Origin of the sequence: Methylophilus sp. 14, from assembly GCF_015354345.1 — a bacterium.
GTDB lineage: Bacteria > Pseudomonadota > Gammaproteobacteria > Burkholderiales > Methylophilaceae > Methylophilus.
On sequence record NZ_JADKYS010000001.1, the window covers coordinates 745,007 to 800,623 of the forward strand.

At 50.6% G+C, this 55,617-nt stretch carries 63 protein-coding genes and 1 tRNA gene (2 of these 64 only partly in view); 48 read left to right on the forward strand and 16 right to left on the reverse strand.

Features of this window, described 5'->3' with window-relative positions; genetic code table 11:
- From nikB to INP78_RS03830, 13 genes are all read left to right on the forward strand, one after another.
- Window positions 1–894, forward strand: the 3' portion of a protein-coding gene (gene nikB / locus INP78_RS03770; protein ID WP_194740825.1) for a nickel ABC transporter permease. The gene continues 18 nt to the left of window position 1, outside the view; 894 of the gene's 912 nt are visible here — the last part of the coding sequence; its start codon lies beyond the left edge, outside the window; its stop codon occupies window positions 892–894.
- Window positions 891–1,688, forward strand: coding sequence for an ABC transporter permease (locus tag INP78_RS03775; protein WP_194740826.1), 798 nt, complete (start codon window positions 891–893; stop codon window positions 1,686–1,688). The genes nikB and INP78_RS03775 overlap by 4 nt, the downstream gene beginning before the upstream one ends.
- Window positions 1,689–1,701: 13 nt before the next feature.
- Window positions 1,702–2,400 carry a queuosine precursor transporter gene (locus tag INP78_RS03780; RefSeq protein WP_194740827.1) on the forward strand — a complete coding sequence of 233 codons (699 nt, stop codon included), beginning with the start codon at window positions 1,702–1,704 and terminating at the stop codon, window positions 2,398–2,400.
- 99 nt (window positions 2,401–2,499) lie between these two features.
- A complete protein-coding gene (locus tag INP78_RS03785) occupies window positions 2,500–3,948 on the forward strand; it encodes an SPFH domain-containing protein (protein ID WP_194740828.1) in 1,449 nt (482 codons plus the stop codon).
- 38 nt (window positions 3,949–3,986) lie between these two features.
- The gene (locus INP78_RS03790) at window positions 3,987–5,105 is read left to right on the forward strand and encodes a class I SAM-dependent methyltransferase (protein ID WP_194740829.1); all 1,119 of its coding nucleotides are present in this window, start codon (window positions 3,987–3,989) and stop codon (window positions 5,103–5,105) included.
- A 22-nt stretch (window positions 5,106–5,127) separates the two neighbouring features.
- Window positions 5,128–6,174, forward strand: coding sequence for a beta-N-acetylhexosaminidase (gene nagZ / locus INP78_RS03795; RefSeq protein ID WP_194740830.1), 1,047 nt, complete (start codon window positions 5,128–5,130; stop codon window positions 6,172–6,174).
- A gap of 69 nt (window positions 6,175–6,243) precedes the next feature.
- Entirely contained in the window at window positions 6,244–7,143 is a 900-nt protein-coding gene (lpxO, locus tag INP78_RS03800) for a lipid A hydroxylase LpxO (RefSeq protein ID WP_194740831.1), read from the forward strand.
- Window positions 7,144–7,255: 112 nt separating this feature from the next.
- Window positions 7,256–7,942, forward strand: coding sequence for a Bax inhibitor-1 family protein (locus tag INP78_RS03805; RefSeq protein ID WP_194740832.1), 687 nt, complete (start codon window positions 7,256–7,258; stop codon window positions 7,940–7,942).
- 135 nt (window positions 7,943–8,077) lie between these two features.
- On the forward strand, window positions 8,078–8,671 hold the full coding sequence (locus tag INP78_RS03810) for a PEP-CTERM sorting domain-containing protein (RefSeq protein WP_194740833.1): 594 nt from the start codon (window positions 8,078–8,080) through the stop codon (window positions 8,669–8,671).
- 234 nt (window positions 8,672–8,905) lie between these two features.
- A complete protein-coding gene (locus tag INP78_RS03815; protein WP_194740834.1) occupies window positions 8,906–11,545 on the forward strand; it encodes a TonB-dependent receptor in 2,640 nt (879 codons plus the stop codon).
- 356 nt (window positions 11,546–11,901) lie between these two features.
- Entirely contained in the window at window positions 11,902–12,807 is a 906-nt protein-coding gene (locus INP78_RS03820) for a PEP-CTERM sorting domain-containing protein (protein WP_194740835.1), read from the forward strand.
- Between the two features lie 73 nt (window positions 12,808–12,880).
- Window positions 12,881–13,717 (forward strand): PEP-CTERM sorting domain-containing protein, encoded by an 837-nt coding sequence (locus INP78_RS03825; RefSeq protein WP_194740836.1) that lies wholly within the window; start codon window positions 12,881–12,883, stop codon window positions 13,715–13,717.
- On the forward strand, window positions 13,689–14,609 hold the full coding sequence (locus INP78_RS03830) for a PEP-CTERM sorting domain-containing protein (protein ID WP_228522629.1): 921 nt from the start codon (window positions 13,689–13,691) through the stop codon (window positions 14,607–14,609). Before INP78_RS03825 ends, INP78_RS03830 begins: the two co-directional genes overlap by 29 nt.
- A gap of 79 nt (window positions 14,610–14,688) precedes the next feature.
- Here INP78_RS03830 and tadA read toward each other — a convergent pair whose 3' ends face one another.
- The 3 genes from tadA to INP78_RS03845 are packed head-to-tail and all read right to left on the reverse strand — an operon-like array spanning window position 14,689 to window position 16,578.
- Complete coding sequence (gene tadA / locus INP78_RS03835) at window positions 14,689–15,165, reverse strand: tRNA adenosine(34) deaminase TadA (protein ID WP_194740837.1); 477 nt, start codon at window positions 15,163–15,165, stop codon at window positions 14,689–14,691.
- A gap of 4 nt (window positions 15,166–15,169) precedes the next feature.
- On the reverse strand, window positions 15,170–15,625 hold the full coding sequence (locus INP78_RS03840) for a phosphate-starvation-inducible PsiE family protein (RefSeq protein WP_194740838.1): 456 nt from the start codon (window positions 15,623–15,625) through the stop codon (window positions 15,170–15,172).
- Between the two features lie 35 nt (window positions 15,626–15,660).
- Window positions 15,661–16,578 carry a LysR family transcriptional regulator gene (locus INP78_RS03845; protein ID WP_194740839.1) on the reverse strand — a complete coding sequence of 306 codons (918 nt, stop codon included), beginning with the start codon at window positions 16,576–16,578 and terminating at the stop codon, window positions 15,661–15,663.
- Between the two features lie 104 nt (window positions 16,579–16,682).
- Here INP78_RS03845 and INP78_RS03850 point away from each other — a divergent pair, with 104 nt between their 5' ends.
- The 23 genes from INP78_RS03850 (at window position 16,683) to INP78_RS03960 (ending at window position 36,922) form a co-directional block, all read left to right on the forward strand.
- On the forward strand, window positions 16,683–17,393 hold the full coding sequence (locus INP78_RS03850; protein ID WP_194740840.1) for a pirin family protein: 711 nt from the start codon (window positions 16,683–16,685) through the stop codon (window positions 17,391–17,393).
- Between the two features lie 40 nt (window positions 17,394–17,433).
- Window positions 17,434–18,006, forward strand: a complete 573-nt coding sequence (locus INP78_RS03855) for a flavodoxin family protein (protein WP_194740841.1) — start codon at window positions 17,434–17,436, stop codon at window positions 18,004–18,006.
- 39 nt (window positions 18,007–18,045) lie between these two features.
- Entirely contained in the window at window positions 18,046–18,618 is a 573-nt protein-coding gene (locus tag INP78_RS03860; protein WP_194740842.1) for a YceI family protein, read from the forward strand.
- A gap of 102 nt (window positions 18,619–18,720) precedes the next feature.
- Window positions 18,721–19,800, forward strand: coding sequence for an alkene reductase (locus INP78_RS03865; RefSeq protein ID WP_194740843.1), 1,080 nt, complete (start codon window positions 18,721–18,723; stop codon window positions 19,798–19,800).
- A gap of 141 nt (window positions 19,801–19,941) precedes the next feature.
- The gene (tpiA, locus tag INP78_RS03870) at window positions 19,942–20,727 is read left to right on the forward strand and encodes a triose-phosphate isomerase (protein WP_194740844.1); all 786 of its coding nucleotides are present in this window, start codon (window positions 19,942–19,944) and stop codon (window positions 20,725–20,727) included.
- Between the two features lie 65 nt (window positions 20,728–20,792).
- Window positions 20,793–21,137: a preprotein translocase subunit SecG gene (gene secG / locus INP78_RS03875; RefSeq protein WP_194740845.1), complete on the forward strand. Its 345-nt coding sequence runs from the start codon at window positions 20,793–20,795 to the stop codon at window positions 21,135–21,137.
- 6 nt (window positions 21,138–21,143) lie between these two features.
- Window positions 21,144–21,228: transfer RNA gene (locus INP78_RS03880), tRNA-Leu, on the forward strand.
- A 146-nt stretch (window positions 21,229–21,374) separates the two neighbouring features.
- On the forward strand, window positions 21,375–21,704 hold the full coding sequence (ndhC, locus tag INP78_RS03885) for an NADH-quinone oxidoreductase subunit A (protein WP_036307833.1): 330 nt from the start codon (window positions 21,375–21,377) through the stop codon (window positions 21,702–21,704).
- A 6-nt stretch (window positions 21,705–21,710) separates the two neighbouring features.
- Entirely contained in the window at window positions 21,711–22,190 is a 480-nt protein-coding gene (locus tag INP78_RS03890; RefSeq protein ID WP_018985714.1) for an NADH-quinone oxidoreductase subunit B family protein, read from the forward strand.
- Between the two features lie 45 nt (window positions 22,191–22,235).
- Entirely contained in the window at window positions 22,236–22,832 is a 597-nt protein-coding gene (locus INP78_RS03895) for an NADH-quinone oxidoreductase subunit C (RefSeq protein WP_194740846.1), read from the forward strand.
- A complete protein-coding gene (locus INP78_RS03900; protein WP_019881814.1) occupies window positions 22,825–24,078 on the forward strand; it encodes an NADH-quinone oxidoreductase subunit D in 1,254 nt (417 codons plus the stop codon). Before INP78_RS03895 ends, INP78_RS03900 begins: the two co-directional genes overlap by 8 nt.
- Window positions 24,079–24,135: 57 nt before the next feature.
- Window positions 24,136–24,615: an NADH-quinone oxidoreductase subunit NuoE gene (gene nuoE / locus INP78_RS03905; protein ID WP_194740847.1), complete on the forward strand. Its 480-nt coding sequence runs from the start codon at window positions 24,136–24,138 to the stop codon at window positions 24,613–24,615.
- A gap of 9 nt (window positions 24,616–24,624) precedes the next feature.
- Entirely contained in the window at window positions 24,625–25,959 is a 1,335-nt protein-coding gene (gene nuoF, locus INP78_RS03910; protein WP_194740848.1) for an NADH-quinone oxidoreductase subunit NuoF, read from the forward strand.
- Window positions 25,960–25,985: 26 nt separating this feature from the next.
- On the forward strand, window positions 25,986–28,418 hold the full coding sequence (gene nuoG, locus INP78_RS03915; protein WP_194740849.1) for an NADH-quinone oxidoreductase subunit NuoG: 2,433 nt from the start codon (window positions 25,986–25,988) through the stop codon (window positions 28,416–28,418).
- Between the two features lies 1 nt (window position 28,419).
- Entirely contained in the window at window positions 28,420–29,448 is a 1,029-nt protein-coding gene (nuoH, locus tag INP78_RS03920) for an NADH-quinone oxidoreductase subunit NuoH (RefSeq protein WP_194740850.1), read from the forward strand.
- 39 nt (window positions 29,449–29,487) lie between these two features.
- Window positions 29,488–29,979: an NADH-quinone oxidoreductase subunit NuoI gene (gene nuoI / locus INP78_RS03925; RefSeq protein ID WP_194740851.1), complete on the forward strand. Its 492-nt coding sequence runs from the start codon at window positions 29,488–29,490 to the stop codon at window positions 29,977–29,979.
- Window positions 29,980–29,996: 17 nt separating this feature from the next.
- Window positions 29,997–30,623 carry an NADH-quinone oxidoreductase subunit J gene (locus tag INP78_RS03930; protein ID WP_194740852.1) on the forward strand — a complete coding sequence of 209 codons (627 nt, stop codon included), beginning with the start codon at window positions 29,997–29,999 and terminating at the stop codon, window positions 30,621–30,623.
- 2 nt (window positions 30,624–30,625) lie between these two features.
- The gene (nuoK, locus tag INP78_RS03935) at window positions 30,626–30,931 is read left to right on the forward strand and encodes an NADH-quinone oxidoreductase subunit NuoK (protein ID WP_019881823.1); all 306 of its coding nucleotides are present in this window, start codon (window positions 30,626–30,628) and stop codon (window positions 30,929–30,931) included.
- 5 nt (window positions 30,932–30,936) lie between these two features.
- Window positions 30,937–33,021: an NADH-quinone oxidoreductase subunit L gene (nuoL, locus tag INP78_RS03940; protein WP_194740853.1), complete on the forward strand. Its 2,085-nt coding sequence runs from the start codon at window positions 30,937–30,939 to the stop codon at window positions 33,019–33,021.
- Window positions 33,021–34,529, forward strand: a complete 1,509-nt coding sequence (locus INP78_RS03945) for an NADH-quinone oxidoreductase subunit M (RefSeq protein ID WP_194740854.1) — start codon at window positions 33,021–33,023, stop codon at window positions 34,527–34,529. Before nuoL ends, INP78_RS03945 begins: the two co-directional genes overlap by 1 nt.
- Before the next feature lie 16 nt (window positions 34,530–34,545).
- Window positions 34,546–35,991, forward strand: coding sequence for an NADH-quinone oxidoreductase subunit NuoN (gene nuoN / locus INP78_RS03950; protein ID WP_194740855.1), 1,446 nt, complete (start codon window positions 34,546–34,548; stop codon window positions 35,989–35,991).
- Between the two features lie 6 nt (window positions 35,992–35,997).
- A complete protein-coding gene (locus tag INP78_RS03955) occupies window positions 35,998–36,279 on the forward strand; it encodes a DUF2818 family protein (RefSeq protein WP_194740856.1) in 282 nt (93 codons plus the stop codon).
- 109 nt (window positions 36,280–36,388) lie between these two features.
- The gene (locus INP78_RS03960) at window positions 36,389–36,922 is read left to right on the forward strand and encodes a phosphatase PAP2 family protein (protein ID WP_194740857.1); all 534 of its coding nucleotides are present in this window, start codon (window positions 36,389–36,391) and stop codon (window positions 36,920–36,922) included.
- A 62-nt stretch (window positions 36,923–36,984) separates the two neighbouring features.
- On the opposite strand, the gene INP78_RS03965 is transcribed toward INP78_RS03960, so the two are convergent.
- Entirely contained in the window at window positions 36,985–37,254 is a 270-nt protein-coding gene (locus tag INP78_RS03965) for a DUF2798 domain-containing protein (protein WP_194741128.1), read from the reverse strand.
- 116 nt (window positions 37,255–37,370) lie between these two features.
- Here INP78_RS03965 and INP78_RS03970 point away from each other — a divergent pair, with 116 nt between their 5' ends.
- The 3 genes from INP78_RS03970 to infA all read left to right on the forward strand — a co-directional run bounded on the left by INP78_RS03970 (window position 37,371) and on the right by infA (window position 39,064).
- On the forward strand, window positions 37,371–38,288 hold the full coding sequence (locus INP78_RS03970) for a LysR family transcriptional regulator (RefSeq protein ID WP_194740858.1): 918 nt from the start codon (window positions 37,371–37,373) through the stop codon (window positions 38,286–38,288).
- Between the two features lie 245 nt (window positions 38,289–38,533).
- Complete coding sequence (locus tag INP78_RS03975; RefSeq protein WP_018985697.1) at window positions 38,534–38,740, forward strand: cold-shock protein; 207 nt, start codon at window positions 38,534–38,536, stop codon at window positions 38,738–38,740.
- A gap of 87 nt (window positions 38,741–38,827) precedes the next feature.
- Window positions 38,828–39,064, forward strand: coding sequence for a translation initiation factor IF-1 (gene infA, locus INP78_RS03980; protein ID WP_018985695.1), 237 nt, complete (start codon window positions 38,828–38,830; stop codon window positions 39,062–39,064).
- 12 nt (window positions 39,065–39,076) lie between these two features.
- On the opposite strand, the gene INP78_RS03985 is transcribed toward infA, so the two are convergent.
- The 5 genes from INP78_RS03985 to INP78_RS04005 all read right to left on the reverse strand — a co-directional run bounded on the left by INP78_RS03985 (window position 39,077) and on the right by INP78_RS04005 (window position 42,042).
- Window positions 39,077–39,553 (reverse strand): arsenate reductase ArsC, encoded by a 477-nt coding sequence (locus INP78_RS03985; RefSeq protein WP_194740859.1) that lies wholly within the window; start codon window positions 39,551–39,553, stop codon window positions 39,077–39,079.
- Between the two features lies 1 nt (window position 39,554).
- Entirely contained in the window at window positions 39,555–40,592 is a 1,038-nt protein-coding gene (arsB, locus tag INP78_RS03990) for an ACR3 family arsenite efflux transporter (RefSeq protein ID WP_194740860.1), read from the reverse strand.
- Complete coding sequence (locus INP78_RS03995; protein ID WP_194740861.1) at window positions 40,592–40,927, reverse strand: helix-turn-helix transcriptional regulator; 336 nt, start codon at window positions 40,925–40,927, stop codon at window positions 40,592–40,594. Before INP78_RS03995 ends, arsB begins: the two co-directional genes overlap by 1 nt.
- Before the next feature lie 129 nt (window positions 40,928–41,056).
- A complete protein-coding gene (locus INP78_RS04000; protein ID WP_194740862.1) occupies window positions 41,057–41,305 on the reverse strand; it encodes a DUF2798 domain-containing protein in 249 nt (82 codons plus the stop codon).
- Window positions 41,299–42,042: an SDR family oxidoreductase gene (locus tag INP78_RS04005; RefSeq protein ID WP_194740863.1), complete on the reverse strand. Its 744-nt coding sequence runs from the start codon at window positions 42,040–42,042 to the stop codon at window positions 41,299–41,301. The genes INP78_RS04000 and INP78_RS04005 overlap by 7 nt, the downstream gene beginning before the upstream one ends.
- A gap of 134 nt (window positions 42,043–42,176) precedes the next feature.
- Here INP78_RS04005 and INP78_RS04010 point away from each other — a divergent pair, with 134 nt between their 5' ends.
- Window positions 42,177–42,806 carry a TetR/AcrR family transcriptional regulator gene (locus INP78_RS04010; RefSeq protein WP_228522630.1) on the forward strand — a complete coding sequence of 210 codons (630 nt, stop codon included), beginning with the start codon at window positions 42,177–42,179 and terminating at the stop codon, window positions 42,804–42,806.
- Between the two features lie 61 nt (window positions 42,807–42,867).
- Here INP78_RS04010 and INP78_RS04015 read toward each other — a convergent pair whose 3' ends face one another.
- Together INP78_RS04015 and INP78_RS04020 are read right to left on the reverse strand one after the other, a co-directional pair.
- Window positions 42,868–43,422 carry a TetR/AcrR family transcriptional regulator gene (locus tag INP78_RS04015; RefSeq protein ID WP_194740864.1) on the reverse strand — a complete coding sequence of 185 codons (555 nt, stop codon included), beginning with the start codon at window positions 43,420–43,422 and terminating at the stop codon, window positions 42,868–42,870.
- 59 nt (window positions 43,423–43,481) lie between these two features.
- Window positions 43,482–44,255 carry a hypothetical protein gene (locus INP78_RS04020; RefSeq protein ID WP_368667963.1) on the reverse strand — a complete coding sequence of 258 codons (774 nt, stop codon included), beginning with the start codon at window positions 44,253–44,255 and terminating at the stop codon, window positions 43,482–43,484.
- Between the two features lie 181 nt (window positions 44,256–44,436).
- On the opposite strand from INP78_RS04020, the gene INP78_RS04025 reads away from it, so the two are divergent.
- From INP78_RS04025 to INP78_RS04050, 6 genes are read left to right on the forward strand one after another with little or no spacing between them, the layout of a single operon-like run.
- Window positions 44,437–45,483, forward strand: coding sequence for a MoxR family ATPase (locus tag INP78_RS04025; protein ID WP_194740865.1), 1,047 nt, complete (start codon window positions 44,437–44,439; stop codon window positions 45,481–45,483).
- Entirely contained in the window at window positions 45,480–46,340 is an 861-nt protein-coding gene (locus INP78_RS04030) for a DUF58 domain-containing protein (RefSeq protein WP_194740866.1), read from the forward strand. Before INP78_RS04025 ends, INP78_RS04030 begins: the two co-directional genes overlap by 4 nt.
- A gap of 43 nt (window positions 46,341–46,383) precedes the next feature.
- Complete coding sequence (locus INP78_RS04035; protein WP_194740867.1) at window positions 46,384–47,295, forward strand: hypothetical protein; 912 nt, start codon at window positions 46,384–46,386, stop codon at window positions 47,293–47,295.
- Entirely contained in the window at window positions 47,295–48,260 is a 966-nt protein-coding gene (locus tag INP78_RS04040; protein ID WP_194740868.1) for a VWA domain-containing protein, read from the forward strand. The genes INP78_RS04035 and INP78_RS04040 overlap by 1 nt, the downstream gene beginning before the upstream one ends.
- A complete protein-coding gene (locus INP78_RS04045) occupies window positions 48,260–48,796 on the forward strand; it encodes a hypothetical protein (protein ID WP_194740869.1) in 537 nt (178 codons plus the stop codon). Before INP78_RS04040 ends, INP78_RS04045 begins: the two co-directional genes overlap by 1 nt.
- Complete coding sequence (locus INP78_RS04050) at window positions 48,796–49,752, forward strand: vWA domain-containing protein (RefSeq protein ID WP_194740870.1); 957 nt, start codon at window positions 48,796–48,798, stop codon at window positions 49,750–49,752. Before INP78_RS04045 ends, INP78_RS04050 begins: the two co-directional genes overlap by 1 nt.
- A 15-nt stretch (window positions 49,753–49,767) precedes the next feature.
- Here the strand turns inward: INP78_RS04050 and INP78_RS04055 are convergent, their stop codons facing one another.
- Entirely contained in the window at window positions 49,768–50,925 is a 1,158-nt protein-coding gene (locus tag INP78_RS04055) for a metallophosphoesterase (protein ID WP_194740871.1), read from the reverse strand.
- A gap of 122 nt (window positions 50,926–51,047) precedes the next feature.
- On the reverse strand, window positions 51,048–51,905 hold the full coding sequence (locus INP78_RS04060; protein WP_194740872.1) for a zinc dependent phospholipase C family protein: 858 nt from the start codon (window positions 51,903–51,905) through the stop codon (window positions 51,048–51,050).
- A gap of 131 nt (window positions 51,906–52,036) precedes the next feature.
- Here INP78_RS04060 and INP78_RS04065 point away from each other — a divergent pair, with 131 nt between their 5' ends.
- On the forward strand, window positions 52,037–53,227 hold the full coding sequence (locus tag INP78_RS04065) for a glycosyltransferase (protein WP_194740873.1): 1,191 nt from the start codon (window positions 52,037–52,039) through the stop codon (window positions 53,225–53,227).
- Between the two features lie 127 nt (window positions 53,228–53,354).
- On the opposite strand, the gene INP78_RS04070 is transcribed toward INP78_RS04065, so the two are convergent.
- Window positions 53,355–53,678, reverse strand: coding sequence for a DUF1330 domain-containing protein (locus INP78_RS04070; protein ID WP_194740874.1), 324 nt, complete (start codon window positions 53,676–53,678; stop codon window positions 53,355–53,357).
- A gap of 185 nt (window positions 53,679–53,863) precedes the next feature.
- On the opposite strand from INP78_RS04070, the gene INP78_RS04075 reads away from it, so the two are divergent.
- Window positions 53,864–54,586 carry an MgtC/SapB family protein gene (locus INP78_RS04075; RefSeq protein WP_228522631.1) on the forward strand — a complete coding sequence of 241 codons (723 nt, stop codon included), beginning with the start codon at window positions 53,864–53,866 and terminating at the stop codon, window positions 54,584–54,586.
- 59 nt (window positions 54,587–54,645) lie between these two features.
- On the opposite strand, the gene pstB is transcribed toward INP78_RS04075, so the two are convergent.
- Window positions 54,646–55,425 (reverse strand): phosphate ABC transporter ATP-binding protein PstB, encoded by a 780-nt coding sequence (gene pstB / locus INP78_RS04080; RefSeq protein WP_194740875.1) that lies wholly within the window; start codon window positions 55,423–55,425, stop codon window positions 54,646–54,648.
- A 25-nt stretch (window positions 55,426–55,450) separates the two neighbouring features.
- A protein-coding gene (gene pstA / locus INP78_RS04085) for a phosphate ABC transporter permease PstA (protein WP_194740876.1) crosses the window boundary here: on the reverse strand, window positions 55,451–55,617 show its 3' end. The gene runs 772 nt beyond the window's last position; the window shows 167 of its 939 coding nt (coding positions 773–939); the start codon falls outside the window, past its right edge; it ends in the stop codon at window positions 55,451–55,453.

A 55,617-nucleotide genomic window follows, 5' to 3' on the forward strand; every position in this document is an offset into this window, starting at 1 on the left:
ACATTAGTGCCGGTGGTCTTCGGGGTGTTGTGCCTGACCTTTGCCTTGCTGCATCTGGTGCCGGGCGACCCGGTTGACGTCATGCTCGGTGAGTCAGCCAGCGCGGCTGACCGTACTGCACTGAAAGCACAACTGGGGCTGGATCAACCAGTGTTGGTGCAGTTTGGCCAATACGTGATGCATTTGCTGCACGGCGATTTTGGCGCCTCTATCCATACCCAAACACCGATTTCGCAATTGTTATGGCAAGCCTACCCGGCAACCTTATTGCTGGCTGTGGTTGCATTAACGATTGGGCTGTCTATAGGTATTCCATTAGGCATCTGGTCTGCGCTCAAAGCCGGGCATTGGCAAGATGTGATGATCACCATGCTCAGTATCCGTCTGGCAGCCATGCCTGCCTTCTGGCTAGGGCCGGTGCTAATGTTAGTGTTGGCGGTATGGCTGGGGTGGTTGCCGGTGAGCGGCATGACTAGCCCGCTGACCATCGTGTTACCTGCATTAACACTCGGCCTCGGTTTGAGCGCTATTTTGACCCGCATGACGCGTACCAGCCTGCTGGAGGTGTTGAGTGAAGATTATATTCGCACCGCGCGTGCCAAAGGCTTGAGCGAGCGGCAAGTATTACTCAAGCACGCATTACGCGCTGCCTTATTGCCGTTGGTGACCATTGTTGGTTTGCAAATGGGCAGTTTGCTGGCCGGTGCGGTGATTACCGAAACCATTTTTAGCTGGAACGGCATCGGCCGTTTGCTGGTAGACAGCATAGAAAAACGCGATTACCCAGTGACGCAAGCCTGTGTGCTGGTGGTGGCGTTAAGCTATGTGCTGATTAATCAGGCAACAGACCTGGTCTATCGCTGGCTGGATCCGCGCACGCGGGGCACACAATGAAAACGTTTGCGTTGCTCACCCTGGGGTTTTGGCTGCTGGCCGTGATGCTGGGCCATGCCATTGGCTTAAATCCCAACCAGATTGACCTCGATGCCATTCTGCAATGGCCTAGCCTGCAACATTGGCTGGGCACTGATGATCTGGGCCGCGATATTCTGGCGCGCGTGATTCGCGGGGTGGAGGTTTCCTTTATGGTCACAGTGGTAGTGACAGCCGTGACCATGACCATAGGCCTGAGCATAGGCCTGGTGGCCGGGTATAAAGGCGGCAGGCTGGATCATGTCCTGATGCAAGTCACCAATATTTTCCTGGCATTCCCCGGTATGTTGCTGGCGATTGCGTTTGCAGCCGTGCTGGGCGCTGGGATCAATAACCTGATTCTTGCATTATGCCTGACTGGTTGGGTCACTTATGCCAGGTTGTCGCGTGGTCAGGCACTGGCTTTGCGGCAACGCCTGCATGTGCTGGCTGCGGAGTCTTTGGGGGCGAGTAGCGTGCGCGTGATGTTGCTGCATATCTTGCCATTGCTGATTTCCATTTTGCTGGTAGAAGCGGCTTATAGCATGGCCAGTGTGATGATTGCCGAAGCGTCATTGTCGTTTCTCGGCCTGGGCATACAGGCGCCCGATGCCTCGTGGGGCGCCATGTTGCGCGACGCCGTGCGCTTTATGCTGGTGGCACCACATTATGTGCTCACTGTTGGTGTATGCATGATGAGTTTAATCCTCGCCATTAACCTGGGTGGCGATGTGTTACGCGACACACTGGATGTACGTAGCGAGGCGAGAGGATGATAAAAGGGCACGCATGAGAAAACAGTATCGCTATTACGACCTGATCATGGCCGCTTTTGCTGTGGTGCTGGTCTGCTCCAACATTATTGGTCCCGGCAAAATCACCGAGATACACGTGCCCTTGCTGGGCGCGTTGACCTTTGGCGCCGGTATCATGTTTTTCCCCATCAGCTTTATTTTTGGCGATATTTTGACCGAGGTCTATGGTTACGCCGCCTCACGCCGCGTGATCTGGACCGGCTTTATCTGCCTGGCCTTTGCCAGCCTTATGGCCTGGGTGATTGTGGTCTTGCCGCCAGCGCCAGAGTGGCATGACCAGACCGCTTATCAGTCCGTGTTTGGTTCCACGGCGCGCATTGCCATCGCCTCACTGGTGTCCTTTGCGGCAGGCGAGTTTGTCAATTCGTTCGTGCTGGCCAAAATGAAAATCTTCACCCAGGGCCGCTGGTTGTGGAGCCGCACCATAGGGTCGACCATTTTCGGCGAAGCGGTTGATACGACTTTGTTTTTTCCACTGGCCTTTTATGGCTCGGGCGAATTTCCCGATGCCATGATGCCGCAGATTGTACTGGCGCAATTTACTGCCAAATTATTGGTAGAAGTCGCCTTCACGCCCGTGACCTACAAAATAGTTGATTTTCTCAAACGCGCTGAGAATGAAGATTATTACGATACCCAGACCGACTTTAACCCGTTTATCATAAAGCCTTAGGATAATGCTTGGTTTCAAACTGGGTGCGTATCATTGGTTTCTGATAGCAGGCGCACAGTGATTTTTAAGTCTAATTAATAATAAAGGGAGCGAATGTCCATGGAGTCCAATTTTTCATTAACGCACATTTTGTTAGGCGTTGCCGCACTGATTGTAGTGTGGTTGGTGTTGTGGGTGATTTTTTTACGCAGAGTTGTTTCTACCAACGAAGTACATATTGTGCAGGCTGCCAAACAAAGCCGCTCTTACGGAACAGGCCTGGAATATGGCAATACCTATTATCAGTTTCCAATCTGGATACCTGTGTTAGGGGTATCTGTCTCGCGCTATCCTGTTTCTGTGTTTACTGAAGAGCTGCTTGATTATGAAGCTTATGATCAAGGACGGTTGCCGTTTGTGATTGATGTCAAAGCGTTTTTCAGAATTGAAGATAGTAATGTGGCGGCCAAACGGGTGGCAACCTTTGATGAAATGCGCAAGCAGATGAATGCCATCTTGCAAGGCTGTATCCGTTCGATTCTGGCCATGAATGATATCGAAACAATCATGCAGGATAGAGCCAAATTTGGTGAGGAATTCACCAAGCAAGTCGATGAGAACCTGAAATCCTGGGGCGTGGTCACTGTAAAGTCGGTAGAGCTGATGGATATCCGTGACTCACAAGGCTCGAATGTGATTAAAAACATCATGGAGAAGAAAAAGTCCGAGATCGAAATGCAGTCTCGTATTGAGGTGGCTGCAAATAAACGCAAGGCCGAAATGGCTGAAATCGATGCCAGCCGCGACATCGAGTTGCAACGGCAAGTCAGCCAGCAGCAAGTCGGCTTGCGCACGGCTGAAAAAGATCGCGAAGTGGGGATTGCCAAAGAGCAGTCCGTGCAAAGCATTAAAGAGCAAGAACGTATCACCAAAGAAAAAACCATGGCTGTTGAGCAGGTCGCGCAAGTCAAGCAGGCAGAAATTAATAAAGAGGTACAAATCGTCAATGCCAATCAACAAAAGGAAACGGCGATTATTAATGCCGAAGCTGAACAGGCCACTGCATTGATTAACTCCGAGGCAGAGAAACAATCCGTGATGATTAAAGCCGAAGGTGAAAAACAATCCACCATGGCGATAGCCGCCGGTTTGAAAGAAGCCAAAGTGCTTGAATCCAAAGGCATAGAGGCCGAGGGTCATGCCCGTGCTGAGGCCGCCAAGGCCATGCAGCTTGCTTCGGTGCAGGCCGAGATTACTTTGGCGGAAAAAATTGGTGAAAACGAAAGCTACCAGAAATATCTGATTTCCTTAGAACAAGTCAAAGTCATGGGCGAGGTTGGCAAAGAGCAGGCAAAAGCGCTTGAGAAAGCTCAAGTCAAAATCATTGCCAATGCAGGCGGCACGGTGAGTAACGGCATTAGCAAAGTCACTGACCTGTTTAGTGCCAACGGTGGTACGCAAATGGGTTCCATGTTAGAAGCGCTAGCGCAAACGGATGTCGGTAAAAGTGTGTTGAACAAAGTCACAGGCGCTGACGCGGGCGCAGCTGATCGAGCAGAAACGTCTTAAGTATGGCGTTTTACTAAGTATATACAGTGGACATTTAAATGACCGATAACCATATTCGCTGGAGCCACGCTGGCGAAACCCATGAAGCCGAATGGCTCGCCATCAGTGCTTCCAACCCGCCAAAGTGGTTTGAGGTGATTGGTGACCAGACCAATGCTGATACGGCTTACCGCCTGGCTTCTGAGGGCTGCGGTATGATTTACCAGGGCGACTTTCAAAATGCGCGACAGTTGTTGCAGGCGCTGGCGCGCCGTATAGATAAAAAGCCCCTCAAAGCGGCACCAACCTTGCTGGAAACGTTCCACCTGCACCGTGCGCGCCAGATCCAGCGCGCCAATATCCTCAATAAGGTCATTCTTCACCTTGAAGGCGGGCGCAGTGCCATGAAACGCGCCCCGGACGTGAGTGAGGCGTTGGCCCATGCCTGGGATGCTGCTGTCCCCGCATCCGTGCTTATTCCGCTGCAAACATTGCAAGGGATGGTTGGTGCGTATGAGTGGCGCAAAAAAGGCGTGGAGGTGCCTGTGCTCGGGCAGACTATCCAACCTTATTACGGCGTGTACTCTCCGGTGCGTGGCGAATACCTGGAGCTCATTGCCCAGACACCGTTGCAGGCCAAAACCGCGATGGACATAGGCACAGGCACGGGCGTGATTGCCGCATTGCTGGCGAAACGGGGCTTACCTCATCTTATCGCCACCGACAACCAGCCGCGCGCATTGGCCTGTGCGCAAGAGAATCTGCAACGTTTAGGGGTGGCTAATAAGGTGAAGGTCGTCGAGGCCGACTTATTTCCGCAGGACGCACTGGCTGACCTGATTGTGTGTAATCCGCCGTGGTTACCAGCCAAGGCCAATGCGCCGATTGAGCACGCGGTTTATGATCCTGACAGCCGTATGCTGAAAGCGTTTTTAACGGGCGTAAAAGCACATTTGAATGTCAACGGTGAAGCGTGGCTCATTATGTCCGACCTAGCGGAGCAGATTGGCTTGCGTAAACCGGGGGAGCTGGCAGGCTGGATCGCCGATGCCGGGCTGGACATTGTGCAGCGTCTGGATACGCAGCCTAAACACGGCAAAGCGCGCGACGCGCAAGATCCGCTGTTTGCGGCACGCTCTAAAGAAACAACCAGTCTTTATCGTTTAAAATCACGTTAATTGAGTATTTAAGGAAGCACGAATGTCTTTAGGTCCTGTCATGCTGGATGTCGTTGGCAAAGAGTTATCTGCCGACGACATCCGCCGTTTGCAACATCCTCTGGTGGGTGGGGTGATTTTATTTGCGCGTAACTTTGAGAGCTGCGAACAGCTGAAAGCACTCACGGCCAGCATCCATGCCGTGCGTCAGCCGCCATTGCTGATTGCTGTGGATCATGAAGGTGGTCGCGTGCAACGCTTCAGGGAGGGATTTACCAAGATTCCACCCATGCGTGAGTTTGGGCATATTTGGGATAAAAATCCACGCAAGGCTAAAGAGTTGGCCGTAGAAGCAGGTTATGTGCTGGCTGCTGAGTTGCGTGCGCATGGCGTAGACTTTAGTTTCACCCCCGTGCTGGACATGGATTACGGCGATAGCCTGGTGATTGGCGACCGCGCGTTTCATAAAGACCCGCAAGCCATCAATGAGCTGGCTTTTAGTTTGATGCAAGGCCTGAAAAAAGCCGGGATGGCGGCGGTGGGCAAGCATTTCCCCGGCCATGGTTTTGTGGTGGCGGATTCGCATGTCAGTATCCCGGTGGATGAGCGCGAGTTTGACCAGATTGCGCAGAATGATATGCAGCCGTTTGTGCGCATGATAGACGAAGGCCTGCATGCAGTGATGCCTGCGCATGTGATTTACCCTAAAGTAGACGAGAAGCCAGCAGGTTTTTCACCGCGCTGGTTGCAGAAAGTATTACGCGAGCGCCTGGGTTTTAACGGTGTGATTTTCAGCGATGACTTGAGCATGGAAGGCGCGACTGTCGCAGGTGATGTGACTGCGCGAACTTTGGCGGCGCTCAATGCAGGTTGCGATATGGTCCTGCTATGCAATCGCCCCGATTTGGCAGATGAATTGTTGGCCAACCTGGACTGGACAATCTCGGCACAAAGTATCGCACGCCTGGCCCGCATGCATGGTGGGCATCATCCACAGGACATGGTTGGCTTGCGTGAGTCGGCCTATTATGTGGATGCGGTCAAGCGCGTGGCCATGGTCGGTCAAAAAGAGTCAGATTTGTTTGCCTGAGTGTGATGCGATACGGTAAGCTTTCGAACTATTGATATCAATTTTAATGCGCGTTTATCGGTATTCACTATGAAATGGATCGTTTTAGGGGTGTTTTTAGCGTCGGTCAGTTATGTGCACTTTAGAGGCAAGGTGCGGCATCGCTTTTACCGCCAGGTGTTTGACCATTCCGGTATTGTGTCGCCGTTTAATGTGTTTTTGTACCTGTTTTCAAAAGCGCCAACCACGCCTTATTTGTCGGTGAATGAATTTCCTGAGTTGAAGTTGATTACAGATCGCTGGCAAGAGATTCGCGAAGAGGCCTTGCACGTGCGTGAGCAGGAGCGCATTGCCGCTGCGCAAACCAATAATGACGCGGGTTTTAACTCTTTTTTTAAAACTGGCTGGAAGCGGTTTTATCTCAAATGGTATGACGCGCATCATCCGTCTGCCAGTATTTATTGCCCGAAAACCGTGGCGTTGCTGCAAAGTATTCCCAGCGTCAAAGCAGCCATGTTTGCCGAGTTGCCGCCCGGCGCGCATTTGCGCCCACACCGTGACCCATATGCGGGTTCATTGCGTTTTCACCTAGGGTTGGCGACGCCGAACAATGATCAGTGTTTTATCCGTGTCGATGGCGAAGACTATAGCTGGCGCGACGGCCAGGCCGTGATGTTTGACGAAACTTATATCCACGAAGCCTATAACAAGACCGATGAAACGCGTGTGATTCTATTTTGCGATATTGAACGCCCCATGCGTTATGGCTGGGCGCAAGCGGTGAACCGCTTTTTGGCTAACACCATTGTCACCGCTGCCAGTTCACCGAATGAAGCGGGCGACCAGACGGGTGTGATCAACCGTTTGTTCCACTATGCCTGGGTGGTCGGCCAATATCGCCGCCGCTTTAAAAAATGGAACAAAAATGTGTATCAAATCACCCGCATTCTCTTGATTGCATTGGTGTGTTACGCCATCTGGAAGTTATAGCGCAGGGTAATGTTCACGCAAATGTCATGTGAAAAACTTGAAACTTTGTGCGTTTGCCATTATCTTAATCCTAACAAACCATAAAGTTTTATCGTAGAGAGGAAGAAACACTATGTCAGATATGCAAGTTTTAGGTCGCGAGGGTAATGTATCAGCGGCGCAAAATCGCGTGCTGCGTAATACATATGCTTTGCTCGGCTTGAGCATGGTGCCAACCGTGATTGGTGCTTATGTCGGCATGCAAATGAATTTTGGCTTTATGGCCGCGCATCCGTTTATCTTTGCCATTGGTTTTATGGCCGTGATGTTCGGCATGTTTAAACTGATTGCCGTGAACCAGAACAGCGGTGTAGGCGTGTGGTTGCTGTTGGCCATGACCTTTGTGTTTGGCGTGATGCTGGGTCCTATCCTGCAATTTGCACTGCATTTGCGTAACGGTGCCGAGATTGTTGGCCTGGCTGCTGCTGGCACGGGTATTACTTTCTTGAGCCTGGCTGCAATTGGTTCTTCCCCTGCACGTGATTTCAGCGGCATGGGCAAGTTCCTCATGATCGGCCTGATCCTGGCGATTGTGGCTGGTTTGGCCAATATGTTCTTCCAGATTCCAGCGTTGTCACTGGCGATTTCCGGTGTGTCCGTGCTGATTTTCTCCGGTTATATTCTGTATGACGTGAATCAGATCGTACGTGGCGGTCAGACTAACTATGTGATGGCCACCCTGAACTTGTACCTGGATATCTACAACCTGTTTGTAAACCTGTTGAATATCCTGCTGGCTTTGCTGGGCAACCGCGACTAAGCATTGGTTCAGATTCAAGTAAAAGAACCCGCCAATCGGCGGGTTTTTTATTAGCCCATTTAGGGTATTGCATTAAATACATATCAGGCATACAGTTATCGTTCTAATTTTTACAACGGTTGAGGAGGGGGATGTATGTCAGTAGTAACAAAAACTTTGTGTGCGGTTGCTGTGTGTGGTGCATTGTCAGCACCTGCTCAGTCTGCAGTGATTTTTTCAGATAACTTTGATAGTTATCCTTCAACGACGAATGCCACAGACTTTGGTGGTAACTGGACGGTCACCAATGGTACGGTTGATGTCATTGGCAATGGCTATTTTGATTTTTATCCAGGCAATGGTCTTTATATTGATTTGGATGGCAGCTCTAATGATCCGGGTGATTTCAGCTCTAAAGCGCTGAATGTCGCAGCGGGGACTTACACTCTGGAGTTCGTGCTGTCAGGCAGTACGCGTGGCGAATCAAACACAGTCGATGTCAGCTTCGGTAGCTATAGCGAAACATTCACCTTGGCTTCTAATGACCCGATCATGACCTATACGCGTACGGTCAACTTCGCTTCCAACTCGCTGGCATCCATCGTCTTTAAAAATGGTGGCAGCGATAACATGGGCGCATTGCTGTTTAATGTTTCCGTCACCACGGTGCCTGAGGCAGAAACCGCCGCCATGATGCTGGCCGGGTTGGGCATCATCGGCTCAATTGTCCGTCGCAGAAAGCTTCGTTAATAAAACTGGTTGATTTGAAACAAAGCCCGCGGATAGCGGGCTTTTTTTATTTTCGTGCTGTTTATTCCGCCTCAAATAATTATCTTGATATGGTTTATTGCAGCCAAGTCGGCTGACTGCAACCAAAAAAATCGGCTGTAAAGATTAATTAATTCATAACTATATGATTTAAATAATAAAATTATCCTGCTGTACATGGTTTGATTTTTGCAGCTTCTCCTGCTGGAGGGAAGTATGTTAAATAAAAAAATAAAATCAGCGTTGTTTCTTGCAACCTATTCTTGTGTGTCAATGGCTGCAGATGTAAATGAAAACACCCCTGATAAAAAACCGCAAGCCGCAGATCCAAACGCTGCCATTCAACTGGATGAGATCGAAGTCAAAGCCAAGCGCCGTCGCATTATTACGCCGTTACCAGGTCTACCCATAGATAGAGAAACGGCCACAATTAATATTCAAAGTGCGACAAGTAAGGAAATTGCCGAGTCCAAAGCGACGAACGTCACAGAGTTTCTTAATGGCAATATGCAGTCGGTCAATGTGACGGATTACACCGGTAATCCTTTTCAGCAGGATTTGAATTTCCGAGGCTTTACGGCATCACCGCAAATCGGCACTCCTCAGGGGATTTCTGTTTATCTGGATGGTGTGCGTGTGAATGAGGCGTTTGGTGAGGTGGTGAACTGGGATTTAATTCCTATGAACGCTATTTCAACGCTCAATATCATTCCAGGCTCTAATCCGATGTTTGGTCACAACACTATTGGTGGGGCATTAGCGATTACAACCAAGGATGGTTTTTCTGACCATTATTTAAGGGCTCAGCATTTGATGGGGGATTGGGGGAGGCAACAGACACAGTTCTCAAACGGTATTCATGGAGATCGTGTTGCATTATTCACTGCATACACGCATTTCAAAGAAGATGGTTGGCGTGTGAACTCTCCGAGTAATGTGAGGCAACTATTTAATAAAGCAACTATCAGGTTTGATGATGGTGAGATTAATTTCTCAGCGCTAAATGTTGAAACCTCACTGTTGGGTAATGGATTGTTACCTAAAGAAATGGCTGATTATGATCGTGAGCAGGTGTTTACCTCACCTGATCAGGCCAAGAATACTCTCGCTCATTATAATTTAGGCGGTACCTGGTATGTCACTGACAAAGTGAGTTTGTCTGGCCTTGTTTACAGGAGAAATCTCAATCAGACTGCTTTGGGGGCTGATGTTTATCAAGGATATAAAAGGCTGATTAATGCTTGGGGAGGCGGTTCTACGGATGCCGATGCTGACGGTGTTGACGATGTGGGAACCCTCAATGGCATGTTAAACCAGTCTTCATTGAAGTCGAGTGCAGATGGATTTTCTGCGCAAATGACTTATGAAGGCGAAAAGCACCAAATTGCTGCTGGTGTGGGGATTGATTCTAATCAGATAGCCTTTCAACAATCACAAACACTGGCTGTTATTGGCGAAGGGAATGAGCTGTCTTTAACAACAGATCCATTTTTTGCGGATCAGGGTTACGGTGTTCAGACAACCTTTCCTGGCATTATTCGTAACAGGCTTACCGGTAGTAGTCGTACGAAAGGGGTATTTTTTAGTGACACCTGGAGCCCTATTGATACGCTGCATTTGACTTATGGTGCACGTATGAGTTGGGCGAATGTTAAGAACTACCTGATTTCTGACCGTGGTAATGACATGTACAACTTCTCTGACAGGCTATTCAGACCTGAAAATCAGCGATGTGTTGATATGAAAAATCTGGCCACCGATTTTGGTCGGTTTGTCTGTACGACCGGAGATTACGACTATCGGAGTTTTAATCCCTCCCTGGGCGTGTCATGGGAGGCCAAAGAGGATCTCACTGCTTACGGTAATGTGAGCCGTGGCTCGCGGGTGCCCTCAGTCATCGAGCTGGGTTGTGCAAAAGACGACTCTGGACAGGAAGGGAATAGTGATAACTTTCAATACGGTTGCTCCATTCCAACCTCGTTAACCGCTGACCCTTATTTGAAGCAAGTACGCTCGACAGCTTATGAAACCGGGTTGAGGGGGAATTATGGTGGTTTTGATTGGAATATTGGTGCATTTGTCACCAATCTTAAAGATGACATTTTGTTTATTCCTTTAGGTCAAAAAAATCGAGGTGTGTTTGATAACTTTGGTAAAACCCGTCGAGAAGGGATTGAGATGGGGTTAAAGGGTGTCTATGGCAAAAGCACCCTGAGCCTAAATTACACCTGGATGAAAGCAACCTTCCAAAGTAGTGCTCAAATTATCAATGATGCCAACAGTAGTAACAGTGAGACTACTACACAGCAAGCGATGGTCAATGTTGAGTCTGGCGACCAGTTGCCTGGTATGCCTAATCATATCGTTCAAGCTAACTGGAATTTTCAGGCGACACCGCGCTTCGACTTTACGCTTTCAATGATTGCTCATTCCTTTTCATATGTCAGAGGGAATGAAAATAATGAACATCGACCTCGAGCAGCGACATTGCTTGATCTGAATGGAGATGGTCAGGCGGATCGTGACAGGTATGATTTTACCGGGGCAGGCAAAATTTCTGGCTACGCTGTTTTTAATTTACGTGCGAATTACAAATTTGACAATGGCATTTCATTGTTTGCGCGGTTGGATAACGTTTTTGATCGCGAGTATGCCACTGCAGGTAATTTGGGTAGAAATCCATTTACACCAGAGGGTGCTTTTAAGTTTGATCCTGTCACCGTAGATTCTGGATGGAAAAACTCCACATTTATCAGTCCTGGCGCACCGAGAGCTGCATGGGTTGGGATTAATTTTGATTGGGGATGGGATAAGGTGAGAAAGTCGAAAGCCGTGCAGGGGGCGGTTGTTGAGTAGGGGGCAGGATTTTGGCTAAGGGATGGTTGTTGGTTTTTTTTTTTGGTTGTATGTAACCACCAGTGGTTCAAAATTCATGAATTGATTTTGATTATTTCGGTATTCCTAACAAGCATCAGCGCTCAGGGTTGAATTTTTTTGCGTAAATCATGGTTAACGTTTTGTGTAACCTTTTGATTATTATATTTTTTTTATTTTCATATTATCTTCAATAAAACAACCAGTCATTTTTCTCCTGGTAAAACATTATCTGGCATGTTGCTTGCGTTTACTTCCCGGTGTAGTGGTAAAAATATTATTAATAAGCCATGAATACGTAAGTGAAAAAATTGATAGTTAAACTAGGAGAAATAGCAATGAAGTTAAAATCACTGGCCATCGCAGCCATTTTTGCGGCATCTGCATCCACCGCTTATGCGGGTAATTTCGTTACATTGGGTACAGGTAATGGAACAACGTTGACACCAGGGAATATCTCTGCAGGCACTGGCGGTAACGGTCTTGTGAATGGTGCCCAAAATCCCAATGCTGACGTTTACCGAATTGAAGTGCTTTCAGCTACTTATTTGACCGGTTACGAAAACACCAATCCCTTAGGCAATATCGTTGCGGATACTATCAATTATCAAACATTTAACCGTGTGGGACAGAACAATGTTCCAACGGGCACTGGCACGCTGACTTTGCTGGATTGGAAAGTGCATACTGGTGTTGACTTGTCACCAGGCTCAGCCCAAGCCGATATTTACGATTTTGTTTACCGTGACAGTTCTGATAACTCCTTGGTATTCGCAACGCGTTATTTGAATCGCGAAGCCAATAACGAAGAAGCTAACTATCTGTTCCGCTACAACTACACCAATACACCAGGGTATCAACCAGGTGTTGCGTGGATGTTCTCCAGTGATAACGATTTGCGCATGTATCAGGCGGCCTTGACCACCGATATTACTTTCAATAACTCTGTCCCATATGTGGATGGTGTTGTGCGCCAAAAAGGTGACTTCAGTGTTTCAGAAGGCAACCCATGGTCTGGTTTGTTTTTGGTGAAAACAGATGCGGAATACTACTTCTACAGTGACGATATCAAGGCAATTGGTTTTGCCCAGGCAGGTGAAGAAGGTCAGCCAGTTGTAAATGGCTGGATTGGTGGTTTTGTTGCCAGTGCAGTGCCAGTGCCAGAGCCAGAGAATTACACGCTGATGATGTTGGGTCTTGGTGTGATCGGTGCCATGGTTCGTCGTCAAAAGAAACAAGCATAAATAAAAATAATAGCCATGAAAATATGGCGGACGTTAGTCCGCCACTATTTTTAACTTTCTTGAGGGATATGCAATGAAATTAGTTACTTTGAAGCTGGCAGTCGCTGCCGCTGTTTTTTCCTTGGGCACTGCAACAGCTGTTGCGGGTGATTTTACTAACGTACCTTACACCACACCAGATGCTACTGTTGTAAGTGGTGCAACTAATCCTGTTGCGGATCAGTTGTTTCTGGATGCCACTGGCATCACTTGGGCAACCGGGTTTGATGGTCTGGTTGCGCAAACTATCAGCTATAACGCAACAGGTGGTAGTGGTACATTGAATTTACTCTCATTCAGAGAAAACGATGATATTCAGTTAGCAGGTCAAGAAGTCGGTGATCTGTATGACTTTGTTTATCAAGACTCGCGTGATGGTAAGTTGGTGTTCGGTACCCGCTTAATCCTCGAAGCTGAGGAAGAGGTTGGTGAAGAAGAGGAAGGTGAGGAGTTCGAAGTTGAGTTGAACTTTATCTACCGCGGTGGTTTTACCAACTACTCAACTGCAGCTGCTTGGGCGTATATCGGTGACAATGACTTGCGTATGTATAACGCGGCGCGTACCGATAGCTTTGAGCTCGATGGCCCATTTGATGCGGATGCCGATTTGATCCGTTTTCAGGCCGATATCAGCCCAGAAGAAGGTAACCCTATTTCTGGCCTCTATCTGGTAAAAACAGATGCGACTGCATTTGCTTTAGCTGCGAATGCAATCGGTTATTACCAAGCGGGTGAAGAGGGACAAGCGGTTGTTGGCGAGTTCCTGGCAGGCTATGCACCTACTGCAGTGCCAGAGCCAGAAAGCTACGCTTTGATGATGTTGGGTCTGGGTGCAATCGCCTTTGCCCGCCGTCAGAAAAAACAAGCTTAATAGCAAAGACTTTTTATTTTTAAAAATATCGAACATGGGCGGTGAAAACCGCCCTTTATTGAGGGGTGAATTGATGAAAAACGTAATTAAAACTGCTGTACTGGCTGCATTGTTAGCTGTTTCTGCACAAGCTTCTGCTAAAACTGCCATTTTTGACTTGAACTTTATCGCCACAAATAATTACGGTACGACTGCTAATAGCGTCGGTACTGTCACCGTGACCGATCTGGCAGATTTGTCAGCAGGTGATGGTGTACGCGTGACTGTGAGCTTGAGCAATTTGAGCCAGTTTGCTTCTGGTAACACCGGTGCAGTTTGGATTTCATCCTATGAGATGAACTTTGCTGGTACTGAGTTGCTAGGCAGCGATAACGTGCGTCATGTAGCAGGTTTGAATACTTCCAATATTGAGTGGGAAGAAAATGGTTGTGTTGGTTACGGCACTAACTGTGCAACATCAACACCCGTTGGTGGTTGGGGCGGTGACGCTTCAGACCCTGCATTTGGTCAAGAAATCAACTTTGCAACCAGCACATTTACCAACGGTCAGTTTTCAACAATTGACTACCTAAATGGCGGTATCGCTGCTTACACTGGCTTTTCAGTTGATCAATTGTTAGCAAATGCGGTTCAGCACAATAGTGACGCAGATGCGCCTGATGCATACTTCTGGATTCGTATCCGTGGTAACACGGCTGCAAACGGTGGTGGTATGGCTTCAAATGGTTACTGGGGTAACAGTATTGTGAACGGCTCTAACACAGGGTTGAACTACCGTTTGAACGTATTGGCAACCTCTGCAACTGTTGTACCAGAAGCTGAAACTTTCGCTATGATGATGGCTGGTTTAGGCCTGATCGGTGGTATCGTTCGCCGTCGTAAATCTGCTTAATTAAGTTTAAGTTCGGCTGCAAACAACAAACCCGCCATTGGCGGGTTTGTTGTTTTATGAGTATCTGAAAATAAGTGCGCTAGGTGTCAATTGGTCGTTTGGATTTAGCTAATCTGCGCTGCCGGAAAAAGTCACTCAACAGTGCGCCACATTCCTCCGCTAATACGCCGCTAATCAATTCGCAATGGTGATTCAGCTTTTGTTCGGCCATCAAGTTGACCACACTGCCACAACAGCCGGTTTTCGGGTCGCTGGCGCCATAGACCAGGCGGGCGATGCGCGCATGCTGGATGGCGCCGCTGCACATGGCGCAGGGTTCTAGCGTGACATAGAGGGTGCAGTCGACCAGGCGGTAGTTACCCAAATGCTGGGCTGCTGCACGCATGGCTTGAATTTCAGCATGTGCTGTGGGGTCGCTCAGGCTGATCGGCGCGTTGCTGCCTTGGCCGATGACCATGCCGTCTTTGACTACCACGGCGCCGACCGGCACTTCGCCCAGGCTGGCAGCTTCTGCGGCCAGTGCCATGGCTATGCGCATAAAGTCTTCGTCTTGCATTGGGCTATCTGCTACTGTTTTTATCGGCCAGGCGAATCAGGATATACACCAGGCTCATGGTAAATGCGCCAGCTAGCCAGATACCAATTTCTTCATAGGTCGGGGTGGCGTCTTGCACCGGCAACACAATCAGTTTGCGCAAAAACATCACCAGCACCACCTCGATAAACGTTTCCACCAGCAGTTTATGGCCACGCAGGTAACGGATTTCAGCTGAGATCAATGCCGAGATAGACCACAGCAGCATTAATGTGCCCAGTGCGCGCAAAAAGCCATGCACCAGGTTATGTGCATAAGCGGCTTCTTTCACATCCAGAAAAAACAGCCAGGTAAACATGATGACCGAGGTGGCCAGCGCCAGGCCGATGATGATGTGCGCCAGGCCGTTGAGCCAGAGCATGGCTTTGATGGCAATGCGGTTGAGCGGTTCAAACTCTTCGGGAAGTTGCTCTTGTGACATGCGGCGTCCTGTGTCTTGTTTTTCAGGATGATAAATCATTTATCCAGCAATTGCTCCAGCGATAATGCGCAACATTCTTTGAGCAGCCATTGCATGGCTTTGCCCATCTCGCTGGGGCGTTGTTGCCGCCAGGCGATAAAAGTCGGGCCGACAGGTTTGGGCTCTGAGACTTGCTTGAGGATGAGTTTGCCTTGTGCCGCCGCTGCTTGCGCCATGAATTTCGGCAGGTAGCCGATGGCGATGCCTGCCATTTGGGCCTGCAACTTGGTTTGCATGTCTGGTACGGTTAATACATCCTGCCCCGAGAGTATGCCTGAGGTGCGGGGCGGTAGATTGCGGGAGCTGTCTGCGGCGGCTACCACGCGGTACTGCACGATATCACTCGCGCTAAGGGGTTCGGGTAATTGCGCCAGCGGATGATGCGGCGCGACGGAAAACACAAATTCCAGTTGACCCAGGAGGTGGGTGGCAAAGCCTCCACCTGGCGGCGGATCGCCCGGCGCGCCAATCGAAATATCTGCACGACCCGATTGCAGGGCATCCCAGCTGCCACCATAGACTTCCCGCACCAGCTTGATCCGCGTACCAAAGCCTTGCTGATAAAACGACTCGAGGATATTTAACACAGGTGTAAAGTCGAACAAGTCGCTGATTGCGATGGCAATATCGGTTTCAATGCCAGTGGCAATCCGTTGTACGCGACGTTCAAGCGCATGCGCGGCGTCGAGCAAATAGCGTCCTTCTTTTAGTAACTCTATGCCCGCTTGCGTGAGGGTGGCGCGGTGGCCACTGCGGTCAAATAACTCCAGTCCCAGATCTTCTTCGAGGCGGCGTATGGTGTAGGTGAGCGCAGAGGGCACGCGGTAAAGCGATTCCGCGGCGGCGGCGAAGCTTCCTTTGCGGTCTATGGCATCAATGACTTCCAGGGCTTCCAGGCTAAGTTTAATCGTCATGAGAGGTTAATCAAAAAAACTGAACAAGAAATGCAAAATGTTTTGCTATCAAAAGATTAAGTGTTTTTTTATCATACATTTAATCTTTCAAATGGAGTGAATAAATGTTACATGTTCGCCCTTCAAATGCCCGTGGTTACGCGAATCATGGCTGGTTGGAAAGCTTTCACAGTTTTTCTTTTGCCAGCTATTACGATCCTGAACATATGGGCTACTCCGTGTTGCGCGTGATTAATGATGACAAGATCGCCCCGACGACAGGCTTTGGCATGCATGGCCACCAGGACATGGAAATTATCACCTATATGCTGGCAGGCGAGTTGCGCCATACCGACAGCATGGGTCACAGTGAAGTGATCCGCGCCGGGGATGTGCAGCGCATGACGGCGGGCACCGGTGTGCGCCATAGTGAGATGAATGCCTCTGGTGAAGCGACCGCACATTTATTGCAAATCTGGATTACGCCTGACACCCTGGGATTGCCACCTAGTTATGAGGACAAAACGATTCCTTTGGCAGACAAGCAAAACCGCTGGGCATTGATTGCTTCGCCAGGTGCGCAGGCGGGGTCATTAAAAGTACATCAGGATGTGTCACTGTATGCAACGGTGTTGACTGCCGATAAAGCGCTGCCTGTGCATGTGATGGCCGGTCGCTCGGCTTATCTGCATATTGCCCGCGGCGAGGTCGAGATTGATGGTCAGCGTCTGCAGGCCGGGGATGCGCTGATGGTGGACGTATCTAATGAGTTAAGCATGCGCGCAGTGCATGAGAGCGAAGTGTTGTGGTTTGATTTGCCGCCAGAGGCGGAATAGTTGCGGAATAATTTTTGAATAGTTGATAAGGAGCTAGGAAATGACTCAAGTTGCGATTGTTTATCATAGTGGTTATGGCCATACGGCTGAGCAGGCCAAAGCGGTGGCGCGTGGCGCACAAAAAGTGGCGGGCGTGACAGTGAACTTGTTAACTGTGGACGAGGCGCAGCAGCAGTGGGATGTGCTCAAGGCTAGTGATGCGATTATTTTTGGTAGCCCAACCTATATGGGTTCCGCTTCTGCCCAGTTTAAAGCCTTTATGGATGCCAGCTCCAAAGCCTGGTTTACCCGTGACTGGCAAGACAAGATTGCCGCCGGTTTTACTACCTCGGCCAGCCAGAGTGGCGATAAATTGAGTACCTTGTCGCAATTGTCAGTGTTCGCAGCGCAGCATGGCATGATCTGGGTCAGTTTGGGCTTGATGCCAGGGAACAATCACAGCAATGGGTCGGTCAACGACTTAAATCGTTTGGGTAGCTTTTTGGGCGCGATGGCGCAAGCTAACTCTGACCAAGGCCCGGACCTGGCACCGATTCAGAGTGATTTGCTGACCGCTGAGCACTTGGGTGAGCGTGTCGCGACCGTCACTAAACGATTTTCTAAATCCGCATAACGCAGCGGCTTTACCCTTCAAAAACTAAGGAGACAATAAGTGAAAAAAATCATTCTTGCGCTGGGTTTGTTAACAGCCACACAAGTGTGGGCGGCAACGGATACTTACAATATTGATGCGACACATAGCTTTGCTAACTTTAGCATTCGCCATGTGGTGTCAAAAACCACGGGTACGTTTAATGATGTGACCGGTGTGGTGACTTTGGATCCTGCCAACCTGAACACGGCCACTGTGCGTGCGGCGATTAATGTCAGCAGCGTGAATACTGGTTTCGGTAAACGTGACGAGCATATCAAGGCGGATAAATACCTGGATGTGGGCAAGTACACGCAGATTTTGTTTGAAAGCACCAAGTTTACGGCCAGCAATCAGACCCAGGCGGTGATGCAAGGCAAGCTGACGATGCATGGCGTGACCAAATTGGTGGATATTCCAGTGAAAGTGTTGGGTTATGGTGCTGATCCATGGGGCGGTCAACGTGCGGGTTTTGAAGGTCATTTGACCATCAAGGCGTCAGATTATGGCTTTGGCTGGGCCACCGGTGCGAATGCACCAGTGGGTGATGATATTGAAATCACCTTGTTGATCGAAGGCGTCAAGGCGAAATAATTTTTTGCTATTTTTAGATCGTGATGGCTGTGCGGACTTGCGCTGGGTGTTCAAGTCCGCACAGCTATTTTCGCGCGCAATTAAAGATAAATGGAGATGAATATGGCATTGGATTTGTTTTCCCCAGTTGAGCTAGGCAGCCTTGCCTTGCAAAACCGCGTGGTGATGGCACCGTTGACGCGCAATCGTGCAGGTGAGGGCGGTGTGCCGCAGGCAATGAACGTCACTTATTACGAGCAACGTGCAACCGCAGGGTTGATTATTACCGAAGCCACGCCGATTTCACCCATGGCGCATGGTTATCCGGCTTTGCCAGGTATTTATACCGATGCGCAAGTGGCGGGTTGGAAAAAAGTCACCGATGCCGTGCATGCCAAAGGCGGCAAAATTGTTATTCAGTTGTGGCATGTAGGCCGTATTTCCCATCCTAGCCTGTTGCCTAACCAGGCGACGCCAGTGGCACCTTCTGCCCTCAAGCCAGCGGGGCAGGCATTTACGTATCAAGGTTTGCAAGATTATGTGACACCACGGGCGCTGGATGTGTCAGAGCTGCCTGCGATTGTGCAAGATTATGTGCATGCCACGCGTTGCGCGATTGCCGCCGGGTTTGATGGCGTGGAGGTGCACGCGGCTAATGGTTATCTGCTAGATCAGTTTTTGCGCGACGGTACGAATCAGCGCAAGGACCAATATGGCGGTTCACTTGAAAACCGTACGCGCTTGTTGCTAGAGGTGGTGCAGGCCGTGGTGGATACCATAGGTGCTGACAAAGTGGGTGTGCGTTTATCCCCAGTGAATCCGTTTAATGATATGCGGGATAGCCAGCCGCAGCAGACGTTTAATTATGTTGCGCAGGCGCTGAATCAATTTAACCTGGCTTATCTGCATGCCGTTGAAGGAGGCATTCATGGCGGTGGTGAGTCTGAGCCGTTTGATTTTGCGACGTTCCGTCAATTGTTTAACAGCGGCTATATTGCTAACCTCAGTTATGACAAGGCACGCGGTGACGCGGCGATTGCCAGCGGCCACGCCGATGCGGTGGCTTACGGCGTACCGTTTATTGCCAACCCTGACCTGGTGGCGCGCTTTGCCAGCAATGCGCCACTCAATGCCGCAGATTCGGCAACCTTTTATGGTGGCACCGAGCATGGTTATACCGATTATCCATTTTTGACGGCTTAATCAATGGGTGTGTCGCGCGAATGCTATCGATTCGTTGCGATATGCCCTGTTGTGCTTGCCGCTCACGGTGTGCGGGCGTAAAATTCGCGCAACGCGAATTCAAACGAGCTAACGCTCCGCACATTGTGAGTTAATTTCTGCATGTCCCGTCTTGATATCCCTCCCTTATCACCGCACAAAACGGTGGTTGCCAACTGGAAAATGCATGGCAGCCTTGCCCGCAACAAGACCTTGCTTGATGGCTATCTGCAAGGCTTGCAATCATTGCCGCAAACCGATGTCGTGGTCTGTGTGCCTTACCCTTACCTGGCGCAAATGCAGTCCGTGTTGGCTGGTACATCTGTGGCTTGGGGCGCGCAAAACATTGCCAAGTATGAAGAGGGTGCTTATACCGGTGAAGTGAGTGCGGAGATGTTGCGCGACTTTGGCGCGCGTCATGTCATCATCGGCCATTCCGAGCGCAGTACTGCCTATTGCGAATCGGATGAAAATATTGCCGAGAAATTCATGATGGCCAAACGGCATGGTTTGACGCCGATTTTGTGTGTCGGTGAAACCTTGCTGGAGCGCGAGGCGGGCGTGATGGAGCGCGTGGTCGGTAAGCAGCTGGAAACGATTATCCGCCTGTTTGGTGGCGAGGCATTTGCGCACACCATTGTGTCTTATGAGCCGATTTGGGCCATCGGCACGGGCCTGGCAGCTTCGGCCGAACAAGCCGTGGCCATGCACCAGTTTATTCGTGACACCGTTGCTGCTGCCGATAAAACCGCGGCGGATAGCTTAAAAATCCTCTACGGGGGCAGCGTAAACCCGCAAAATGCGGTACAATTATTAAATCAGAAGGAAATAGATGGTGCGTTGGTCGGTCGTTGCTCGTTAGATGTTGGGCAATTTATAAAAATATGTGAGGCCGTGCCTGTAAAATAGTACCTCTAGCTCAATAGCGAAAGAGCCAAAAGCCGTATCGTTATTAAATTATCGGATTAAGAAATATGGAAAATGTCATTCTCGTCATTCATGTGTTGGCAGCCGCTGCCGTGATTGGCTTGGTCTTATTACAGCATGGCAAGGGCGCCGATATGGGTGCCGCCTTTGGAAGTGGTGCCTCCGGCAGTTTGTTCGGTGTCTCCGGCTCTTCTAACTTGCTCAGCAAGCTGACATCGATTTTTATTACAGTGTTTTTTGCAACTAGCTTGACGCTGGCATTTATGTCCAGTCATAAAGCGGGTTCTGGCAGCGTGGTTAAATCTGCGTTGACACAACAGGCTCCGGCCAAAGGTGAAGCAGTTGAAGCTGCCAAGCCAGTTGAAAATACACCCAAAGATATTCCTAATTAATATTTAGCCGTCGTGGTGGAATTGGTAGACACGCTATCTTGAGGGGGTAGTGACGAAAGTCGTGCGAGTTCGAGTCTCGCCGACGGCACCAGTCCCATGTTGTGTTGACGACGTGGCTGGATGGGAATTGGTTATTTGGGAGTATTTCAATGTGCTGTTGAGCAGGATGCATTGAAATAACTTGTTAACATGATCGATTAAGGCAAATCAGTGTTAGAAAACTATTTCCCAATTCTGATGTTTATCCTGGTCGGCCTGGGCGTAGGCTTGGGGCCGTTGCTTGCAGGTAAAATTCTCTCTCCGCACAAACCTGATGCGGAAAAAAACTCTCCTTATGAGTGCGGCTTTGAGGCATTTGAAGATGCCCGCATGAAATTCGATGTGCGCTACTATCTGGTCGCCATTCTATTTATTCTGTTTGATCTCGAAATTGCATTTCTTTTCCCGTGGGCGGTGGTGATTCAGGAAATTGGATCCGCTGGCTTCTGGGCAATGATGGTCTTTTTGTTTGTATTGGTGGTCGGCTTCATCTTTGAATGGATGAAGGGCGCCCTTGAATGGGATTAATGCAAAATGAGCATTGAAGGCGTATTGGAAAAAGGGTTTGTCACTACCACGCTAGACACAGTGATTAACTACACGCGGACCGGCTCTTTGTGGCCGATGACATTCGGCCTGGCATGCTGTGCGGTGGAAATGATGCATGCTGGTGCTTCACGTTACGATCTGGACCGCTTTGGGATTGTGTTCCGTCCTAGTCCGCGTCAGTCTGACGTGATGATTGTCGCTGGTACGCTGGTGAATAAAATGGCGCCCGCTTTGCGTAAAGTGTATGACCAGATGGCTGAGCCGCGCTGGGTGATTTCCATGGGTAGCTGTGCCAACGGCGGCGGTTATTATCATTACTCTTATGCGGTGGTGCGTGGCTGTGACCGCATCGTGCCGGTAGATGTCTATGTGCCTGGATGCCCGCCAACAGCTGAGGCTTTGTTGTACGGCATTATCCAGTTGCAAAAGAAAATCAAGCGCACCAACACCATCGCCAGAACCTGATTTCAGATCAAAAAACGCAAATACTTAAGCCCAAGAAATTAAACTATGTCCGCAAAACTCGAACATTTGTCCGCGCAGCTCAAGTTGGCCTTGGGTGATGGTGTGGTCAGGCTGGAACAGAAGCTGGGTGAGATCACAGTAGAAGTACATGTGAAACACCTGCTGGCTGTCGCAGAAAAACTCAAAACACATGCCGAGCTTAAGTTTGAACAGTTGATTGACTTGTGTGGCGTCGATTATTCCGATTACGGGGATGGTCGCTGGGAAGGTCAGCGCTATGCTGTCGTGTTGCATTTACTGTCTGTGAGCCTGAATCAGCGTGTACGTATCCGCGCGTTTGCCGCAGATGATGACTTCCCAGTATTCCCGACCCTGGTCGATATCTGGCCAGTAGCGAACTGGTTTGAGCGCGAAGCATTTGACCTGTATGGCATCATGTTTGAAAACCACCCCGATTTACGCCGCCTGCTGACTGACTATGGTTTTGTTGGTCATCCTTTCCGTAAAGATTTCCCCATGATTGGTAATGTTGAAATGCGTTATGACCCGGTGCAGCAGCGCGTGATTTATCAGCCAGTGTCTATTGATCAGCGGAACAATGTGCCGCGCGTGATTCGTGACGAGGGTGCTCACCATGGCTGAAATTAAAAACTATACGATGAACTTCGGCCCGCAGCATCCTGCGGCGCACGGGGTGTTGCGTTTGGTGCTGGAGCTGGACGGTGAAGTGATTCAGCGTGCTGACCCGCATATTGGCTTGCTGCATCGCGGCACAGAAAAGCTGGCCGAAAACCGTACTTATCTGCAAAGCGTGCCTTATATGGACCGTCTGGACTATGTGTCCATGATGGCCAACGAGCATGCTTACGTGATGGCGATTGAAAAAATGCTCGGCATAGACGTGCCTGTGCGTGCGCAGTATATCCGCGTCATGTTCGACGAAATCACCCGTATCCTCAACCACTTGCTGTGGTTGGGAGCACATGCGCTGGACGTTGGCGCGATGACGGTATTTTTATATGCATTCCGTGAGCGTGAAGATTTGTTCGATGTCTATGAAGCCGTCTCAGGCGCGCGTATGCATGCGGCCTATTACCGCCCGGGTGGCGTCTATCGTGACCTGCCGGAAAAAATGCCGCAGCACGAAACCACCAAGTTCCGTAGCGCAGACGAAATCAAAAAACTCAATGAGAACCGCCAGGGGTCCATGCTGGACTTCATTGAAGACTTTACCAAGCGTTTCCCAACTTATGTTGATGAATACGAAACCCTGTTAACTGATAACCGTATCTGGAAGCAGCGTACGGTAGGTATTGGCGTAGTGACGCCTGAGCGTGCGTTAGCACTGGGCTTGACGGGTGCCATGTTGCGTGGCTCTGGTATCGCCTGGGACTTGCGCAAGAAACAGCCGTATGAAGTCTATGACAAAATGGACTTTGATATCCCGATTGGTGTGAACGGCGACTGTTATGACCGTTACCTGGTGCGCGTGGAAGAAATGCGCCAGTCCAATCGTATCATCAAGCAATGTATCGATTGGCTGCGCAAAAATCCAGGTGCGGTGATTACTGATGATAACAAGATTGCGCCGCCTAACCGTGAAGGCATGAAAACCAATATGGAAGACTTGATTCACCACTTCAAGTTGTTTACCGAAGGCTTTCATGTGCCTGCAGGCGAAGCTTATGCGGCGGTAGAACATCCCAAAGGCGAGTTCGGCATTTACATGGTGTCGGATGGCGCCAATAAACCATACCGTTTGAAAATCCGTGCGCCGGGTTTCCCGCACTTGGCCGCATTGGATGAAATGACACGCGGTCACATGATTGCTGACCTAGTGGCGATTATTGGGACACAGGATATTGTGTTCGGCGAGATCGACAGATAAGCCGAACGCATCAACGGAACGAAGAGATAGCACGGATCGAAAAGACAAGGTACAAGCATGCTCAGTGCAGAATCCATTGAAAAGATTGAATACGAACTGTCGAAATATCCAAAAGACAGACGTCAGGCGGCCGTGATGTCGGCCTTGCGGATTGTACAAATGGAACGCGGCTGGTTGTCTAAGGAAAGTATTTCTGAAGTCGCCAAGTATTTGCGTATTCCGGAAATCGCTGCGCTGGAAGTAGCGACTTTCTACAATATGTACGATCTGGAGCCAGTCGGCCAACACAAGATCACGATCTGTACCAATATCTCCTGCATGCTGCGCGGCTCGGACGAGATTGTGGAACACTTGCAGCATAAGCTGGGTGTTGGTTTTAACGAAGTCACAGCGGACGGCAAGTTTTGCCTCAAAGAAGGCGAGTGCATGGGCTGTTGTGGCGGTGCACCGTTATTGCATGTGAATAACAGCGAAATGCACGAATTCTTGACCACTGAAAAAGTGGATGCCCTCATTAACGAGTTGAACAAGGGCTAAGGAACTGACATGGCAAAGACTTCAAACGCGACAGTGAACACTAAACCTGTGGTCAAAACCGAGTTGGCTGGTCAAACCCTGGTGACCTTGCGTACGCTGACAGAAGACAATCCAGCCTCACTGGCTACCTATGAAAAACTGGGCGGCTATGCGCAGCTCAAGCGCCTGGTGGCTGAGAAAGTCAAAGCGCCTGAGATTATCAGCCAGGTCAAAGTCTCTAATTTGCGTGGCCGTGGTGGCGCAGGTTTTCCAACCGGCCTCAAGTGGAGTTTTATGCCACGGTATTACGATGGTACCAAGTACCTGGTCTGTAATACGGATGAAGGTGAGCCTGGGACGTTTAAAGACCGAGACATTATCCGTTACAACCCGCATCAGTTGATTGAAGGTATGGCGATTGCGGCTTATACCTTGGGTGCGCGCGTGGGCTACAACTATATTCACGGAGAAATCTGGCAGGATTACGAGATTTTTGAAGCCGCCCTGGCTGAAGCACGCGAGGCAGGTTACCTGGGTGAAAACCTGTTTGGGTCAGAGTTTAGTTTTGATTTATATGCCGTGCATGGCTATGGCGCTTATATCTGTGGTGAAGAAACCGCACTGATTGAGTCGATTGAAGGCAAAAAAGGCCAGCCACGCTTCAAGCCGCCATTCCCGGCCAGTTATGGCGTGTTTGGCAAACCGACCAATGTAAACAACACTGAAAGCTATGCCTCTATCCCGTGGATTATGCAGCATGGTGGTCAAGCCTTTGCTGACCTCGGCGTGCCTAACTCCGGCGGTAGTAAATTGTTCTCGGTGTCTGGCCACGTTGAAAAGCCTGGCAACTATGAAATTAAAATGGGCACGCCTTTTAAAGACTTGCTGGAAATGGCCGGTGGTATCTGGAAAGGCCGCAAGTTAAAGGCCGTGATTCCAGGCGGCCCGTCCACTGCGGTGATGCCAGCCAGCGCCATCGAAAATGCCACCATGGATTATGATGGCCTGAGCAAAGCAGGTTCCAGTCTGGGCGCGGGATCCATGATCGTCATGGACGAAACGACCTGTATGGTGAAAACGCTCAAGCGCCTGAGCTACTTTTTTTATGAAGAAAGCTGTGGCCAATGTACGCCATGCCGTGAAGGCACGGGCTGGGTCTACCGCATTATTGAGCGCATCGTAGACGGCAAAGGCAAAATGGAAGATTTGGATTTGCTGACAGATTTAAGCAATAACATTTCTGGCCGCACCATTTGCGCGCTGGGCGATGCGGCAGCGACGCCGGTATTGAGCTTTATCAAGCACTTCCGTCCTGAATTTGAATATTACATCCAGCATGGCAAGTCCATGGTCGATGGTAAATAAACGCTATCAAGCTTAACGGTAATCACATGCTAAACATCGAAATTGACGGCAAACCACTAGAAGTCGAACACGGCAGCACCATTATTGATGCTGCGGATACGGCAGGCATCGCCATCCCGCGCTTTTGTTACCACAAAAAGCTGTCCGTGGCTGCCAACTGCCGTATGTGTCTGGTGCAGGTAGAAAAATTCAACAAGCCACTGCCAGCCTGTGCGACGCCGGTGGCCGATGGCATGAAGATTTATACTCGTAGTAAATCAGCCGTTGAAGCGCAACAAAGTGTGATGGAATTTTTGCTGATTAACCACCCGCTGGATTGCCCGATTTGCGATCAGGGTGGTGAGTGTGATTTGCAGGATATTGCCGTGGCTTACGGTGCCTCTGGCTCGCGTTATACCGAAGAAAAACGGGTGGTGTTCAATAAAAATATCGGTCCGCTAGTGAGCACCGATATGACACGTTGTATTCAATGTACACGCTGTGTGCGCTTCCTCAAAGAGGTCGGCGGCATGCAAGAATTAGGCCTGGTCAACCGAGGTGAGCATGCTGAAATTACCGCTTATGTTGACCAGTCTGTGAACTCGGAGCTCAGCGGCAACATTATTGATTTGTGCCCGGTAGGCGCATTGACCAGCAAACCGTTCCGTTATTCTGCCCGTAGCTGGGAGCTGGTACGCAGACCTTCGATTGCCCCGCATGATGGCTTGGGCTCACATATTGAAGTGCATGTTAAAGACAACAAGGTCATGCGTGTGTTGCCGCGTGAAAAAGAGTCGATTAACGAGTGCTGGTTATCTGATCGTGACCGTTTCTCATACGAAGGCCTCAATAGCCCGGACCGCCTGAAAGTGCCTATGATCAAGCACAACGGCCAATGGCAGGAAACCGACTGGAAAACCGCGCTGGAATTTGCCGCAGGTCAGTTGAAAGACATCACCAAAGAATATGGCGGCGATGCCTTGGGCGTGCTGGTGTCACCCAACAGCACCATGGAAGAGGGTTACCTCATCAAGCAACTGGCTGAAGGGTTGGGCAGTGGCAACGTAGATTATCGTCTGCGTCAGACCGATTTCCGCCTGGATGGTAAACGGACAGGCACGCCATGGATGGGCTGCAATATCCAGGAAATCGAAGAGCTGGATCGTATCCTGCTGATTGGTTCTAATCTGCGCAACGAGCATCCATTGCTGGCACAGCGTATCCGCAAGGCGGTGGCGAATGGTGCTGAGCTGTGCATAGTCAGCCCGCTGGATAACGACCCATTGATGGATATCGCGCATAAGGTCATTGTGCGTCCTAACGATATGGTCAATGTGCTAGGCCAGATTCTGAAAGCCATGTCCGGCTTGCAAAAGCTGTCACTGTGCTTGCCACCGACCCTGAATACATTGCTGGAAGAAATCCAGGTTCGTCCAAACACACAGAAAATCGCCGAGTGCCTGGCTGGTATCAGTGAAGAGTTGATCCTGATCGCGCCTAAAGTCGGTATTTTCCTTGGCAATATGGCCTTGAGTGACCCACGTTTTACCGAGATGTACAGTATGGCTGAAGCCATCGGTGGTATCACAGGCGCCAAAGGCGGTATCTTGCCGCCGGCCGCGAATAGCACCGGTATGCACCTGATGGGGGTCATGCCGTCTGCTACCGGGATGCATGCCCGCGCCATGATTGAAGTGCCACGCAAGGCCTACCTGTTGCTGAACATTGAGCCTGAGCTGGATTGCCAGCATGCGGCGTTGGCGAGTGAGGCAATGGCGAAAGCCGAGTGCGTGATTGCACTCACGGCTTATAAATCTGCTGCGCTGGATAACGCTGACATTTTGTTGCCGATTGCACCGTTCACTGAAACCTCTGGTACGTTTATGAGCATGGAAGGCCGCGTACAAAGCTTCCAGGCCGTAACTCGCCCACTGGGTGAAACCCGCCCTGGCTGGAAAGTCTTGCGTGTATTGGCCAATACCCTGGGCTTGCCTGGCTTTGATTACAACAGCTCAGAAGAAGTCAAAAACGCGATTTTCAATGGTGAAAAACCTTCTGCCGTGGTGTGGCGCAGCCTGAACAACAACTTGAAAGAGTTGGTAGAGATTCAGGTCAATATCAAAAAAGACGGCCTGCAACGGATTGGGGAAGTGCCGCAATACGAATTTGACCCGATTGTGCGTCGTTCTGCCCCGTTGCGAAAAACCAAATACAACATCCGGCCGATGGCGCGCATGCGTGCTGAGCAATTGGCTGAGTTGGGATTGCAGGATGGTGATATTGTGGTCGCCAGCCAGGACAAGGGCAGTGCAGTACTCAAGGTGCGCGTAGATAACCATGTGGCCAAAGGCTGCGTACGTGTCGCCGCGGCCCATCCGTTAACCGCGGGTCTGGGCGACCTCATGGGTGACATCACCATTGCTAAAGCCACGGCTGATCAAGTGGCGCTTTACGAAAAACAACTGACCGAGATGGCATAACATGCAATTCTTTGCTGAATTATTTGGATCCTACTGGGCAGACGTGCAACTGGTAGTGTGGACGCTGATCAAGATCGTGGCCATTGTGTTGCCACTGATGATAGGCGTCGCTTACCTTACCCTGGCAGAGCGTAAAGTGATTGGGTTTATGCAGGTACGTATCGGCCCTAACCGTGTGGGTTATTTTGGCCTGTTGCAACCATTGGCGGATGGTTTAAAGCTGCTGTTTAAAGAAATCATCCTGCCTACCGCTTCTAACAAGGCATTGTTTTTTATTGGCCCGGTGTTGGCGATTGCACCTGCGTTTGCGGCATGGGCGGTGATTCCGTTTGATGCGACCTTGGTGTTAGCCAATGTCGATGCAGGCCTGTTGTATATTCTGGCCATGACCTCAGTCGCGGTATATGGCGTGATTATTGCGGGTTGGGCCTCCAACTCCAAATATGCTTTCTTAGGTGCGTTGCGCTCAGCGGCTCAAATTGTGTCTTACGAGATTGCCATGGGTTTCACCCTGGTGGGCGTACTCATGTGTGCTAACTCCTTGAATCTGGGCAACATCGTGATGGGCCAGGAGGGCGGTTTCTGGCACTGGTATTTCCTGCCACTGTTCCCGCTGTTTGTGGTGTATTTCATCAGTGCCGTGGCTGAAACCAACCGTGCGCCGTTTGACGTGGCCGAAGGTGAGTCCGAGATTGTGGCTGGTTTCCACGTCGAGTATTCCGGCATGGCGTTTGCCGTATTCTTCCTGGCTGAATATGCCAACATGATGCTGGTCTCCATGCTAGCGGCGTTGATGTTCCTCGGTGGCTGGTTGTCCCCAGTGCCGTTCCTGCCAGACAGCATTTTGTGGTTGCTGGCAAAAGTGGCTTTCTTATTGTTCCTGTTTCTGTGGTTCCGAGCGACCTTTCCGCGCTACCGCTATGACCAGATCATGCGTCTGGGCTGGAAAGTATTTATTCCCATCACGCTGGTCTGGATTGTTGTGGTGGGGGCGATGATGCAAACGCAATGGGCTTATTTGTTCCACTAAACCGGGCGCTGCACAAACAGGGATTTTGGAAACCTTACCATGTTGAATTCGATTAAAAATACATTAGGCAGTTTGATGTTAGTGGAAATGCTGAAAGGCATGGCACTGACCGGACGCTATTTCTTTGCCAAGAAAATCACGATTCAGTATCCGGAAGAGCGGACGCCACAATCGAACCGTTTCCGTGGTCTGCACGCATTGCGTCGCTACCCGAATGGCGAAGAACGTTGCATTGCCTGTAAATTGTGCGAAGCCGTTTGCCCGGCAATGGCGATTACCATTGAGTCTGACCAGCGTGAAGATGGCACCCGTCGTACCACACGCTACGATATTGACCTGACCAAGTGTATTTTCTGTGGCTTTTGTGAAGAGTCCTGCCCGGTAGACAGCATTGTGGAGACGCGTATTTTTGACTACCACGGCGAGCAGCGCGGTGACTTGCTTTACACCAAGCAAATGCTGCTGGAAGTGGGCGATAAGTACGAGGCACAGATTGCAGAAGACCGCGCCCAGGATAAAGTCTATCGATAAGCGCAGACAGGATAATCATGTTATTTACCGATATTGTTTTTTACGTACTGTCAGCCATTTTGCTGTTTTCTGGCATTCGTGTGATCACTACACGCAACCCGGTGCATGCGGCGCTGTTTCTGGTGTTGGCTTTTTTTACGGCAGCCGGTATCTGGCTGCTGCTAGAAGCTGAGTTTCTGGCCATTGCCCTGATTTTGGTCTATGTTGGCGCCGTCATGGTGTTGTTCCTGTTTGTGGTGATGATGCTGGACATCAACCTCGACAAGTTACGCGAGGGATTCTGGGAGTATCTGCCCATGGCCGGTCTGATTGGTGTCTTGATGGTGGTCGAGATGACCATGGTACTGGCAGAAAAAAACCTGCATCCAAGTGAGGCGGTAGAGTTACCCGCCAATTACAGCAATACCGCTGCCTTGGGCAAAGTGTTGTATACGGACTATCTGCTGCCCTTTGAACTGGCTGCCGTGGTGTTACTGGTAGCGATGATCGCAGCCATTGTGCTCACTTTGCGTGAACGCAAAGATAACAAATCCATGAACCCTGCCGAGCAGGTCAAAGTGAAGCGCAACGACCGTCTGCGCATTGTGTCTATGCCTGCCGAAGTAGAAGAAGCCCCGGCAGCGCCGACAGAGGAGAAAAAGTAATCATGGTCGGTTTGTCACATTACCTGATTTTGGGCGCACTGATGTTTGCCATCAGTGTGATTGGGATTTTCCTCAACCGCAAAAACGTGATTATTTTGCTGATGGCCATCGAATTGATGCTGCTGGCTGTGAATCTCAACTTTATCGCCTTTTCACATTACCTGAACGATATCGCTGGTCAGGTATTTGTGTTCTTTATCCTGACCGTGGCCGCCGCAGAGTCTGCGATTGGTCTCGCGATTCTGGTGGTGTTGTTCCGTAACTTGCGTACCATCAACGTCGACGATCTCGATCAGTTAAAAGGTTAAGCATAATGACAATAAAACAAATCTTGATGTTGATTCCGGTGCTGCCATTATTGGCTGCTGCCATCGTCGGTATTTTCCGCAACTTTCTGCCGCGCTGGGCTGGCCATGTGCTGACCATTGCGGGTGTTGGTGCTGCGTTTGTGTTGTCTGCTTATATTTTTAACCAGACACTGAGCGGTTTTACCCTGAATGAAGCGATATATACCTGGCTGGATTCAGGTGACGTGCATTTCGAGGTGGGCTTTCTCATCGACAACCTGAGTGCGATGATGATGGTTGTGGTGACGTTTGTCTCACTCATGGTGCATATCTACACGATCGGTTATATGGCAGAAGACCCAGGTTATAGCCGCTTCTTTAGTTATATTTCACTGTTTACCTTCTCCATGCTGATGCTGGTCATGAGCAACAACTTTATGCAGTTGTTCTTTGGCTGGGAGGCGGTAGGCCTGGTGTCTTACCTGCTGATTGGTTTCTGGTTTACGCGCCCAACCGCGATTTACGCCAACCTCAAAGCGTTTTTGGTGAACCGGGTAGGGGACTTTGGTTTCCTGCTGGGCATCGGCATGGTGTTGTATTATTTTGGCAGCCTGGATTATGCGACGGTGTTCCAGCGTGCGCCAGGTCTGGCGGAGACCCAGGTCAATTTGCTGGGTAGCTGCAACTGGTCATTGATGACTGTGACTTGCCTGTTGCTGTTTGTCGGTGCCATGGGTAAATCCGCACAAGTGCCTTTGCACGTATGGTTGCCAGATTCAATGGAAGGCCCAACACCGATTTCAGCCTTGATTCACGCCGCGACCATGGTGACGGCTGGTATCTTTATGGTGGCCCGTATGTCACCGCTGTATGAATTATCGACCACTGCTTTGTCCACAGTGATGGTCATCGGTGCGATTACTGCGCTGTTTATGGGTTTCCTCGGCATTATCCAGAACGATATCAAACGTGTCGTGGCTTACTCTACCTTGTCGCAACTGGGCTATATGACGGTGGCATTAGGCGCGTCTGCTTACTCGGTGGCAATTTTCCACCTGATGACACACGCCTTCTTTAAAGCCTTGCTGTTCCTTGGCGCTGGCTCGGTGATTATGGGCATGCACCACGACCAGGATATCCGCAATATGGGTAACTTGAAAAAATATATGCCTGTGACTTGGATCACGTCGCTGATTGGCTCTCTGGCCTTAATCGGCACGCCGTTCTTTGCTGGGTTCTACTCCAAAGACAGTATTATCGAAGCGGTTGAGTTGTCGCATATTCCTGGTAGTGGCTTTGCTTACTTTGCCGTGATCGTCGGCGTCTTTGTCACAGCATTTTATTCTTTCCGTTTGTACTTTCTGGTCTTCCACGGTGAGGAAAAATGGCGCCATGCCAAGCATGATGACCATGCACATGCAGCCAGCAACGATCACGCAGATGCACACCATGACGATGCGCATCATGATGAGGACCACGCACACGATGAAGATCATCACCATGGCCTGGGCCCGAATGACAACCCGCATGAGCCAGGTTGGGTAGTGACTCTGCCACTGGCATTGCTGGCGATTCCGTCCCTGGTGATTGGCTATATTGCGCTGGAACCGATGTTGTATGGCGATTTCTTCAAGAATGTCATTTTCGTCAATCCTGAAGCGCATCCGGCGATGGAGCACCTGGCGCATCATTACCACGAATTCATGCATAGCCCGGCGGGCATGGCGATTCACGGTTTTACCAGCCTGCCATTCTTCCTGGCGGCCTCAGGTGTGTTGCTGTCATGGTTCTTCTATATGAAGCGCCCGGATATCCCGGCAGCCATCAAGGCGCGTTGCGGCGTGATCTACAATATCCTAGAAAACAAATACGGCTTTGACAGCTTTAACGAGAAGTTTTTTGCCGGTGGCTCACGTTGCCTGGGTAGCCTGTTGTGGAAATTTGGCGATATTACGCTGATTGATGGCGCCATGGTCAATGGCACCGCCAATACCATGGGTAAAATCGCTGCCAAAATGCGCAACCTGCAATCCGGTTTAATCTATCACTACGCCTTTGCCATGATTATCGGCGTATTCCTTCTCATGACTTTCTTTATCAAAATAAACTAATGATGCAAGCCGACCTCACAAGTATTTCCTGGTTAAGTCTGGCCGTCTGGCTGCCGGTGTTGTCTGGCGTGCTGGTCTTGCTGCTCGGCGGCGACCACAAAGCCACATTGACGCGCTGGCTGACATTGGCCGGTAGTCTGGTCAGTTTCCTAGTGACGCTGCCGTTGTACACCTTGTTTGATGTGCAGGATGGTTTCTTCCAGTTTGAAGAGCTGCTGCCCTGGGTACCTGCGTTTAATATGCATTACCACCTGGGCGTGGATGGTTTCTCCATGCCATTGGTGTTGCTGACCAGCTTCACCACCGTGATTGTGGTGCTGGCCGGTTGGGAAGTGATTACCAAGCATATTGCCCAGTATATGGCCGCTTTCCTCATCATGAGCGGCATCATGATTGGCGTATTCACTGCGCTGGACGCCATTCTCTACTATGTGTTCTGGGAAGCTATGCTGATCCCAATGTTCCTGGTGATTGGTATCTGGGGCGGACCGAATCGCGTCTACGCAACCATTAAGTTTTTCCTCTATACCTTGCTGGGTTCATTGTTGATGCTGGTGGCGTTCATCTACCTCTATCATCAAACCGGTAGTTTTGAACTGGCTGATTACTACTTGTTGCCACTGAGCATGCAGGCGCAGATTTATATCTTCATTGCCTTCTTTATGGCGTTTGCGGTGAAAATCCCAATGTGGCCGGTGCATACCTGGCTGCCGGATGCCCACGTTGAAGCACCCACTGGCGGCTCTGTGGTGCTGGCGGCGATTGCACTGAAACTCGGCGGCTACAGCTTCCTACGTTTTGCCATGCCGATTGCACCAGATGCAGCGCATTATTTCAGTACCGCCATGATTGTGCTGTCACTGATTGCAGTGGTGTATATTGCGCTGGTTGCCCTGGTGCAAAAAGACATGAAGAAGCTGATTGCGTATTCCTCTATTTCACACATGGGTTTTGTCACACTGGGTTTCTTTATGTTTAGCCAGTTGGCACTCGAGGGTGCCGTGGTGCAGATGATTTCGCACGGCTTTATTTCCTCTGCCATGTTCCTGAGCGTAGGCGTGCTGTATGACCGTGTACATAGCCGTGAGATCTCGGCTTATGGTGGTGTGGTCAATAAAATGCCGGTGTTCGCTGCCTTTGCGGTGCTGTTTGCCATGGCCAACAGTGGCTTGCCAGGTACCTCAGGCTTCGTTGGTGAGTTTATGGTGATTCTGGCGGCGGTCAAATTTAATTTCTGGGTCGCTTTCTTCGCGGCCACGACCTTGATTTTTGGTGCAGCGTATACCTTGTGGATGACCAAGCGCGTGTTCTTTGGCAACGTGACCAACCACCACGTGGCTGAACTGAGCGACCTCAACAAGCGCGAGTTCCTGATTTTGGGTATTTTGGCCTTGCTGGTGATTGGTTTCGGTGTCTATCCGCAACCACTGACTGAAGTGATGCAGGCCACCAGTGCAGAGTTCCTGAAACACATGGCGATTTCCAAATTGCCCGTCACAGGCTATTAAGGCAGGATTTTAGAAAATGGATAATATGCAATTCGATTTGCTCGCCCTGTTGCCGGAACTGGTGGTGTTGGGTATGGCTATGTTTATTTTGTTGCTGGATTTATTCATCCTGCCACAAAATCGTTTCATGATTTATGGCCTGAGCCAGTTCACCCTGTTTGCTGCCGCGTTCTTTACCTTTAAAACACATACACCTGCCGTTGGCTTTGCCTTCTCGCAAATGTTTATCGACGACACCTTGTCTGATGTCATCAAACTCATGATGTATCTAGGCACGTCGCTGATCCTGGTCTATACCCGTAAATACCTGCAAGACCGCAACCTGTATCGTGGTGAGTTTTATGCCATGGTGTTGTTCGGCCTGTTGGGCATGATGATTATGGTGTCCGGCCATAATATGCTGACAATCTACATCGGCTTAGAGTTGTTATCCCTGTGCCTGTATTCACTGGTGGCGTTTGACCGTGATAATCCTAAGGCATCAGAGTCTGCCATGAAGTACTTTGTACTGGGTGCATTGGCGTCAGGTATGTTGCTGTATGGCATGAGCATGCTGTACGGCATGACGGGTAGCCTGGATGTAAGCGATATTGCCAACAGCATTGCACAGCAACCAAAAAGTCCGGTGCTGATACTGGGGCTGGTGTTTGTGGTGGCAGGGCTGGCGTTTAAATTTGGCGCAGTGCCATTCCAGATGTGGGTGCCGGATGTGTATCAAGGCTCACCAACGCCGATGACTTTGCTGATTGGCTCAGTGCCTAAACTCGCCGCTTATGCCATGACGGTACGCTTGCTGGTACAGGGCTTGCACCCGCTGGCGATGGACTGGCAGGACATGCTGGTGCTGATGGCGGTGCTCTCTATTATCATCGGTAACTTCAGCGCGATTGTACAAACCAACCTCAAGCGTATGCTGGCATACTCCACCATCTCGCATGTGGGTTTCATCATGTTCGGCATGATGAGCGCCAATGCCAACGGCTTTGCCTCCAGCTTCTTTTACATCAGCACGTATGTGCTGATGTCGATCGCCGGTTTTGGCATTATTCTGTTGTTGAGCCGTCAAGGTTTTGAGGCCGAAGAAATCAATGACCTCAAAGGCCTCAATCAGCGCCATCCGTGGTTTGCTTTCCTCATGCTGATCATCATGTTCAGCATGGCAGGTATTCCGCCTACCGTTGGTTTTTATGCCAAGTTTACCGTGCTGCAAGCCGCCTGGCAGGCTGGGTTTACCTGGCAAGTGGTGCTAGCGGTATTGATGGCAACCATCGGTGCGTTTTACTACCTCAATATTGTGCGCAAAATGTATTTTGATGCACCAGAGGATCATACGCCACTCACGGCTCCCGTTGATATGCGCTTTATTCTCAGTGTACATTCGCTGGCATTGCTTGGGCTCGGTTTGTTCCCCGAAGTGCTGCTGGGTGTCTGTGGCCACAGTTTGTTAATCAGTCTGCAATAATTCTCTATGGCCGCAAAACTTATTTTTTTACTGCTCATGCTGTTTATGGCCAACCTGGGTTGGGTGTCCGATAAATGGCTGGGCTTGGCGGGCACAATAAGCCAATTGTGGCAGCGCTTTGCCGTGCTGGTGCCGGCTTATTTCATCACGCTGGTGATTGCCTATCTGGTTGAGCGTTTTGTCATGGGGCAGGTCTGGCCACAAGGCTGGGAGTTCTACAGCGTGACGCTGTGCGTGTTCCTAGTGTTATCTTTCCCGGGCTTTGTTTATCGCGTGTTGTGGAAATAATCGCACGTCACATTAATTTCATCAATTCTTCACGATAGTTTCAAGCATCGCAGTCAGACTATGCTTACCCAAGAAGCATAGTCGGGGTGAGCCCCGGAAAGGACTTGAGATGCTGAAACTACAACAAACCCTGGGATGGGTGCAGTCGGTAGACAGCCGGTTGTGTGTCAAAGTCAGCCATACCGGGCAATATCGTCTTATTCGCAACGTGTTCCGCGCCATTTCACGCATGGGTGATGGCATGTTCTGGTACCTGCTGATGCTGGTCATCGCAGTGACTCAAGGCCAGCACGGACTCTACGTCTGCCTGCATATGCTGACCGCAGGACTCACGGGTACCCTGGCCTATAAATGGCTCAAACATCGCACCAGCCGCCCAAGACCGTTCCAAGTCCGCCAGGATGTGTTGTTAAGTGGCACGCCGCTGGATTACTTTAGTTTCCCCTCTGGTCATACCCTGCATGCGGTGGCTTTCGGTATGGTTGCCGTGCATTATTACCCACAATTATTTCCTATTGTGTATCCGTTTGTCGTATTGGTGGGGATGTCGCGCGTGGTACTGGGCCTGCATTATCCTAGCGATGTGCTGGCTGGCGCGGCTATCGGATACTTGATTGTTGCCTCCTACGCACCACTGTTTTAAGCTAGATTCTGAATAAATAAAAACGGATGCCTGGGCATCCGTTTTTTGTTTTATGTGGTCAATTATTGAACATCGACCAGTCTTGCCACCAGATGCATCACAATCGGCCTCACAACCAATACACAACAAAACGCTACCGGCATTGCCAGCGCATAAGCATGCAATACGTGTAACACATAGCCTGTTTGTATACCGCTATTGGCGGCGACAATGACCATAGACATTAAAAATGCCATGATGCCTGCCATGAAAAAGGCAAATACATAAGGCGTAAATCTTTTAGGGATCTTACGAAAGATCGTTTTGCGGAAACCGTTTTTTGTTTGCGTCATCATGCTCTCCAGTCAGTGCTGTCACTATAGAGCGATATGTTTGTGGTGAGTAGCCGCTTGAATATTGAATCAATATAAAGATAAACTATCGAATCATATTATTAATTCGATAGTAAATGGACACCTTAAGAAGCATAGAAAGCTTTGTCAAAGCCGTGCAGGCGGGCAGTATTGCCGCTGGTGCCAGATTACAGGGCATCACAGCTGCTGCTGCCAGCCAGAATATTCAGCGGTTAGAAAAGTCGTTAGGCGCACGTTTGCTGGTGCGCACCACACGCAAGTTGTCGATGACAGAAAGCGGGGAGCTTTATTATGCTGAAGTACAGCCAGTGATTGCCGCGCTCAGCCGGGCGCAAGCGGTCATCACCGAGTTTCATGGCCAACCACAAGGTCGCTTAAGAATCGGTTCCTCGGTCGCTTTTGGCCGCCATGTGCTGATGCCTTTAATCCCTACCTTTACCCACCAGTTTCCTAAAGTCTCTATCGAGCTCGTCTTATCTGACCATAGCCTTGATCATGTGACCGAAGACATTGATATCAGTATCCGTTTTAATCAGCAGTTGGAGCCTGGGCTGGTCGCGCGCAAGATTGCCAGCGTGCCGGTATTGTATTGTGCTTCACCCTCGTACCTTCAAAGAAAAGGCACTCCGGGCAGTCCTGAGGCGCTCACTCAGCATGATTGCCTGCTGTTTCGCGTGCCGGTGGATGGGCGGCTATTGAGTTGGGTGTTTGATCGGCAGGGTATGCACTATGAGCCTGAAATCAATCCCAGTATTATTTGTAACGATATCGATTCGCTACGTCGCCTGGCGGTTGAAGGGGCGGGGATCGCACGCCTGGCAGCTTTTGTGGCCAATGAGGACATTCGGCAGGGGAGTTTAGTGGCCTTGTTTCAACCTGATGCGACGCAGCATGACTCGGTGCAGTCCATCCCTCTATCCTTTTATGCCTGTTACCGTGATCAGCATGCCATGACCAACAAGGTGCGGGCGTTTATGGATTATCTGGTCAAAGCGATGCCGGATACCTGGTAAGCACTGCACAGCGCATTAACACAGTTTTTGTCTCTTATCAGCAACGCACAGTCTGAATTGCTTATTTTTATTAAAATACTTGTTGCTAATATTCAATATTGCGTGCATAGTACACCCTCACGAAGTTCAAGTAGTGTTGTTGTTCTCCGGTTCTATCTTTTGGTTCTATCGTTACTTCTCGCCATCTTGATCCTCGTTTTTAAGGGTATTTACCCGCTTTTTTATATTTTATCCAAGGATTTATTATGGTGACAGGTTCTGTTAAATGGTTTAACGACTCTAAAGGTTTTGGTTTCATCACTCCGGACAACGGCGGCGAAGATTTGTTTGCGCATTTCTCTGCAATTCAATCTGCTGGCTTCAAAACTTTGAAAGAAAACCAACGCGTGAGCTTTGAAGTAGCAACTGGCCCTAAAGGCAAACAAGCTGCAAATATTCAAATCATTGAATAATTCAAAGCCTGTCCGCTGAGTTGCTCTAGTGACTCACCGGAAAAAGCCCGGAGTCCCCGGGCTTTTTTATTGTTAAAAGGATGCTTAATGGCAAAAGAAGAGTTAATTGAAATGCAAGGTGCAGTGACCGAGATCCTGCCAGATGCACGCTATCGTGTGAAACTGGACAATGGTCATGAGTTAATCGCTTACACTGGCGGTAAAATGCGTAAACACAAAATCCGCATTTTGGCTGGCGATAAAATCACTATCGAAATGTCCCCTTATGACATGGACAAAGGCCGTATTATTTTCCGTCATTTAGAGCCGCGCAAGCCGTTCTAACGCCCCAGAGTCTCAAAACTCACTCTGACCTATGGCTTGCAACCTGGTTTGCAAAGCCTTGCGGTCATTCAATATCGACGGATCCAACTGCAAAAAAGCCTCTATACGCGCTCTGAGTAGGCGATAAGCCTGTTCAAAGCTGTCTTGTATTTGCACGTCACTGCCGGTGGCTTTGGCGGGGTCTTCAACGCCCCAGTGCGCGCGCATCACATTGCCTAGATAGGCTGGACAGGTTTCTCCTGCCGCATTGCTGCACACTGTAATCACAATGTCTGGTGTCATTGGCAGGTTGTTCCATGACTTACTGTAGTAACCCTCAGTAGCAATTCCCTTGCTTTTCAATAAAGCGATTGAGCGCGGATGCACCTCACCCGTTGGTTGACTCCCTGCGCTCATGGCGCGCATGCCGGTTGGTGCCAGGTGATTAAAGGTCGCCTCAGCAATAATCGATCGGCAAGAGTTGCCAGTACATAAAAACAAGATGTTCATATTAAATGCTTTCATACCAATGTTTAGAGCGGTTGACGATGGCGACGATAGACAGCATGACGGGAACTTCAATCAATACGCCCACCACTGTCGCTAGGGCCGCACCTGAGTCAAAGCCAAACAAGGCAATGGCCGTCGCGACAGCCAGTTCAAAAAAGTTTGAGGCCCCTATGAGTGCCGAAGGTCCAGCCACGCAATGCGCGACTTTCAATTGTTTGTTTAACCAGTAAGCCAGCAGGGCATTCAAGTAAACCTGAATCAAAATCGGCACGGCGAGCAGCGCGATGATCAGTGGTTGAGCCAGAATCTGCTGTCCTTGAAAAGCAAACAGTAACACCAGAGTCAGTAATAGTGCCGCCATTGAAAACGGTTGTATGCGTTTTTGTGCCGTATCAAATACCGCCTGGCCTTTTGACAGTAGCCACCGCCGCAACCATTGGCTCAATATGACGGGCACAACGATAAACAGTGCGACAGAAGTCAGTAGTGTTTGCCAGGGGACGATGATGCTGGACAGGCCAAGCAATAAAGCCACGATGGGCGCAAAGGCAAACAGCATGATGGTGTCGTTGATGGCGACTTGTGAGAGCGTGAACCTGGGTTCGCCGTGACACAGATTGCTCCAGACAAATACCATGGCGGTACAGGGAGCCGCAGCGAGTATTATCAACCCAGCAATATAACTATCGATTTGCTCAGTCGGTAGCCAGTGGGCGAATAGTTGCCGAATAAACAGCCAGGCCAAAAATGCCATGGTGAATGGTTTCACTAGCCAGTTAATCGCTAGCGTGACTGCAATGCCTCTGGCATGCCCAAACACCGTCCGCATGGCGCTGAAGTCGACCTTAATCAGCATGGGAATAATCATCAGCCAGATCAGTGCAGCGACTGGCAGGTTGACCTCGGCCAGTTTGGCTTCGCCTATCGTGTGAAAAAATGCAGGGGCTGTTTTGCCAAGCAGAATGCCAACGATGATGCAGCCCATGACCCACCAGGTGAGGTGGCGTTCAAAACGGTTAATGCTTGGGGTTGTTGTCATCACTCGTTTTCTTTCATTGGCTGGCACTGCACGTCAGGGCAGCATGCCGCCTGGCCTGCGCAGCAGTTGTCGGTGAGGTAGGTTAATAATGCATTCATGCTTTGGTAATTAGCCGAGTAGTAAATAAAGCGGCTTTCTTGTTTCGCACTGACCATGCCGGCATGGCTCAGTTCTTTCAAGTGGAATGACAGGGTGCTATTGGGGATATTGAGCGTTTGCGAAATGACGCCCGCAGATAGTCCTGCCGGTCCCGCTTGCACCAAGCATCTGAAAATATCCAATCGGGCTTCCTGGGCGATGGCAGACAGTAATGTCACGGCTTGTTTTGTGTTCATATAACTATATTTCCATAAATATAGAAATATATCAAGCGCGGGAAGCAATGCTGACTGTTTAATCAGAAGGGGGGTAATGGAAAAGCGCTGCCAGGGCAGCGCTTTTCTGATGCGGTAGAAATGGCTTGTTTAAGATTTATCTTTGATCAGCCATTCCGTTAATCGTAATAATGATGGCGCAATCAGCAGGATGCTGATGAACACAATCGGCCAGGCGACGCTGATACTGGTTAACCATTTCTCCATCAATATGGCTGTCGGCACATGATTAATCAGCAGAATCGACAGTGTCACAATATTGACCGTGACCAGTGACATCAGCAGTGCAAATACCAGCTTGCGTTTTAACGCCACGCGTTTGTCAGCGCTGTTTACCATGGCAATGGCTGGTCTTCGTGGAAATAAGCACCTGTAGGACCTTCTTCATCCAGTGTCGCCAGTCTGACGGAGGTTTTCCAGCTGTCGCTGATTTCCATAGGCGCATTAGGGCCGCCCAGGTCTGTTTTCACCCAGCCAGGATGCGCTGAGTTGACCTTGATATGGCTGTCTTTTAAAGCGTGTGCCAGGTGGATGGTAAACATATTCAAGGCAGATTTAGAGGCGTTATAAGCCAAGCCTTTGGCGACTTCAATCGGTGAGTTGGGGGCGCTGTGCAAGGTTTGTGAGCCCAGGATACTGGACAGGTTCACAATACGTGCAGCAGGAGAGCGTTGTAGTAAGGGTATCAATGCCTGGGTCAGCGCGACCACCGCAAAAAAGTTTGCTTCGAAGGTTGTTTTCAGTGTGTCCTGATCCACAGTTAAGGTGTTGTTCTGGCCGATCAGTTCTTCTTTCAGGATGCCTGCATTGTTGACCAGGATATCCAGTTTGCCGAATCTTGCTTCCAATGCTGCGGCGACGGCTTGTGGCGCATTGGCCTGTGCTGCGTCGTAGTGCAGGTATTCTGCGTCTACTCCCAGCGCTTTCAGTTCGGCGACGGCCTGTTCACCTTTGTGTGCGTCTCTGGCCCCAATGATGACTTTAATGCCTTGTTCTCCCAGTTTTTTGGCTGTTTCAAAGCCAATGCCACGGTTGCCGCCTGTAATCAATGCAATACGTTGTTGTGAAACACTCATGTTTAACTCCTTGTCAGTGATGCTTTATTTATTAAATACCAATCGGTAAATAAATACTAAATCATGCGTGATAAAATTGTCAATATATTTTTTTACCAAATGGTATAATAATTAAAAAATCACACAGGTGAATGATGATGACTGTAGAAACACTACTGAAAAAGCGCGGCAGGCCAGTGGCTTTTGACTACGATACCGCCTTGCAAAATGCCATGCATGCCTTTTGGCAACATGGTTATGAAGGTACTTCTATGAGCACATTGATGGCGGCGATGGATATGAACAAAGCCAGCATTTACGCGGCCTATGGCAGCAAAGAGGCTTTATTTAAAAAGGCGGTTGAGCTTTATGTACAAGGACCTGCGAGTTTCCTGGCGACTGCGCTGGCGCAACCGACCGCCGTGGCTGTGGTGCAGTTAATGTTATCGCAGGCGGCGCAGATGCTCACCGATCCGTCACATCCTGTCGGTTGCCTGGTGACGCAGGGGGCGTTGGCGTGCAGTGCCGAGTCGGCTGAAATCAAGACATTATTAGGCGGGTATCGCCAGACGCTTGAAGGGCAACTGGCACAGCGTTTTGCGCGTGCGGTGAGTGAACGGGATTTAGTGGTGACGGCCGATCCGGTGATACTGGCCAAGTTGGTGATGACAGTGCATCAGGGCATGGCCGTGCAGGCGGCTGGTGGTGCGACACAGGCTGAGCTGTTTAATGTAGCCGCCATGACCACACAGTTAATTTCACAGGCTTATACAACAGTGTCTTAAGGTCAGCGGCGGAAGTGTGAACGGCGGACTGCCATCTGGTGACAGGCCGCCGCCGTTGTGATTACACCGCGTTACGTACCAGCGTGATGGCCGCCAGTTTGGCGCGTGTGGCTGCACCGCTGTTAGGCGCCAGACGCTCAACCAGCGCAGCCCCTTCAAACAGGATGGTTAATTGCTGACCCAGGGCTTCCGGGTCTTTGGCACCGGCATGGCGGGCGATCTTGCACAGGTAACCTTGCAATTCCGCTGAGAGCACCACTGAGTACTGGTTAATCGGATGCTCGGTTTCCGGGAACTCCACCGCCGCGATATGAAAAGGCAGGCCACGGAATTCCGGCTGGCTAATCCATTGCTCCATGAGTTCGCACAACAGTAGCAATAACTCTAGGGATTCCGCTTTTTTAGACGCCAGTTGCGTATTGAGCCAGTTATAAAACTTATCTGATTTGTCGCGCAAATAGGCCGTAATCAGCTGGTTTTTGCTGGGGAAGTGTTTGTACAGGGTCGCTTTTGCCACGCCTGCTTCCAGTATGATGGTATCAACGCCCGAGGCCTGTATCCCTCTGCTATCAAACAGGCTGCTGGCGATATTCAGTATTTTTTCTCGCATGTTCATCACTTAATCCTTTAATCCCGACTTTCTGGGTTCCCGATTTTTCGCTTGTGCTTTCGCGCTTATTCTCTTGGTAAACGATCACGCCCTTGCGGCCGCATCAGTTCTTGCGGATACAAGCAACTGACGTATCCCAGCGCTTGCCGCAAGTGTTCTACCTGGTCAGCATCGACCCTACCTTCTGTCACAAACAAGATAAAAGCCTGCCGTTGTCCTTCTGGCAGCATGGCGGCTTGCGGCAACTGACAGCTGCCATTCTGCATTTTTTGGTAGGCCAGATTGAGCAAGCTCATTGTGACCGGATCCACTGTGCCGCCTGCTACCTGATCAGCCGCTGTTTCCAGCGGTGACAAAGTTGGTTGTATCTGTTTTTGCTTGAGTGGCGCGAACGCCATCCAAACCACACATAAACTCACTAACAAGCCAAACGACAGTGAGCGATAAAACGCTGGCTGCGTCAATTGGCTGTGCACAGACTGGTCGAATAAATGCCAGGCCTGCGGGCTGCCGGTTTGTGATTGCACCTGTATGGCACCCACCGCCAGGAAAAACCATTGGTCGAGCAGGGTAGGTGACAATGCCGCTAGCGATTGCTGCTGTGCCTGGTCTATCATCTGGCGGATAGTGGCAATATCTTGCACACTGAGCGCATGGGCTGCTTGCCCTTGCGCCAGGCGTTGCCGGTTCCAGTCTGTCAGTGCATCACGCAGCCGGTAAAACGGTGCATGCCTGCCCCATTGCTTTAAGCCGAGCGACCACAAGCCGTGCGTGGCATACGCTGTGCACACCCGCCCGTATCGCTGTCTGGTCTGATTCACGATCGCTAATAAATTCACTATAACCCCTAAAAAATCCGCTTGCTTTTTTTTCGATGGCTGCAGTAGACTAGAAAAAAGTGAACAGACCTGTCTGCATATTAACGTGACTAAACTTAAAATGCAACCAGTGACGGACACTGTTTTCCAGACGCTACTTTGGCATCATAGCGCCGGCTGAATTTGTAAACAAGGGATACCCATGACATCTGTTTCCATCGCAACACAATTGGCGGATTGGCGCGATCATGCGCTGACGCTTGAGAACGAAGTGAAAAAAGTCGTTGTTGGCCAGGATAAGGCCATCCGCGCCATCAATATTGCCATTTTTGCCCGCGGCCATGTGTTGCTCGAAGGCGGTGTGGGTGTGGGTAAAACCACCTTGCTGCAATCGATTGCCCGCGGCCTGGGTGGCGCCTATGAGCGTATTGAGGGCACGGTGGATTTAATGCCGAATGACCTGATTTACCATACTTTTTTAGGCGAAGATGGCCGCCCGAAAGTAGAAGAAGGGCCGTTATTGCGCGCAGGCGAGCAGTTATCGGTGTTTTTCTTTAATGAGATCAACCGTGCCCGACCGCAAGTGCACGCCTTGATGTTGCGAGTGATGGCAGAGCGTCATGTACATGCGTTTAAAAAAGAATACCGTTTGCCGCACATGCTGGTGTTTGCCGACCGCAACCAGGTGGAGAAAAACGAAACCTTTGAAATTCCTTCTGCGGCACGTGACCGCTTTATGATGGAAATCCCGATTGAGATTCCTGAGGACCGCGACTTGCGCAAGGCGTTGATGTTTGACGTCAAGTTCCAACATGCCGAGCGCCTGACGCAGCAAGTGCAAGGGGGTGTTTTGGCCTATGACCAGTTGAATGCGTTTTCTGATGTATTGCAAAGCCATATTCGCGCCAGCGATGTGCTGGAAGATTATGCACTGGACTTGTGGCAAGCCACCCAGTCGCCCGCCGCCTTCGGCATCCAGCTCGATAGCGTGGATGTCAGCCGCCTGATTCACACCGGTGCCAGCCCACGCGGTATGGGCATGTTGCTAAAAGCAGCGCGTGTACACGCCTGGCTGATGGAGCGCGACAGCTTGTACCCGGAAGATATTCATGCCGTGTTCCACGAGATTATCGCCCACCGCCTGGTATTGAACCCGATGTTTGAAAGCCGCCGTACCCAGCTTTCACGTGAGCTGACAAATCAGATTCTGGCCACTGTCAGTGTCCCGGCACGGGCCAAAGCAGCATGATTCCAGCCAACGCACAGCCGTTTTTTTACCAGGTGCCGTGGCGTTCAGCCAGCGTGCATGCCGGTGAGCATTTAGGCATACAGCGTGGCCCGGGCGATGAGTTCAGCAAGCATGTGTCATTAGTAGATTACCCGGATGCTCGGCGCGTGGATTTGCGGCAAACCTTGCGTGACCCTTATGAACAGGTGCAAGTGCGTGTATTCAAGCAGGAAGCCTCAACACCCTTGTATGCGATTTGCGATGTATCTAGCTCCATGCAGTTTAAGGGCCAGGCGCGCAAGCTAGATACTGTGCAAGCGGTCGCCGCGTCCATCGCCTGCTCTGCGCATGACAACAGCGATTTGTTTGGAATGGTGAGCTATGACCACGCCGTGATTCCACACTTAAGCCTGGCGCCCGGCCATCACGCGCATCAGTCATTTGCCACCATTGCGCAGCTAGCCGGGTTTCGCAATACGCATAAGGATGGTCAGGGCATAATCGAAGCCACCGGCTGGTTAGGCCAGCAAAAAGGCCTGGTGTTCTGGATTTCGGACTTTCATATGCCCTTGGCATTGATCGAGCGTGGCCTCAATGGCATGTCCAGCCACCAGGTGATTCCAGTGGTGTTATGGGACCCGCAAGAATATGAGCGTTTGCCACGCTTTGGCTTTGGCAATTTACAAGACCCGGAAACCGGGCTGCAAAAAACCATCTTTTTCCGCCAGGCAGTACGTGCCCAGTTTGCCGAGCAGTTCGAACAACGCAAGCAGGCGCTAGACCAACTATTTGCGCGCTTTGATATCCGGCCGTTGTATGTGGCAGGGCGGTTTGAGGCCAGTGTGCTATCGGATTATTTTGAGCAACTTATTCATTAAAGTGCCATGGTGCAGGCATTGGCATGAGACAGAAAGTATTGTGATGAAACAGATTTTTTTAGGATGGCTGACGACCTGCCTGATGGTAACACCCGCTTGGGCCGACACCCACACGCCCGCGCAATCGTTACCAGCGGTCAAGGTCGTGAGTGTCCATAATCCGGCGCAATATGCAGGGATACAGATTGGGGATGTGTTGCAACGCAGCATCACGTTGTCAGTGTCGGCACAAGAGCAGCTCAATGACAGCAGCTTGCCGCTCAAGGGCTTGCAGCGTAATGGCATTGAGTTACGTCAGTGGCAAGTGAGCAGTGCGTCGCAGGCAGACAAAAAAATATACACGCTGGTGTTTGATTACCAGGTGTTTGCCAGCAGCGGTAAACCTATCCAGTTGCAGCTACCGGTGGAACGCATCCGCTTTAACAGCGGTGCGGCGGCTGAGTTACCTGCCTGGCGTTTTTGGCTGATGGCACAGTTGCCTGATCGTTTGCAACCGGCCAAACCGACCGTGATTGCCCAATACCACGCCAGTATGCTGGAGACTGACAGCACGCAGCGCTGGCTGGTGTTAAGCCTCTTGCTGGCAGTGATTGGCAGCCTGGTATTGCTGTACCGCAATGCCGATTGGACCTGGTTGCCGATGATGAACGGCCACTTTGCCAAAGCCTACCATCGCTTGAAGCGGTTACCGGCGACGGCAGAAGGGCAGAAGCAGGCCGCGCTGATTGTGCAGCATGCGTTTAACCAGCATTATGGCCAGCAGATGCTGAGCAGCCAGGTAGGTGCATTTGTGCAGCAACAGCCGGTATTCCAGTCGCTAGAAACACAGATACAGGCCTTTTTTGTACAGGCGAATGCCGTGCTCTACGGCGGGCAACTGCCTGCTGCGGCTGAGTACCTGCAGCAATGCAAAACGCTGACACGCCAATTGCGCGATTGTGAACGGAGGGTGTGATGCATTGCTTACACCCGTGGTTTTTGCTGCTGTTGCCAGTAGCGGCAGTGCCTTTCCTGCTCAAAAGCCGACATGCGCAAACCTATTCCTGGTTGGAGATGGTGCCTGCGGATACCTTTTCTGAGCGCATCAATCTGTTGGTGAAAGCGACGACCAGTGTGGTATTGCTATGCCTGGTGCTGGCCTTGGCCGGGCCGCAAGGCGAGAGTCACCAGGAGCAAAAAATCGGCAAGGGCGCGCAAAGTGTGTTCGTGATTGACCGTAGCGTGAGCATGGACCATCCGTTTGCCGGGCAGGCCACTGGCGGCCATGCCGCGGAAATCAAGTCTGCTGCGGCCAGGCGCCTGATTACGGCCTTTATTGACTCGCGGCCAGACGACATGATGGGCGTGGTGGGCTTCACCAACTCTGCTTTGTATGGCATGAAAATCACCACCAACCGCGACGGTATTCATGCTGCGATTCAGGCGGCGACCGGGCCTGCACTTAACCAGACCAATATTGGCGCAGGCATCACTAACGCCGTAACTCTATTCGAGAATATTGCCAGCACTGGTTCACGCGCCATTGTGTTGTTGTCAGATGGCGCTGGGAAATTGAGTCCACGTGTGAAATACCAGATTCGCAAGCAACTGGTGGGCAAAAAACTCAACTTGTACTGGATTGTGCTGCGCGAGCCGGATGACATCAGTATTTTTACCGACAACGTATATGACGATGATCACCTGCCGGAAGCGATCGCGCTGGACCGTTTTTTCCAGTCATTGAATGTGAAATACAAGGCGTTTGAGGCAGATAACGCCACCGCGCTGGAATCCGCGTTGCGCGAAATTGATGCTAAAGAGAAAAATGTGATTCAGTACGGTGTCATGATTCCTGGCCACGATTATGCCAAAGACTTGATGATGATCGCTTTCATACTGGGCCTGGGCCTGGTGCTGATTAAACAGATAAAGGTGTATTAATGACTATCTATCGAAAAAATGCCAATGGGTTATGGGCTGGCCTGACCATACTGGGCCTGTGTGGCGTGTTGTATTTTGGCTGGCAGTTGCATCAGTTGCGCACGCTTAACCTGCAGATTCAAAGCGGTGTCGTGATCAAGCAGGGCGGCTCACCGGCGTTGCAGAAATTCACGGCCGCCTATGATCAAGGCTTGCATGGTGATTACAAGCACGCGGTACAAAGCTATGGCCAGGCGCTTGAATTATCGCCGCCGGTCAGCGAGCTGCCGCATATCCATTTTAATATCGGCAACAACCTGTTTCTGTCTGGCCTGGTGCGCACGGTGAATGAAGATGGCACCTTTCAGGATGAGGCGCGGTATGCCTTTACCCAAGCCAAGATTGCCTATGAACAGTCACTGCGTTTGCAGCCAGACGACAAGGCGGCCAAATTCAATCTGGCCTTGCTGCACTCGGTGATGGCGCGTGGTATGCAGGGTGCTAGCAAAGAGCAGTCACACATGGAACTCAGTAACCTGCCGATAGGATTGCCATAATGAAGTACTTTGCCTGGTTAAAACAACATTATGAGCCGGTGCTATATGGGCTGGCGCTGGTGTTATTACTGCTGGCGCTAATCAAGCCAGAAATCCAGCTACGACAACAGGTGCAACACTATTTGCTGGTCGCCGATATTTCGCAAAGCATGAATGCTGAAGATGAAACGCTGAAACAGCAGGCGGTGAGCCGTTTGGCCTATAGCCAGCATTTAATGAAACAATTGGTGCATAAAGCGCCTTGTGGCACTTATTTCAGCTTGGGGATTTTTGCCTCGGACAATATTGCCATGCTGCAAACGCCGCTAGAGGTGTGCAAAAACCTGGATGTGATCAGCGATGGTATTGATCACCTGGAATGGCGCATGGCCTGGAAGGGCAATAGCCGCCTGAGTTTTGCCGTGCATGCGGCGACCCATGTGTATGATGCGCTCAACCAGCCCGCACAAATGCTGTTTTTTACCGATGGCGATGAAGCGCCGCGCGTGAATGTCACCATCAAGCAAGATTTGAGTGGTGTGCAGATTGGCGAATTTTTTACCTTTATTGGTGTCGGTGGCCCGCAAAAAGTGGCGATTCCACGTTATAACTCGGCGAATAAAAAAGTCGGTGATTGGCCAGTGAGTGACAACAATAATGCCGGTGCGGTGGGCGTGACTTATGCAGATCCTAGCCAGGATGAGCCAGATCCACCCGTGGCTTATGCCGAGTATGACCGCATGCTGTCGCAGTTAGAGGAGGATTACCTGAAATCGCTGGCCGAGGAATTTAAAGGCAGTTATTTGAAAGGTGCGGATACCGACGCGTTTTATCGCGCACTGACGGCCAAGCCAGCCACGGCCAGTTTTGTCACTGACTATCCCTTACGCACGATATATCTGCTGCTGGCGTTAGCGTTGTTTTTAGCCACCTATCTGCCGGATTTACGCTTCCGGCGCCGGGCCGCGGCTGCCTAAGTGTATCGTTCGCTGCTAATCGCTGGCTGGCACCAAGGTCAGGCAGGTGATTTCTGAAGGCGAGCCAAAGCGGTTAGGTGGGCCCCAATAGCCTGTGCCGCGGCTGACATAAATCCACAGGTCTTGCAGGCGATGCAGGCCAGCCACATAAGGTTGTTGTAGCGGCACAAAGTACTTCCAGGGCCAGAACTGGCCACCGTGGGTATGGCCTGATAATTGTAAATCGAAGCCTGCCGCTTCGGCAGCCTCTGCACTGCGTGGTTGGTGCGCCAGCAATATTTTGGGCGCATCGGCAGGCGCACCAGCAATCGCCGCCTGCGGGTCGCTGTGATGGTCGTCATAAAAATGACCTGCGGTATAGTCGGTGACGCCAGCCAGCACCAGTGTTGCGCCTTCGTGCGTGAGCTGTACATGCTCATTCAGCAATACGCGCACGCCTAGGCGCTCCAGCTCGTTAATCCAGGCCAGTGCGCCTGAATAATATTCGTGGTTCCCCGTCACAAAAAAACTGCCATGACGTGCTTCCAGCGTGGCCAGTGGGCGCGTATGTTCTGCCAGCTCATGCACGCGGCCATCGACCAGGTCGCCGGTAATGGCCACCAGGTCAGCCTCTAAAGAATTCACTTGTTGCACGATCCGTGACAGGTAACCTTGTTTGATGGTCGGGCCGACATGAATATCGCTGATCTGCACAATTTTAAAGCCATGCAAACTGTCTGGTAAGTCGCGCAATGGCACGGTGACATTGACCACGCGTGCCAGTTTGCGGGCATTGAAAAAGCCAATAATACTGATGCTAAACGCAGCAACGACGGCTAGTAAGGCAGATTGTTGTTCTACGGCTGTGAAATTGACTTGTATAAGATTGAGGGCATGCAAACCAGCCATCACCAGCAGGAACACATCGCGTAATACGGTGAATACCAGCAGGGAAGAGAATAGCCCCATGACGGTCATCGCTACCCAGCTGACGCCATCGCGCAAGGACTGGTTGCTGAAGCCGCGTGCCAGAAAGGCTATGGGCTGCAACAACGCAGAGACGATAAGTCCGGCCCAGCCTAGCCAGACCATTATGGTTGGCCAGGCGAGCTGTCCCAGCAAACGGGCACCAATGTAATAGTGTAAAAGACCTACCAGGGTGGTGGTCACAATCAGAAAGCGGAGAGGTGGCATGCGTGTATGGTCCAGAGGGCGTTCAGGGATGGATAGACCTTAGATGGCGGCAATGCCATCAGATTCAAGTCCATCGATTCAAACCCATAGATTCAAATCTAGCTGATCAAGCACCAGGTGAATCAACAGTCCGGCTGGTTAAACCATTGATGCTGGTAATGTTCAAACGCTTGTATCGCCCGTGTGGGTCGCAAGCGGGCATCCTGCAGGCACTTCTGGCGCCAGTCGTCCAGCTGTTCCATGCCCAGGTTGATATGCTCGGCGTGTAGCGATGGGAAGTGGCCGTTGAGCAGTTGCGGCAGGTCCTGCAAAGCCAGTGTGACCTGGTCACGGTAATAGCCCAGTTTGTGTTCAAATTCGTTATCCAGCCTGCGGTAACGGCCTAGCAGGTATTGCGGGATACGTGACAGGCGCAAGGCCTGGTCTGCACTCGCCAGGCGAGAGATGGCTTTATTGACAATGACGGCTTCACATTGCCATGATTGTGTCAGCGTCTCGACGATGGTTTTGCGGTGTATGCGCAGCAATTTACCCGGGGAGGGCATATCAGGCTGGTGCAGGTAAGCATCCATCGCCCATTCGGCGGCGGCATGCGTGAGCAGGCTGTGGTGTTGCCATTTGGCTTCAAAGGTCGGTACAAAGTGCTGGTGGGCGACCACATCCGTCAGCAAGTGGATGTTGTAGCCTATGCCCAATGCCAGTTGCCGTTCGTTTTTGGTATGCAGCAATTGCTGGCCCATGCCCCAGCCGTGACTGTGGCTAAACGTGCGCGAGACCACGGCCAGGTCGGGCAGGCAGGCACCGGCCATCACCAGGGTCGGGTAGCGGCGCATCACGCCTAGCCAGGGCAACGGCAGCAGCGGCAAGGCTTGCAGCCACTGGTGGGTATAGGCGACATGTGAATACAGGCCCCAGGCGTGTGCTTCGCTGGGCATGGCCAGTAACAACAGCAAACTGATGAGTAGGGTGCGGATTAACATGAGCGCACTTTGCACCTGCTACATGACAGTTGGATGAATGCTGTATGACGTTGATATGAAAGCATTTTTCGTCATAAAAGCATCACGAAGGCTTGTTAAGCTATGTGAGATTTGTTAACTCGGAATCCTGCATGAAAATATTGATGATTTCAGATGTGTATTTCCCGCGCGTGAATGGCGTGTCTACCAGCATCCGTACGTTTGCTGAAAGTTTGCGCGAGCAGGGCCATGTCGTCCATCTGATTGCACCGCAGTACCCAGGACAGCCAGCTTCCGCTGATGAAAACTGGATCACCCGTATAGACGCACGCAAAATCGTGTTCGACCCGGAAGATTATTTAATGAAGTGGTCAGCCTTGATGGCGTATGCCAATAGCCTGCACCCGGGTGATTATGACCTGGTACATATCCACACGCCATTTATTGCGCATTACGCCGGGGTTAAAATCGCTAAAAGATTGCAAGTGCCTGCGGTAGAGACCTACCACACCTTTTTTGAAGACTATATGCACCATTATTTGCCGTGGGTGCCGCGCAAATGGGCGGTGCGCATTGCGCAATCGGTGTCGCGCAAGCAATGTCAGCAGGTCGATACCGTGGTTTCGCCTTCGGCGCAGATGCGTGATGTGTTGCAGCAATATGGTGTGACGACACCGATCACCGTGATCCCGACTGGGCTGGATGCTTCGCGCTTTGTGCCTGGTGATGGTGCCGCGTTCAGGGAGAAATATGGTATCCCGGCGCAACGTCCGCTGTTACTGTTTGTGGGTCGCGTGGCGCATGAAAAGAACATCCAGTTTTTGCTGGAAATGCTGTCACTGGTGATTCAGGATCACCCGGAAGTGTTGCTGGTGATTACTGGCGAGGGCCCGGCCGAGCCTATGCTCAAGAAAATGGCACGTGATAATGGTTTGCAGTCACATGTCATGTTCCTGGGGTATCTCGATAGGGCGGTAGGCTTGAACGCCGCTTATCAGGCGGCAGATATTTTTGTGTTCGCCTCCAAGAGCGAAACGCAAGGCTTGGTATTGCTGGAAGCCATGGCGCAGTCTACGCCAGTGGTGGCGATTGCCGAGTTGGGCACCGCCTCTATTTTGCGCCAGGAACAGGGTGCCTTGATTGCCAAGGACGATGAGTTACACTTTGCCGAGCAAGTACAAACCTTGCTCATAGACCATCAATTGCGTGAGCGTGTCGGTAAACAAGGCAAGCGCTATGTGGAGCAAGTGTGGTCCAGCGACGCGCAGGCAAACAAGCTGCTCGAGTGCTATGAGCGCCTGATGCTGACGCATATGCCGATGGCGGCCTCAGCCGCTGCTTAAGGGATGTGTTGCTGAGTGAAATGTTGTGCTTGCTGTCTCACATTAGAGTGCGAGACAGCAAGGTGCAATACACTCGAATAATGCAGCGATTGCACCACTGGACACCCACTCAGGTCAAACTGAACGTTTATTTGGCAAGATAAGGGATGGTGCCTGCAACATCGGTATCATCAATCAGCTGAAAACGGCTCTCGGTGCCATCCTGTCTTGCTTTGGAGTAAGGGGCATACTCAGGATCATTCGCAAAGGCCAATGCAGATTCTTTGTTCGGAAACTGAATCAACGCAATTAAAGTATTTTCTAGTGGTTTACCCTCAAGCACGTCTATATTGGCGCTACGGCTCAAGTATTTGCCGCCATGTTTTGCAGCGATCAGGTGCACATGCTTTGCATATTCAGGCACCCATTGATCGTCTTTGATTAAAACATCTGCAATTAGAAACGCCGTCATTCTTCTCTCCTGAATTGTTTGTTGGTAAATGCGCAGTCTACCTAAGCTTTTAATGATTTGGTAAATTTCATTTTAAGCATATTGTCCAGATCCTCTGTGTCAGTGTCATGTCAGACGGCTTGCTTTACAATGCTGCCTGGTTGTTTCGGTGCGAAGTATCCGCAAGATATTTTTCAAGGATAGTCATGACATTGCAGGCCATTCAAAATATTAACCTCATTTCTTTGGCAGATTCATTGCTCAGCCTGACGGCAGCGTTTGTCTGCGGTGCCGTGATTGGCTTTGAACGCCAGTATCGGCAACGCACGGCGGGCTTGCGTACCAATGTGTTGGTCGCCGTCGGCGCCGCTATTTTTGTCGATATGGCCAATCGCCTGACCGGTAATGAGGGCGCCGTGCACGTGGTGGCTTACGTGGTCTCGGGCATTGGTTTTTTAGGCGCTGGCGTCATTATGCGTGAAGAAGGCAATGTGCGCGGGCTCAACACCGCGGCAACGTTGTGGGGCTCGGCGGCAGTGGGGGCGTGTGCGGGTGCGGATTTGTTATTAGAGGCGGTGTTAGGCACCTTGTTTGTGTTGGCAACCAATACGCTGTTACGGCCGGTGGTGAATCAGATTAACCGCAAGCCGATTGATACCTTGCGTGTAGAGTCGACCACCACCATTTATGTGATTGCGTTACGACAACACCAGAAAGAGGCGCTGACCTTGTTAGAAAGCATGCTGGCGGAGGTGCAATACCCAACCAAGCATTTACAGATGCATGCCTTTGGCAATGATTGCGTAGAGATTGAGGTGGAGTTATTAGCCGCAGCCATTAATAGTGATGAGCTGGATGCCGTAACGCAACGGCTATTGGCTGCAAGCTATATTCATCAGGCTTTCTGGAGCCCGAGTATGATGGATTAAACGTAACAAGACACATAAAAAAACGCCACATGATGTGGCGTTTTTTATTCAGACAGGCATTAACCAAACTTGCCGGTAATGTAGTCTTCGGTTTCTTTACGGCCCGGGTTGGTGAAAATTTTGTCAGTATCATCGTACTCGATCAATTCACCTAGGTACATATACGCGGTGTAGTCAGAGACACGCGCCGCCTGTTGCATGTTGTGCGTGACCACCAGGATCGTCAGCTTGCTGCGCAGTTCGACCATCAGCTCTTCAATGTTAGCCGTCGCAATCGGATCCAGCGCAGAGGTTGGCTCGTCAAACAGCATGATTTCCGGGTCAGTGGCCAAGGCACGGGCGATACACAAGCGTTGTTGCTGACCCCCAGAGAGGTTAAAAGCCAGGTCATGTAAACGGTCTTTGACTTCGTTCCACAACGCAGCACCTTTAAGCGCTTCTTCTACCTTGTCGTCCATGATGCGTTTGTTGTTTTCACCACGCACGCGCAGGCCGTAGGCCACGTTTTCGTAGATAGACTTTGGAAACGGGTTAGGTTTCTGAAACACCATGCTGATACGCATGCGCACTTCAATCGGGTCTACGCCTGCATCCAGCACATTGGTGTTGTCCGGGTGCATGACGATCTGGCCCTGGTATTTATTGCCAGGATACAAATCGTGCATACGGTTGAAGCAGCGCAGAAAGGTGGATTTTCCGCAACCGGATGGGCCAATCAGCGCCGTGATTTTGTTTTCATACAAAGGCATGGAAATGCCTTTGAGTGCGCGGGCGCCGTTGCTATAAAAAAAGTTTAAATCGCGTGCTTCGGCTTTTATTGCAGTTGTGACAGTGGCCATGAAGTTTCCTAAATCTTATGTGGCATTACCATTTAATATTTTTACGAATTTTGTAGCGTAACCAGATCGCTGCACCGTTCATTAACAGCGTGACAACAATGATCAGTGCACCGGTGGCCGCCGCATTGACATGGAAGGCATGGTCAGGGCGCGACAACCAGTTAAACATTTGAATCGGCATCACGGTAAAGC

Bases quoted from the DNA above. Each gene is read 5' to 3' on its own strand.
- INP78_RS03775 (WP_194740826.1), top strand. From the start codon at position 891: ATGAAAACGTTTGCGTTGCTCACCCTGGGGTTTTGGCTGCTGGCCGTG.
- INP78_RS03780 (WP_194740827.1), top strand. From the start codon at position 1,702: ATGAGAAAACAGTATCGCTATTACGACCTGATCATGGCCGCTTTTGCT.
- INP78_RS03785 (WP_194740828.1), top strand. From the start codon at position 2,500: ATGGAGTCCAATTTTTCATTAACGCACATTTTGTTAGGCGTTGCCGCA.
- INP78_RS03790 (WP_194740829.1), top strand. From the start codon at position 3,987: ATGACCGATAACCATATTCGCTGGAGCCACGCTGGCGAAACCCATGAA.
- nagZ (WP_194740830.1), top strand. From the start codon at position 5,128: ATGTCTTTAGGTCCTGTCATGCTGGATGTCGTTGGCAAAGAGTTATCT.
- lpxO (WP_194740831.1), top strand. From the start codon at position 6,244: ATGAAATGGATCGTTTTAGGGGTGTTTTTAGCGTCGGTCAGTTATGTG.
- INP78_RS03805 (WP_194740832.1), top strand. From the start codon at position 7,256: ATGTCAGATATGCAAGTTTTAGGTCGCGAGGGTAATGTATCAGCGGCG.
- INP78_RS03810 (WP_194740833.1), top strand. From the start codon at position 8,078: ATGTCAGTAGTAACAAAAACTTTGTGTGCGGTTGCTGTGTGTGGTGCA.
- INP78_RS03815 (WP_194740834.1), top strand. From the start codon at position 8,906: ATGTTAAATAAAAAAATAAAATCAGCGTTGTTTCTTGCAACCTATTCT.
- INP78_RS03820 (WP_194740835.1), top strand. From the start codon at position 11,902: ATGAAGTTAAAATCACTGGCCATCGCAGCCATTTTTGCGGCATCTGCA.
- INP78_RS03825 (WP_194740836.1), top strand. From the start codon at position 12,881: ATGAAATTAGTTACTTTGAAGCTGGCAGTCGCTGCCGCTGTTTTTTCC.
- tadA (WP_194740837.1), bottom strand. From the start codon at position 15,165: ATGCAAGACGAAGACTTTATGCGCATAGCCATGGCACTGGCCGCAGAA.
- INP78_RS03840 (WP_194740838.1), bottom strand. From the start codon at position 15,625: ATGTCACAAGAGCAACTTCCCGAAGAGTTTGAACCGCTCAACCGCATT.
- INP78_RS03845 (WP_194740839.1), bottom strand. From the start codon at position 16,578: ATGACGATTAAACTTAGCCTGGAAGCCCTGGAAGTCATTGATGCCATA.
- INP78_RS03850 (WP_194740840.1), top strand. From the start codon at position 16,683: ATGTTACATGTTCGCCCTTCAAATGCCCGTGGTTACGCGAATCATGGC.
- INP78_RS03855 (WP_194740841.1), top strand. From the start codon at position 17,434: ATGACTCAAGTTGCGATTGTTTATCATAGTGGTTATGGCCATACGGCT.
- INP78_RS03865 (WP_194740843.1), top strand. From the start codon at position 18,721: ATGGCATTGGATTTGTTTTCCCCAGTTGAGCTAGGCAGCCTTGCCTTG.
- tpiA (WP_194740844.1), top strand. From the start codon at position 19,942: ATGTCCCGTCTTGATATCCCTCCCTTATCACCGCACAAAACGGTGGTT.
- secG (WP_194740845.1), top strand. From the start codon at position 20,793: ATGGAAAATGTCATTCTCGTCATTCATGTGTTGGCAGCCGCTGCCGTG.
- ndhC (WP_036307833.1), top strand. From the start codon at position 21,375: ATGTTTATCCTGGTCGGCCTGGGCGTAGGCTTGGGGCCGTTGCTTGCA.
- INP78_RS03890 (WP_018985714.1), top strand. From the start codon at position 21,711: ATGAGCATTGAAGGCGTATTGGAAAAAGGGTTTGTCACTACCACGCTA.
- INP78_RS03895 (WP_194740846.1), top strand. From the start codon at position 22,236: ATGTCCGCAAAACTCGAACATTTGTCCGCGCAGCTCAAGTTGGCCTTG.
- INP78_RS03900 (WP_019881814.1), top strand. From the start codon at position 22,825: ATGGCTGAAATTAAAAACTATACGATGAACTTCGGCCCGCAGCATCCT.
- nuoE (WP_194740847.1), top strand. From the start codon at position 24,136: ATGCTCAGTGCAGAATCCATTGAAAAGATTGAATACGAACTGTCGAAA.
- nuoF (WP_194740848.1), top strand. From the start codon at position 24,625: ATGGCAAAGACTTCAAACGCGACAGTGAACACTAAACCTGTGGTCAAA.
- nuoG (WP_194740849.1), top strand. From the start codon at position 25,986: ATGCTAAACATCGAAATTGACGGCAAACCACTAGAAGTCGAACACGGC.
- nuoH (WP_194740850.1), top strand. From the start codon at position 28,420: ATGCAATTCTTTGCTGAATTATTTGGATCCTACTGGGCAGACGTGCAA.
- nuoI (WP_194740851.1), top strand. From the start codon at position 29,488: ATGTTGAATTCGATTAAAAATACATTAGGCAGTTTGATGTTAGTGGAA.
- INP78_RS03930 (WP_194740852.1), top strand. From the start codon at position 29,997: ATGTTATTTACCGATATTGTTTTTTACGTACTGTCAGCCATTTTGCTG.
- nuoK (WP_019881823.1), top strand. From the start codon at position 30,626: ATGGTCGGTTTGTCACATTACCTGATTTTGGGCGCACTGATGTTTGCC.
- nuoL (WP_194740853.1), top strand. From the start codon at position 30,937: ATGACAATAAAACAAATCTTGATGTTGATTCCGGTGCTGCCATTATTG.
- INP78_RS03945 (WP_194740854.1), top strand. From the start codon at position 33,021: ATGATGCAAGCCGACCTCACAAGTATTTCCTGGTTAAGTCTGGCCGTC.
- nuoN (WP_194740855.1), top strand. From the start codon at position 34,546: ATGGATAATATGCAATTCGATTTGCTCGCCCTGTTGCCGGAACTGGTG.
- INP78_RS03955 (WP_194740856.1), top strand. From the start codon at position 35,998: ATGGCCGCAAAACTTATTTTTTTACTGCTCATGCTGTTTATGGCCAAC.
- INP78_RS03960 (WP_194740857.1), top strand. From the start codon at position 36,389: ATGCTGAAACTACAACAAACCCTGGGATGGGTGCAGTCGGTAGACAGC.
- INP78_RS03965 (WP_194741128.1), bottom strand. From the start codon at position 37,254: ATGACGCAAACAAAAAACGGTTTCCGCAAAACGATCTTTCGTAAGATC.
- INP78_RS03970 (WP_194740858.1), top strand. From the start codon at position 37,371: ATGGACACCTTAAGAAGCATAGAAAGCTTTGTCAAAGCCGTGCAGGCG.
- INP78_RS03975 (WP_018985697.1), top strand. From the start codon at position 38,534: ATGGTGACAGGTTCTGTTAAATGGTTTAACGACTCTAAAGGTTTTGGT.
- infA (WP_018985695.1), top strand. From the start codon at position 38,828: ATGGCAAAAGAAGAGTTAATTGAAATGCAAGGTGCAGTGACCGAGATC.
- INP78_RS03985 (WP_194740859.1), bottom strand. From the start codon at position 39,553: ATGAACATCTTGTTTTTATGTACTGGCAACTCTTGCCGATCGATTATT.
- arsB (WP_194740860.1), bottom strand. From the start codon at position 40,592: ATGACAACAACCCCAAGCATTAACCGTTTTGAACGCCACCTCACCTGG.
- INP78_RS03995 (WP_194740861.1), bottom strand. From the start codon at position 40,927: ATGAACACAAAACAAGCCGTGACATTACTGTCTGCCATCGCCCAGGAA.
- INP78_RS04000 (WP_194740862.1), bottom strand. From the start codon at position 41,305: ATGGTAAACAGCGCTGACAAACGCGTGGCGTTAAAACGCAAGCTGGTA.
- INP78_RS04005 (WP_194740863.1), bottom strand. From the start codon at position 42,042: ATGAGTGTTTCACAACAACGTATTGCATTGATTACAGGCGGCAACCGT.
- INP78_RS04010 (WP_228522630.1), top strand. From the start codon at position 42,177: ATGATGACTGTAGAAACACTACTGAAAAAGCGCGGCAGGCCAGTGGCT.
- INP78_RS04015 (WP_194740864.1), bottom strand. From the start codon at position 43,422: ATGAACATGCGAGAAAAAATACTGAATATCGCCAGCAGCCTGTTTGAT.
- INP78_RS04025 (WP_194740865.1), top strand. From the start codon at position 44,437: ATGACATCTGTTTCCATCGCAACACAATTGGCGGATTGGCGCGATCAT.
- INP78_RS04030 (WP_194740866.1), top strand. From the start codon at position 45,480: ATGATTCCAGCCAACGCACAGCCGTTTTTTTACCAGGTGCCGTGGCGT.
- INP78_RS04035 (WP_194740867.1), top strand. From the start codon at position 46,384: ATGAAACAGATTTTTTTAGGATGGCTGACGACCTGCCTGATGGTAACA.
- INP78_RS04040 (WP_194740868.1), top strand. From the start codon at position 47,295: ATGCATTGCTTACACCCGTGGTTTTTGCTGCTGTTGCCAGTAGCGGCA.
- INP78_RS04045 (WP_194740869.1), top strand. From the start codon at position 48,260: ATGACTATCTATCGAAAAAATGCCAATGGGTTATGGGCTGGCCTGACC.
- INP78_RS04050 (WP_194740870.1), top strand. From the start codon at position 48,796: ATGAAGTACTTTGCCTGGTTAAAACAACATTATGAGCCGGTGCTATAT.
- INP78_RS04055 (WP_194740871.1), bottom strand. From the start codon at position 50,925: ATGCCACCTCTCCGCTTTCTGATTGTGACCACCACCCTGGTAGGTCTT.
- INP78_RS04060 (WP_194740872.1), bottom strand. From the start codon at position 51,905: ATGTTAATCCGCACCCTACTCATCAGTTTGCTGTTGTTACTGGCCATG.
- INP78_RS04065 (WP_194740873.1), top strand. From the start codon at position 52,037: ATGAAAATATTGATGATTTCAGATGTGTATTTCCCGCGCGTGAATGGC.
- INP78_RS04070 (WP_194740874.1), bottom strand. From the start codon at position 53,678: ATGACGGCGTTTCTAATTGCAGATGTTTTAATCAAAGACGATCAATGG.
- INP78_RS04075 (WP_228522631.1), top strand. From the start codon at position 53,864: ATGACATTGCAGGCCATTCAAAATATTAACCTCATTTCTTTGGCAGAT.
- pstB (WP_194740875.1), bottom strand. From the start codon at position 55,425: ATGGCCACTGTCACAACTGCAATAAAAGCCGAAGCACGCGATTTAAAC.